The organism is Microbacterium luteolum (genome assembly GCF_039533965.1).
GTDB classification, from domain to species: domain Bacteria; phylum Actinomycetota; class Actinomycetes; order Actinomycetales; family Microbacteriaceae; genus Microbacterium; species Microbacterium luteolum.
This window is the reverse complement of record NZ_BAAAUN010000001.1, coordinates 3102393-3157254: the sequence shown is the minus strand read 5'-3', so window position 1 is coordinate 3157254 and position 54862 is coordinate 3102393. Positions and strand designations below refer to the sequence as shown.

The 54862-nt window shown below is 69.6% G+C and carries 57 protein-coding genes and 1 riboswitch (2 of these 58 only partly in view); of the genes, 29 read left to right on the top strand and 28 right to left on the bottom strand.

The window, feature by feature from the left end:
* The 6 genes from prpB to ABD648_RS15275 all read right to left on the bottom strand — a co-directional run.
* A protein-coding gene (gene prpB, locus ABD648_RS15300) for a methylisocitrate lyase (RefSeq protein ID WP_282215816.1) crosses the window boundary here: on the bottom strand, nucleotides 1–633 show its 5' portion. The gene continues 270 nt to the left of window position 1, outside the view; only the first 633 of its 903 coding nucleotides appear in the window; its start codon is at nucleotides 631–633; its stop codon lies off the left edge, out of view.
* Nucleotides 633–2159: an MmgE/PrpD family protein gene (locus tag ABD648_RS15295; protein ID WP_282215815.1), complete on the bottom strand. Its 1527-nt coding sequence runs from the start codon at nucleotides 2157–2159 to the stop codon at nucleotides 633–635. The genes prpB and ABD648_RS15295 overlap by 1 nt, the downstream gene beginning before the upstream one ends.
* Entirely contained in the window at nucleotides 2156–2884 is a 729-nt protein-coding gene (locus tag ABD648_RS15290) for a GntR family transcriptional regulator (RefSeq protein WP_282215814.1), read from the bottom strand. Before ABD648_RS15290 ends, ABD648_RS15295 begins: the two co-directional genes overlap by 4 nt.
* Nucleotides 2885–2986: 102 nt before the next feature.
* Nucleotides 2987–4216 carry an MFS transporter gene (locus tag ABD648_RS15285; protein WP_282215813.1) on the bottom strand — a complete coding sequence of 410 codons (1230 nt, stop codon included), beginning with the start codon at nucleotides 4214–4216 and terminating at the stop codon, nucleotides 2987–2989.
* Nucleotides 4209–5165, bottom strand: coding sequence for a Dyp-type peroxidase (locus ABD648_RS15280; protein ID WP_282215812.1), 957 nt, complete (start codon nucleotides 5163–5165; stop codon nucleotides 4209–4211). The genes ABD648_RS15285 and ABD648_RS15280 overlap by 8 nt, the downstream gene beginning before the upstream one ends.
* Before the next feature lie 73 nt (nucleotides 5166–5238).
* Nucleotides 5239–6240 carry an EamA family transporter gene (locus ABD648_RS15275; protein WP_344709435.1) on the bottom strand — a complete coding sequence of 334 codons (1002 nt, stop codon included), beginning with the start codon at nucleotides 6238–6240 and terminating at the stop codon, nucleotides 5239–5241.
* 48 nt (nucleotides 6241–6288) lie between these two features.
* Between ABD648_RS15275 and ABD648_RS15270 the strand changes: the two genes are divergently transcribed.
* From ABD648_RS15270 to ABD648_RS15245, 6 genes are all read left to right on the top strand, one after another.
* Entirely contained in the window at nucleotides 6289–6825 is a 537-nt protein-coding gene (locus ABD648_RS15270) for a CGNR zinc finger domain-containing protein (protein WP_282215810.1), read from the top strand.
* Between the two features lie 233 nt (nucleotides 6826–7058).
* The gene (locus tag ABD648_RS15265; RefSeq protein WP_282215809.1) at nucleotides 7059–7643 is read left to right on the top strand and encodes a glucose-6-phosphate isomerase family protein; all 585 of its coding nucleotides are present in this window, start codon (nucleotides 7059–7061) and stop codon (nucleotides 7641–7643) included.
* A gap of 8 nt (nucleotides 7644–7651) precedes the next feature.
* Nucleotides 7652–9142 (top strand): xylulokinase, encoded by a 1491-nt coding sequence (gene xylB / locus ABD648_RS15260; RefSeq protein WP_282215808.1) that lies wholly within the window; start codon nucleotides 7652–7654, stop codon nucleotides 9140–9142.
* Complete coding sequence (locus ABD648_RS15255; protein ID WP_282215807.1) at nucleotides 9142–10095, top strand: NAD(P)-dependent oxidoreductase; 954 nt, start codon at nucleotides 9142–9144, stop codon at nucleotides 10093–10095. The genes xylB and ABD648_RS15255 overlap by 1 nt, the downstream gene beginning before the upstream one ends.
* Before the next feature lie 10 nt (nucleotides 10096–10105).
* Nucleotides 10106–11065: a shikimate dehydrogenase family protein gene (locus tag ABD648_RS15250; RefSeq protein ID WP_282215806.1), complete on the top strand. Its 960-nt coding sequence runs from the start codon at nucleotides 10106–10108 to the stop codon at nucleotides 11063–11065.
* Complete coding sequence (locus tag ABD648_RS15245) at nucleotides 11065–12033, top strand: phosphotriesterase family protein (protein ID WP_282215805.1); 969 nt, start codon at nucleotides 11065–11067, stop codon at nucleotides 12031–12033. Before ABD648_RS15250 ends, ABD648_RS15245 begins: the two co-directional genes overlap by 1 nt.
* 110 nt (nucleotides 12034–12143) lie before the next feature.
* On the opposite strand, the gene ABD648_RS15240 is transcribed toward ABD648_RS15245, so the two are convergent.
* The 5 genes from ABD648_RS15240 to ABD648_RS15220 all read right to left on the bottom strand — a co-directional run bounded on the left by ABD648_RS15240 (nucleotide 12144) and on the right by ABD648_RS15220 (nucleotide 17496).
* Entirely contained in the window at nucleotides 12144–12692 is a 549-nt protein-coding gene (locus ABD648_RS15240) for a VOC family protein (RefSeq protein ID WP_282215804.1), read from the bottom strand.
* A 122-nt stretch (nucleotides 12693–12814) separates the two neighbouring features.
* Nucleotides 12815–13816, bottom strand: coding sequence for an ABC transporter substrate-binding protein (locus tag ABD648_RS15235; RefSeq protein ID WP_282215803.1), 1002 nt, complete (start codon nucleotides 13814–13816; stop codon nucleotides 12815–12817).
* Nucleotides 13817–13901: 85 nt separating this feature from the next.
* Nucleotides 13902–14936, bottom strand: coding sequence for an ABC transporter permease (locus ABD648_RS15230; protein WP_282215802.1), 1035 nt, complete (start codon nucleotides 14934–14936; stop codon nucleotides 13902–13904).
* Nucleotides 14936–16438: a sugar ABC transporter ATP-binding protein gene (locus ABD648_RS15225; protein WP_282215801.1), complete on the bottom strand. Its 1503-nt coding sequence runs from the start codon at nucleotides 16436–16438 to the stop codon at nucleotides 14936–14938. The genes ABD648_RS15230 and ABD648_RS15225 overlap by 1 nt, the downstream gene beginning before the upstream one ends.
* 188 nt (nucleotides 16439–16626) lie before the next feature.
* Nucleotides 16627–17496: a sugar phosphate isomerase/epimerase family protein gene (locus tag ABD648_RS15220; protein WP_282215800.1), complete on the bottom strand. Its 870-nt coding sequence runs from the start codon at nucleotides 17494–17496 to the stop codon at nucleotides 16627–16629.
* Nucleotides 17497–17694: 198 nt separating this feature from the next.
* Between ABD648_RS15220 and ABD648_RS15215 the strand changes: the two genes are divergently transcribed.
* The gene (locus ABD648_RS15215; RefSeq protein WP_282215799.1) at nucleotides 17695–18696 is read left to right on the top strand and encodes a LacI family DNA-binding transcriptional regulator; all 1002 of its coding nucleotides are present in this window, start codon (nucleotides 17695–17697) and stop codon (nucleotides 18694–18696) included.
* A gap of 135 nt (nucleotides 18697–18831) precedes the next feature.
* Here ABD648_RS15215 and ABD648_RS15210 read toward each other — a convergent pair whose 3' ends face one another.
* The gene (locus ABD648_RS15210) at nucleotides 18832–19806 is read right to left on the bottom strand and encodes an aldo/keto reductase (RefSeq protein ID WP_282215798.1); all 975 of its coding nucleotides are present in this window, start codon (nucleotides 19804–19806) and stop codon (nucleotides 18832–18834) included.
* Nucleotides 19793–21088, bottom strand: coding sequence for an L-fuconate dehydratase (locus ABD648_RS15205; protein WP_282215797.1), 1296 nt, complete (start codon nucleotides 21086–21088; stop codon nucleotides 19793–19795). Before ABD648_RS15205 ends, ABD648_RS15210 begins: the two co-directional genes overlap by 14 nt.
* Nucleotides 21089–21213: 125 nt before the next feature.
* Here ABD648_RS15205 and ABD648_RS15200 point away from each other — a divergent pair, with 125 nt between their 5' ends.
* Nucleotides 21214–22074 carry a fumarylacetoacetate hydrolase family protein gene (locus ABD648_RS15200; RefSeq protein ID WP_282215796.1) on the top strand — a complete coding sequence of 287 codons (861 nt, stop codon included), beginning with the start codon at nucleotides 21214–21216 and terminating at the stop codon, nucleotides 22072–22074.
* The gene (locus ABD648_RS15195; protein WP_282215795.1) at nucleotides 22056–22823 is read left to right on the top strand and encodes an SDR family NAD(P)-dependent oxidoreductase; all 768 of its coding nucleotides are present in this window, start codon (nucleotides 22056–22058) and stop codon (nucleotides 22821–22823) included. The genes ABD648_RS15200 and ABD648_RS15195 overlap by 19 nt, the downstream gene beginning before the upstream one ends.
* Nucleotides 22824–23094: 271 nt before the next feature.
* Here ABD648_RS15195 and ABD648_RS15190 read toward each other — a convergent pair whose 3' ends face one another.
* Complete coding sequence (locus ABD648_RS15190; protein WP_282215794.1) at nucleotides 23095–24063, bottom strand: amidohydrolase family protein; 969 nt, start codon at nucleotides 24061–24063, stop codon at nucleotides 23095–23097.
* Nucleotides 24064–24109: 46 nt separating this feature from the next.
* On the opposite strand from ABD648_RS15190, the gene ABD648_RS15185 reads away from it, so the two are divergent.
* Nucleotides 24110–24787, top strand: coding sequence for a FadR/GntR family transcriptional regulator (locus ABD648_RS15185; RefSeq protein WP_282215793.1), 678 nt, complete (start codon nucleotides 24110–24112; stop codon nucleotides 24785–24787).
* 128 nt (nucleotides 24788–24915) lie between these two features.
* Here ABD648_RS15185 and ABD648_RS15180 read toward each other — a convergent pair whose 3' ends face one another.
* Complete coding sequence (locus ABD648_RS15180) at nucleotides 24916–25599, bottom strand: transaldolase family protein (protein ID WP_282215792.1); 684 nt, start codon at nucleotides 25597–25599, stop codon at nucleotides 24916–24918.
* A 94-nt stretch (nucleotides 25600–25693) separates the two neighbouring features.
* Between ABD648_RS15180 and ABD648_RS15175 the strand changes: the two genes are divergently transcribed.
* The 7 genes from ABD648_RS15175 (at nucleotide 25694) to ABD648_RS15145 (ending at nucleotide 30951) form a co-directional block, all read left to right on the top strand.
* Nucleotides 25694–26656, top strand: a complete 963-nt coding sequence (locus tag ABD648_RS15175) for a ribokinase (RefSeq protein WP_282215791.1) — start codon at nucleotides 25694–25696, stop codon at nucleotides 26654–26656.
* Nucleotides 26657–26665: 9 nt separating this feature from the next.
* Nucleotides 26666–27070 (top strand): D-ribose pyranase, encoded by a 405-nt coding sequence (rbsD, locus tag ABD648_RS15170; protein WP_282215790.1) that lies wholly within the window; start codon nucleotides 26666–26668, stop codon nucleotides 27068–27070.
* A gap of 1 nt (nucleotide 27071) precedes the next feature.
* Nucleotides 27072–27902, top strand: a complete 831-nt coding sequence (locus ABD648_RS15165; RefSeq protein ID WP_282215789.1) for a GntR family transcriptional regulator — start codon at nucleotides 27072–27074, stop codon at nucleotides 27900–27902.
* Nucleotides 27903–27945: 43 nt separating this feature from the next.
* The gene (locus ABD648_RS15160; protein ID WP_282215788.1) at nucleotides 27946–28302 is read left to right on the top strand and encodes a cupin domain-containing protein; all 357 of its coding nucleotides are present in this window, start codon (nucleotides 27946–27948) and stop codon (nucleotides 28300–28302) included.
* Between the two features lie 147 nt (nucleotides 28303–28449).
* Nucleotides 28450–29205 (top strand): hypothetical protein, encoded by a 756-nt coding sequence (locus ABD648_RS15155; protein ID WP_282215787.1) that lies wholly within the window; start codon nucleotides 28450–28452, stop codon nucleotides 29203–29205.
* Nucleotides 29206–29227: 22 nt separating this feature from the next.
* The gene (locus tag ABD648_RS15150; protein ID WP_282215786.1) at nucleotides 29228–30286 is read left to right on the top strand and encodes a PLP-dependent cysteine synthase family protein; all 1059 of its coding nucleotides are present in this window, start codon (nucleotides 29228–29230) and stop codon (nucleotides 30284–30286) included.
* Between the two features lie 149 nt (nucleotides 30287–30435).
* Nucleotides 30436–30951: a glycine cleavage system transcriptional repressor gene (locus tag ABD648_RS15145; protein WP_282215785.1), complete on the top strand. Its 516-nt coding sequence runs from the start codon at nucleotides 30436–30438 to the stop codon at nucleotides 30949–30951.
* Nucleotides 30952–31050: 99 nt separating this feature from the next.
* Here ABD648_RS15145 and ABD648_RS15140 read toward each other — a convergent pair whose 3' ends face one another.
* A complete protein-coding gene (locus ABD648_RS15140; RefSeq protein WP_282215784.1) occupies nucleotides 31051–31734 on the bottom strand; it encodes a FadR/GntR family transcriptional regulator in 684 nt (227 codons plus the stop codon).
* A gap of 163 nt (nucleotides 31735–31897) precedes the next feature.
* Here ABD648_RS15140 and ABD648_RS15135 point away from each other — a divergent pair, with 163 nt between their 5' ends.
* From ABD648_RS15135 to ABD648_RS15120, 4 genes are read left to right on the top strand one after another with little or no spacing between them, the layout of a single operon-like run.
* Nucleotides 31898–33133 carry an aminotransferase class V-fold PLP-dependent enzyme gene (locus ABD648_RS15135; RefSeq protein ID WP_282215783.1) on the top strand — a complete coding sequence of 412 codons (1236 nt, stop codon included), beginning with the start codon at nucleotides 31898–31900 and terminating at the stop codon, nucleotides 33131–33133.
* Nucleotides 33134–33190: 57 nt separating this feature from the next.
* The gene (locus tag ABD648_RS15130; protein ID WP_282215782.1) at nucleotides 33191–34501 is read left to right on the top strand and encodes an ABC transporter substrate-binding protein; all 1311 of its coding nucleotides are present in this window, start codon (nucleotides 33191–33193) and stop codon (nucleotides 34499–34501) included.
* A 3-nt stretch (nucleotides 34502–34504) separates the two neighbouring features.
* Nucleotides 34505–35467, top strand: coding sequence for a carbohydrate ABC transporter permease (locus ABD648_RS15125; protein ID WP_282215781.1), 963 nt, complete (start codon nucleotides 34505–34507; stop codon nucleotides 35465–35467).
* A complete protein-coding gene (locus tag ABD648_RS15120) occupies nucleotides 35464–36384 on the top strand; it encodes a carbohydrate ABC transporter permease (protein WP_282215780.1) in 921 nt (306 codons plus the stop codon). The genes ABD648_RS15125 and ABD648_RS15120 overlap by 4 nt, the downstream gene beginning before the upstream one ends.
* A 112-nt stretch (nucleotides 36385–36496) precedes the next feature.
* Here ABD648_RS15120 and ABD648_RS15115 read toward each other — a convergent pair whose 3' ends face one another.
* Genes ABD648_RS15115 through ABD648_RS15105 form a run of 3 tightly spaced genes read right to left on the bottom strand, consistent with a single transcriptional unit; the run spans nucleotide 36497 to nucleotide 39568 of the window.
* Nucleotides 36497–37510, bottom strand: a complete 1014-nt coding sequence (locus ABD648_RS15115; RefSeq protein ID WP_282215779.1) for an aldo/keto reductase family protein — start codon at nucleotides 37508–37510, stop codon at nucleotides 36497–36499.
* A 54-nt stretch (nucleotides 37511–37564) separates the two neighbouring features.
* Nucleotides 37565–38059, bottom strand: coding sequence for a hypothetical protein (locus tag ABD648_RS15110; RefSeq protein ID WP_282215778.1), 495 nt, complete (start codon nucleotides 38057–38059; stop codon nucleotides 37565–37567).
* Between the two features lie 9 nt (nucleotides 38060–38068).
* Entirely contained in the window at nucleotides 38069–39568 is a 1500-nt protein-coding gene (locus ABD648_RS15105) for an aminotransferase-like domain-containing protein (RefSeq protein ID WP_282215777.1), read from the bottom strand.
* Between the two features lie 19 nt (nucleotides 39569–39587).
* On the opposite strand from ABD648_RS15105, the gene ABD648_RS15100 reads away from it, so the two are divergent.
* Nucleotides 39588–39908, top strand: a complete 321-nt coding sequence (locus tag ABD648_RS15100) for a hypothetical protein (RefSeq protein WP_282215776.1) — start codon at nucleotides 39588–39590, stop codon at nucleotides 39906–39908.
* A 29-nt stretch (nucleotides 39909–39937) separates the two neighbouring features.
* On the opposite strand, the gene ABD648_RS15095 is transcribed toward ABD648_RS15100, so the two are convergent.
* Both ABD648_RS15095 and ABD648_RS15090 read right to left on the bottom strand, forming a co-directional pair.
* Nucleotides 39938–41548 carry a DUF4407 domain-containing protein gene (locus ABD648_RS15095; protein WP_282215775.1) on the bottom strand — a complete coding sequence of 537 codons (1611 nt, stop codon included), beginning with the start codon at nucleotides 41546–41548 and terminating at the stop codon, nucleotides 39938–39940.
* A gap of 56 nt (nucleotides 41549–41604) precedes the next feature.
* On the bottom strand, nucleotides 41605–42183 hold the full coding sequence (locus ABD648_RS15090) for a TetR/AcrR family transcriptional regulator (RefSeq protein ID WP_282215774.1): 579 nt from the start codon (nucleotides 42181–42183) through the stop codon (nucleotides 41605–41607).
* Between the two features lie 66 nt (nucleotides 42184–42249).
* Here ABD648_RS15090 and ABD648_RS15085 point away from each other — a divergent pair, with 66 nt between their 5' ends.
* Nucleotides 42250–42822, top strand: a complete 573-nt coding sequence (locus tag ABD648_RS15085) for an NAD(P)H-dependent oxidoreductase (protein ID WP_282215773.1) — start codon at nucleotides 42250–42252, stop codon at nucleotides 42820–42822.
* A gap of 5 nt (nucleotides 42823–42827) precedes the next feature.
* Here the strand turns inward: ABD648_RS15085 and rlmN are convergent, their stop codons facing one another.
* A complete protein-coding gene (gene rlmN, locus ABD648_RS15080) occupies nucleotides 42828–44129 on the bottom strand; it encodes a dual-specificity RNA methyltransferase RlmN (protein WP_282215772.1) in 1302 nt (433 codons plus the stop codon).
* A 71-nt stretch (nucleotides 44130–44200) separates the two neighbouring features.
* Here rlmN and ABD648_RS15075 point away from each other — a divergent pair, with 71 nt between their 5' ends.
* The 4 genes from ABD648_RS15075 to ABD648_RS15060 all read left to right on the top strand — a co-directional run bounded on the left by ABD648_RS15075 (nucleotide 44201) and on the right by ABD648_RS15060 (nucleotide 46962).
* On the top strand, nucleotides 44201–44761 hold the full coding sequence (locus tag ABD648_RS15075; protein ID WP_282215771.1) for a ribosomal protein L7/L12: 561 nt from the start codon (nucleotides 44201–44203) through the stop codon (nucleotides 44759–44761).
* Nucleotides 44762–44825: 64 nt separating this feature from the next.
* Complete coding sequence (locus tag ABD648_RS15070) at nucleotides 44826–45521, top strand: bifunctional 4-hydroxy-2-oxoglutarate aldolase/2-dehydro-3-deoxy-phosphogluconate aldolase (RefSeq protein ID WP_282215770.1); 696 nt, start codon at nucleotides 44826–44828, stop codon at nucleotides 45519–45521.
* Nucleotides 45521–46216 (top strand): ankyrin repeat domain-containing protein, encoded by a 696-nt coding sequence (locus ABD648_RS15065; RefSeq protein WP_344709415.1) that lies wholly within the window; start codon nucleotides 45521–45523, stop codon nucleotides 46214–46216. Before ABD648_RS15070 ends, ABD648_RS15065 begins: the two co-directional genes overlap by 1 nt.
* Entirely contained in the window at nucleotides 46213–46962 is a 750-nt protein-coding gene (locus ABD648_RS15060; protein ID WP_282215768.1) for a sulfite exporter TauE/SafE family protein, read from the top strand. Before ABD648_RS15065 ends, ABD648_RS15060 begins: the two co-directional genes overlap by 4 nt.
* A gap of 125 nt (nucleotides 46963–47087) precedes the next feature.
* Here the strand turns inward: ABD648_RS15060 and ABD648_RS15055 are convergent, their stop codons facing one another.
* Nucleotides 47088–47921, bottom strand: coding sequence for an SDR family oxidoreductase (locus ABD648_RS15055; protein WP_282215767.1), 834 nt, complete (start codon nucleotides 47919–47921; stop codon nucleotides 47088–47090).
* Between the two features lie 101 nt (nucleotides 47922–48022).
* On the bottom strand, nucleotides 48023–48784 hold the full coding sequence (locus tag ABD648_RS15050) for an SDR family NAD(P)-dependent oxidoreductase (RefSeq protein WP_282215766.1): 762 nt from the start codon (nucleotides 48782–48784) through the stop codon (nucleotides 48023–48025).
* 117 nt (nucleotides 48785–48901) lie between these two features.
* Between ABD648_RS15050 and ABD648_RS15045 the strand changes: the two genes are divergently transcribed.
* On the top strand, nucleotides 48902–49636 hold the full coding sequence (locus tag ABD648_RS15045) for an aminoglycoside 3'-phosphotransferase (RefSeq protein WP_282215765.1): 735 nt from the start codon (nucleotides 48902–48904) through the stop codon (nucleotides 49634–49636).
* A gap of 12 nt (nucleotides 49637–49648) precedes the next feature.
* Here the strand turns inward: ABD648_RS15045 and ABD648_RS15040 are convergent, their stop codons facing one another.
* The 3 genes from ABD648_RS15040 to ABD648_RS15030 all read right to left on the bottom strand — a co-directional run bounded on the left by ABD648_RS15040 (nucleotide 49649) and on the right by ABD648_RS15030 (nucleotide 52529).
* Complete coding sequence (locus ABD648_RS15040; protein WP_282215764.1) at nucleotides 49649–50428, bottom strand: energy-coupling factor transporter transmembrane component T family protein; 780 nt, start codon at nucleotides 50426–50428, stop codon at nucleotides 49649–49651.
* On the bottom strand, nucleotides 50425–51876 hold the full coding sequence (locus tag ABD648_RS15035) for an ABC transporter ATP-binding protein (protein WP_282215763.1): 1452 nt from the start codon (nucleotides 51874–51876) through the stop codon (nucleotides 50425–50427). Before ABD648_RS15035 ends, ABD648_RS15040 begins: the two co-directional genes overlap by 4 nt.
* A 2-nt stretch (nucleotides 51877–51878) precedes the next feature.
* Nucleotides 51879–52529, bottom strand: a complete 651-nt coding sequence (locus ABD648_RS15030; protein WP_282215762.1) for an ECF transporter S component — start codon at nucleotides 52527–52529, stop codon at nucleotides 51879–51881.
* Nucleotides 52520–52631, bottom strand: a riboswitch (TPP riboswitch). (Overlaps the previous gene by 10 nt.)
* An 81-nt stretch (nucleotides 52632–52712) precedes the next feature.
* On the opposite strand from ABD648_RS15030, the gene ABD648_RS15025 reads away from it, so the two are divergent.
* Nucleotides 52713–54581: a D-alanyl-D-alanine carboxypeptidase gene (locus ABD648_RS15025; protein WP_282215761.1), complete on the top strand. Its 1869-nt coding sequence runs from the start codon at nucleotides 52713–52715 to the stop codon at nucleotides 54579–54581.
* An 84-nt stretch (nucleotides 54582–54665) separates the two neighbouring features.
* Here the strand turns inward: ABD648_RS15025 and ABD648_RS15020 are convergent, their stop codons facing one another.
* On the bottom strand, nucleotides 54666–54862 hold the 3' end of the coding sequence (locus ABD648_RS15020; RefSeq protein ID WP_282215760.1) for an ABC transporter ATP-binding protein. 2074 nt of this gene lie beyond the right edge of the window; the window shows 197 of its 2271 coding nt (coding positions 2075–2271); its start codon lies off the right edge, out of view; its stop codon occupies nucleotides 54666–54668.

Here is a 54862-nt window from a genome sequence, read left to right as displayed (position 1 = left end):
GAGGATCGGCACGTCCAACGCGTCCGCCATCGCCTCGAACTCGGCGAGGGTCCGCATCGCCTCGGGGAAGACGGCATCCGCTCCGGCATCCACCAGCGCCTTGGCGCGGTCGATCGCGGCATCCAGGCCCTCGACCGCGCGGATGTCGGTGCGGGCCATGATGAGGAAGTTCGGATCGCGACGGGCGTCGGCGGCCGCACGGATGCGCTTGATCGCGGTGTTCTCGTCGACCACGCTCTTGCCGTCGAGGTGACCGCAGCGCTTCGGATTGATCTGGTCCTCGATGTGCGTGCCGGCGAGCCCGGCATCCTCGAGCTCCTGGATCGTGCGGGCCACGTTCATCGGCTCGCCGAAACCGGTGTCGGCGTCGACGATCGCCGGCAGGTCGGTCATCCGGGCGATCTGCTTCGCACGGCCGGCGACCTCGGTGAGGGTGGTGAGGCCGATGTCGGGGAGCCCGAGGTCCGCGGCGAGGACCGCGCCGGAGATGTAGACCCCGTCGAAGCCCTTCTGCTCGATCAGGCGAGCGCTGAGCGGATTGAACGCCCCGGGGAAGCGCAGCAGCTCACCGCTCGCGAGCCGCTCCCGGAACAGACGCCGCTTCTCGGCGGGCGTCGTCGTGGAGTACAGCATCAGAACAGCCCCTTCGGCGCGTCGGCACCCTCGAGCAGGCCGGGCTTCGCGACGATCGACAGCTCGCCGACCTCGGCGGCCGTCAGCTCGGGCAGGCGCTGCACCAGCTCGAGGAAGCGCTCGATCTCGGCCGGCTCGAGCACGGGCTCCGCGAGCAGGCGGAACTTCGCGATGTAGTTCTCGCGGGCGAACGGCCGAGCACCGAGCGGATGCGCGTCGGCGACGGCGATCTCGTCGACCACGGTCGTGCCGTCGGTGAGCAGGAACTCGACGCGGCCACCGAACGCCTTCACGTCGGGGTCCTCGGAGTGGTAGCGGCGCGTCCACTCGGCATCCTCGGCCGTGGTGATCTTGTGCCACAGCTCGACGGTATCGGGGCGCGCCGCGCGCGACGGGGCGTAGGAGTCGACGTGGTGCCAGCCGCCGTCCTGCAGTGCCACCGCGAAGATGTACGGGATCGAGTGGTCGAGCGTCTCGCGCGATGCCGTCGGGTCGTACTTCTGCGGGTCGTTCGCCCCGGAGCCGATCACGTAGTGCGTGTGGTGGCTCGTGTGCAGCACGACCTGTGCGATGTTCGCGGGGTCGCGGAGCGCCGGGTTCTCGGTGCCGAGCTTGCGGGCCAGGTCGATCCAGGCCTGCGCCTGGTACTCGGCCGAGTGCTCCTTCGTGTACGAGTCGAGGATCGCGCGCTTCGGCTCGCCCGCGGCGGGCAGCGGCACCTCGTAGGCGGCATCCTTGCCGTCGAGCATCCAGGCGATCACGCCGTCTTCGCCTTCGTAGATCGGCGCGGGGCTGGTCTGTCCGCGCATCGCCCGGTCGACCGCCTCGACGGCCATCTTGCCCGCGAAGGCCGGGGCGTGCGCCTTCCAGGTCGAGATCTCGCCCTTGCGGCTCTGGCGCGTGGCGGTCGTGGTGTGCAACCCCTGGCCGACGGCCTGGTAGATCGTCTCGACGTCGAGCCCGAGGAGGGTGCCGATGCCGGCCGCGGCCGAGGGGCCGAGGTGTGCGACGTGGTCGATCTTGTGCTTGTGCAGGCAGATCGCGCGCACGAGGTCCATCTGGATCTCGTAGCCGGTCGCGATCCCGCGCACGAGAGCACGGCCGTCCTTGCCGGTGTGCTGCGCGACCGCGAGGATCGGCGGGATGTTGTCGCCCGGGTGCGAGTACTCCGCCGCGAGGAACGTGTCGTGGTAGTCGAGCTCGCGCACGGCGACGCCGTTCGCCCAGGCCGCCCACTCGGGGCTCGTGCGGTGGTCGAGCGCGGCGCCGAAGAGGTTCGCCCCGACGCCGCCGGTCGAGACCGGGTGGCTGAACGCCTGCGCGCGGGCCGCGTTGATCGGACCGCGCGTGAGGGATGCCGCGGCGACCGAGGCGTTGTCGATGATGCGGTTGATGATCATGTCGACGACGTCCTGCTCGACCTCGACCTGGTCGGCGGCGACCTCCGCGATCTTCCAGGCGAGCTGGTCGGAACGTTCGAGGTTCTCGTCGCTGCGGTGCACGCGGACGTGGTGGGTGACGGTCATGAGACTCTTTCGGTCGTTGAGCGAGCGGAGCGAGCGTTGTACTGAGCGAGCGGAGCGAGTCGAAGTGACGAAACGTGTTCGTTCAGGGATTCGAGGATGCCGGTGAGAGCGTTATGCAGGTGCACGTGCGTGGCGTGCGCGGCGAGGTCGCCATCGCGCGCGGCGAGCGCCTGCGCGATCGTGCGATGCTCGGCGGCGGACGCCGCGAGCCGGGCAGGCTTGTCCCGCGCCATCCGCCGCACGCGCACGAGATGGGTGCGCACGGTGCGGAGGGCGGAGGCGATGTAGTCGTTGGCGACGGCCGCATCGAGTGCGGCGTCGAAGCGGCCGATCAGGGCGTAGTAGGCGTCCCGCCCTTCGGCGGCGTCGAGATCGACGTGGGCGAACTCGTCGGCGAGGGCGGCGAAGAGGCGCGCGTCTCCTCTGGCGGCGGCGAGGCGGGCGGACGTCTCTTCCAGCGCACGGCGGATCTCGAAGAGCGAGCGGATGTCGTCGGCATCCAGATCCGCCACGACGGTGACCCGGGGCGACTGCTGCACGACGAGGCCGTCGGCGATCAGGCGGCGCAGTGCCTCGCGCATCGGGGTGCGGCTCACCCCGAGGCGATCCGCCTGCTCGACCTCGCCCAGGACGACGCCGGCCGCGAGGTCTCCGGACTGGATGCCGTCGAGCAGCGCCGCGTACGCGCGATCACTCGCGGAGGTGCGCTCGACGGAGAGGGTCATGGCCTCAGTGTATACACAAAGTCGCCTTCCAGGGCGCGGAAGCGACCTGAAGACGCCTCACGTATACATTGATCACCTGCCGGGCATCACGCTCGGCAGGCGTCACGCATCGGAGCGCGCCTTCCGGGTCATGGCGATTCCGGCGGCGACGGTGGCGACGAGCACGAGGGTGACGAACACCACCACGACGATGCTCTCCGGAACGAAGACCAGGGCGACCCCGGCGGCGAGCACGGGAAGAGCGAGCCCGCAGTACGCGATGAGGAAGATGAACGCGAGCGTCTCCCCGCGGCGTGTGGGCGATGCGAGCGACGCGGCGGTCGCGATCGACGACTTGAAGAGAACGCCCACGCCCAGCCCGGCGACGATGCCGCCCAGGAGGAACACGGCGAACTGCGGCGCCAGCGCTCCGATCGCGACCGCCGCCAGTCCCACCCCGCAGCTGATCGTCGCGATCAGGAGCTGGATGCGCAGCGCGATCCTCGCGAGCAGAAGCTGGCCGACCGCCGCCGCTCCGAAGACCGCGAAGGTCGTGGCACCAGCCACCAGGTGGTCGTGCTGCGCGAACGTGCCGACGAGGATCGACGGGGCGAGCGACGTGAACAGGCCGAGCAGTGCGAACGACGCGAAGGCACCGAACCCGGCGGCGACGAACGTCGAACGGGACCCGGACGGCGCGGAGAGCCGCTGCGGCCGATAGTGCACGGGGGTCTCCGGCGCGTCGACGGTCTCGGGTACCGAGGCGACGGCGATACCCGCCAGCACGAGCGCGATGAGGAACACCGCGTGGGGCACGATCAGCGGGGCGGGCACGAACTCCGCGAAGAGCCCCCCGATCAGCGGGCCGAGGGCGAGGCCGCCGAGATTCGCCGCACCCGCGACGGATGCCGCGACGATGGCGCTCTCGCCGGGACGCGATCGTGCGCGCAGCTCGCTCAGGTGTGCGGTCGCCGTCGCGGTCAGCACACCGATGCTGATCCCGTTCACGAGCCGGGCGACGATGAGTCCGGCGGGCGACGACCAGGACAGGAAGAGCACCGCTGAGACCACGGACACGAGGATCGCGATCAGCAGCATCCGCCGCCTGCCCGCCCAGTCGCTGATGTGCCCGAGGAAGAAGAGGCTGACGACGACACCGACCGCGTAGGCGGCGAAGATGACCGTGATCATCCAGACCGGGAACCCGTCGCGCTCCTCATAAAGCGGATAGAGGGGAGTGGGGACCGTGGAGTAGGCCATGACGACCAGGAAGCCGGCGGCGACGATCCAGAAACCCGTGCCGTGCGAGACCCGCCGGGGGCGGGCAGCAGACGAGCGCGCGGCGTCACCCATCGCCGAGCGCCTCGAGGGCGGTGGCCGACGGCGCGAAGAACGTCGAGCCCGTCTGCGGCACGGAGAAGTCGAGCAGGCGATCGTGCAGGCCGGGTGGATCTCCGATGAACATGCGCTCGAGCATCTTCTCGATCACCCACAGCCGGCGTGAGTAGCCGATGAAGTAGGTCCCGAACTCTCCCGAACCGGGGCTGCCGAACGGCATGTTGTCGCGGAGGATGTCGTGCTCGACGCCGTCGACGACGATCGTCGACAGAGTCTTGTGCGACTTCTGGCCGTCGGCCGCGTCGTCGAGCTCGATGTTGTCGGCCTTGGTGCGGCCGATGATGGCCTCCTGCTGTTCGGCCGTCACCGTTCTCCAGGACTGCAGCGGATGCGTGTACTTCTGCACGACCACGTAGCTCCCGCCCGCATGCGCCGGGTCCTCATCACCGACGAGGGTCGCCTCGGGCAGTGCCGCACCCACGGGATTGGCCGTCCCGTCGACGAACCCGAGCAGGTCGCGCGCGTCGAAGTAGCGGAAGCCGACCGTCTCGTCGACGACGTCGACCGCGCCTGCGAGCAGGTCGAGGAGCTGGCGCTCCAGTTCGAAGACCAGATCCCGGCGTGACGCGCGGATGTGCAGCAGGAGGTCGCCTGGCGTGGACACCGCCGTGTGTTGGGCGCCGACGACCGGGCGGAACGGGTGCAGCTCCTTCGGGAGGGGCTGCCCGGTGAGAGGAGTCCACACGCGTGCGCCGACCCCGGCGATGCAGGACAGCGAGGCATCCAGGTCGCGGAAGCCCACGTTCGCGACGAGTCCGCCGAGGTCGCCGAGCACGCTCCGCACCGTGTCCAGCGACGCTTCTCCGTCGCGGATCGTGAGCACGAGGAACACCGCGCAGTCGCTGAGCGGCGCATCGACCGTCTGCGGTTCGATCGGCACTCGGCGCGACGAGGCGGGCGTCATGCCGTGCCTCCGGCAGGGAACTCCATCTGCTGCGGTGCGCGCACGTCTGCCTCCCGAGGATGAGGCTTCAAATCTAGAGGGAGCGCTGCGGCTTCACCACAGGTGGCGCCTCCGGCAGGGGCTCGACGAACTCCGCCGCTGTCGCCGGCACCGGCTCCCCGAGCTTCACGACCACGACGCCCGCCAGCACGAGCACACCGCCGAGGGCCTGGAGCAGGTCCGGCAGCTGACCGAGGAGCAGCCACCCGAAGAGCAGCGCGGCCACGACCTCGGCGAGCGCGACGAACGAGGCGAGTCTCGACCCCAGCATCCGCGTCGAGGCGATGCCGAGAAGATAGGCCAGCGCCGTCGCGAGCACACCCATCGCCAGGACCGGCACGAACCACGGCACGGTGCCGAAGCGGTAGGCGATGCCGTCGGTGCTCCACGCGATGGGCAGGACGCCGACGGCGCCGGCAACGATCAGACCGAACGCTCCGAGCAGCAGGCCGCTCCCGGCGAGCGCGACCGGCGGCAGCCCCGTGTCGGCCTTGGCCGAGAGCAGGAAGTACGTCGCGGCGCCGACCATGGCGCCGAGGGCCCACAGGATGCCGGCGGCGTTCACCTCGGCACCGGTCACGATGTCGAGCATGAGCACGAGGCCGACGAACGCGATCACCGCGCCGAGGATGCTGCGTCGACTCGGCCGCTCGCCACGGCGGAGCCAGAGCCAGAGGATCACGGCGATCGGCGCCGTGTACTCGATGAGCAGCGCGATGCCGACATCCATCACGGCCACGGCCTGGAAGTAGAAGAACTGCGTGGCCGCCACCGCGAGCAGGCCGTAGGCCGCGATCAGGCCGATATTGCGTCGGAGCAGCCCCCACCGTCCCCGCAGGGACAGGATCGTCGGGATGAGCAGCACCAGCGCGGCGACGGAGATGCGCGCCGTCACCGCAGCACCGGGCGTCCACCCGGCATCCATGAGACCCCGCGCCCAGCCGCCGGACATGCCGAAGGCGAACGCGGCCCCGATCGCCAGCGGCAGCCCGAGACGCACGCCGGACGCGGCCGTGGCGACGGTGTCATTTGCCATAGTGCTCATGGGATGTGACGTTACGCGTCTCGGATGTAAGATGTCAACATGATCTTCACCGATGACACGGCCGAGGCGCTCCGCTCGGCGGTCTGGCTCGTGAACTCCGCGGAGGACCCGGAGACACTCGCCGACCTCCACGACTACGCGGCATTCCTGGTGGAGTTCCCCTACACGGGTCGACTCGACCGCGACGAGGCCGAGCTCACAGCACTCCAGGAACTGCGCCCCCGCTTGCGGGCGATGCTGCTGGCCCCGCGCGACGAGATGGTCGATCGGGTGAACCGCGCCCTCGACGAGAGCACGCTCACACCGCACCTCGTGCGCCACGACGGCACCGACTGGCACCTGCATGCCGTCGCCGACGAGCGTCCGCTCGCCGAGCGCGTGCTCATCGAGACGGCGATGGCTCTGATCGACGTCATCCGCGCCGACGAGGGCTCGCGCATCACGATCTGCGATGACGACACGTGCGAGGCCCTCGCGCTCGACCTCTCCCGCAACCGCTCGAAGCGCTACTGCTCGGCCACGTGCGCCAACCGCAACGCGGTCGCCGCGTACCGCGCCCGCCGCGCCGACGCCTGACGCGGCCGCCGCTCCACCTCACCGAGCTCCTCGCTGCGTTTCGTCACTTCGACTCGCTCCGCTCGCTCAGTACAACGCTCGCTGCGCTCGCTCAACGACCGAGGCCGCACTCGCGAGCACCGCTCGCCGCGCGGATGCGCAGCATGCCCTGGACGCGAACCTGTCATCACAGGTACACTCAACTTGTCATTACAGGTTGCGCAGCGCCGCAGCATCCGTTACGAGGAGCACCGATGCCCGAGTTCCACACCCCGCCGCTCTCTCCGATGGCGATCGCCTTCGATGCCGAGAAGCTGACCCTCTCCCCCGAAGGGCCGACCCTCACCCGGCGGATGTCGGACCTCGAAGGGCTCTTCCTCGACGCCGACGCCTGGGCCGCAGCATCCGCGGGAGACAACCCCGTCGTCTACACCGTCGTGAGCTCCCCCGTCCCCGAGGTCGACCGCGAGCTCCCCCAGTCGATCACCACGATCATGCCGGGCGACACGTCGGGCGAGCTGTGGATGACCAAGGGGCACCAGCATCCGAACCACCAGGGCGAGATCTACCTCGCGCTGAAGGGCCGCGGCGGACTGCTCATGTTCGACGGCGAGCGCACCGAATGGCTCGACATGCTCCCGGGCACGATCGGCTACATCCCACCGGGCTGGGCACACCGCTCGGTCAACACGGGCGACGAGCCCTACGCGTTCCTCGCGGTCTACCCGGGCGGCGCCGGCCACGACTACGGCTGGGTGCTCGAGCACGGTATGGGCTCGCGCGCCTACCGGGCGGCTGCCGGCACCGACGGCGTCGACCTGCGCCCGTACGCCGGATAGGGTCCGCCATGCTCATCGCGCACGATCTGGGGACCACCGGCGACAAGGCGTCGCTCCACCACGACGACGGACGATTGGTCGCGGCTGTCACCGTGCCGTACCCGGCGCACTTCGCCGCGGGCGGGATCGCCGAGCAGGATCCGGCCGACTGGTGGAACGCGGTCGTCGCCGCGACCCGCGACCTGCTCGCGCGCACCGAGACGGCCCCGGCCGACATCGCCGGCCTCGTCGTGAGCGGGCAGATGATGGGCGCCGTGCTGCTCGACGCCGATGGCGAACCCACGCGCCCGGCGATCATCTGGGCCGACACACGAGCGGGCGCCCAGCAGCGCGAACTCGAGGCGGCCCTCGGCGCGGAGCACGCCTACGAGATCCTCGGACACCGCCTCAACCCGACCTACTCCCTCGAGAAGGTCATGTGGGTGCGCGACAACGAGCCCGACACCTGGTCGCGCGTGCGCCGCGTCTGCGTGGCGAAGGACTTCATCGTGCTGCGGCTCACCGGACGCCTGGCGACCGATCGCTCCGACGCCTCCGGCACGAACGCCTACGACCAGCGCTCCGGCACCTGGTCGGACGAAGTGCTGCAGGCCGCGCGCCTCGACCCGGCCCTCTTCCCCGAGATCCTCGAGTCGACCGACATCGCGGGCGGATTGATGGATGCTGCCGCCGACGCGCTCGGCCTGCCCGCAGGCGTTCCCGTGGTGATGGGCGGCGGCGACGGCCCGCTCGCCGCCGTGGGCTCGGGCGTGGTCGCGCCCGAGGACGGCGCGTACGTCTGCCTCGGCACCTCGTCGTGGATCTCGTTCGCGGCCGATGCGCCACTGCACGACCCCGCGATGCGCACCTTCACGTTCGACAACGTCGTGCCGGGATCGTTCGTCCCGACCGCCACGATGCAGGCCGGCGGAGCATCCGTGCAGTGGATCGCCGAGGCCCTCTCCCCCGACCCCGCGCACCCCGAGACCGGACGGCTCATCGCCGAGGCGGCGGACGACATCGACACCGACGACCTCTACTTCCTGCCGTACCTGCTCGGCGAGCGCTCCCCGCTCTGGGACCCCGACGCCCGCGGCGCCTTCGTCGGCCTCGCACGCCACCACACCAGGGCGCACCTGATGCGCGCGGTGCTCGAGGGCACCGCGTTCAACCTGCTCACCTGCATCCAGGCGTTCCGGGAATCGGGCGCCGCGATCGACCGCATCGACGCGGTCGGCGGCGGCGCGCAGAGCGACGTCTACCTCTCGGTCCTCGCCGACGTGTGGGGTGTCCCGGTGCGGCGGCGCACGATCGTGGAAGAGGCCAACAGCCTCGGCGCCGCAGTCACGGGTGCGGTGGGCCTGGGCCTCGCCGACTTCTCGGCAGCCCGCGCCCTCAGCGAGGTGACGGCCGAATTCACCCCGGATGCCGGGCGCCACGCGGTGTACGCCGAGCGCCACGCCCGGTTCACCGACGCCTACACCGCACTCGCCCCCTGGTTCGCAGGACGGCCGAGCTGATGGGCGTGATCCTCGTCACCAGCCGCTCCTTCTCGGACGGCGACCTCGACCTCGTCGGCCGCGCGGCACAGGCCGGACACCGGATCCTGCGCGGTCCCGCTCACCACGACTTCGCCGAGCTCCGACCGCTGCTGCATGGCGCCGACGCCTGGATCGCGGGCACCGGAGCGATCACCGACGAGCACCTCGAGGCGGCGCCGAAGCTCCGGATCGTCGCCCGCTACGGCGTCGGCACCGAGGCCGTCGATCTGGAGGCGGCCCGTCGCCGCGGCATCCCGGTCACCAACACCCCCGGCGCCAATGCGGATGCCGTCGCCGACCACGCGGTCGGCCTGATGCTGGCCGCGCTCCGTTTCGTGCCGGACGGCGACCGCCGGGTGCGCGTCGGTGACTGGAGCGTGCGGCGCGGACGCGAGCTGGGCGCCGCCGTCGTCGGGATCGTCGGCTTCGGCCGCATCGGTCAGGGCGTGGCGAAGCGCCTGAGCGGATTCGGTCCGCGCGTCGTCGCCGCCGACCCGTACCTCTCGGCCGACGTGATCCGATCGAACGGCGCCGAGCCGATCGACCTCGACGAGCTGTTCCGCGTCGCGGACGTGATCACGCTGCACGCTCCGGGCGGTCAGTTGCTCGTCGACGCCGGACGGCTCGCCCACATGCGTCGAGGCACCGTGCTGGTGAACACCGCCCGCGGCGACCTCGTCGACGAGGCCGCGATCGCGGAGGCCCTGCGTGACGGCATCCTCGCCGGCTACGCGGCCGACACCCTCGACGGCGACACCGCGGCGCAGGGCAGCCCACTGCTGGACCCGGCCCTCGCGGACCGCGTGATCGTGACACCGCATCTCGGCGCACAGACCACGCAGGCCGTCGACAACATGGGTTCGATCTCGCTCGCCGACGCGCTCGCCGTTCTCCGGGGCGAAGAGCCCGCCCATCCCGTGACCGCCCGCTAGGAGACTCCCGATGACCGCGTCCCTCACCACCGATCCGCTCGCCGACCCGACGACGCAGGCCGACTACATGGGCTTCGTCGGCGTGACGACGGCGTCGTCGTCGATCATGAAGGTGTTCCCGCTGTGGGCCGATATCCTCGGCCTGCCGACCCGCACGCTGATCGGCCATGACCTGCCGATGGATGCGACGCCGGCGCAGTACCGCGCGATGGTCGAGCAGATCCGCGACGACCCGCACCATCGCGGCGCCCTGGTGACCACGCACAAGATGAACGTGTACGCCGCGGCATCCGAGCTGTTCGACGAGCTCGATCCGTTCGCGGTGTCGTGCGCCGAGATCTCGAGCATCTCGAAGCGCGGGCCGCTGCTGTCGGGGCGCGCAAAGGATCCGATCACGGTCGATCTCGCGCTGAACGATTTCCTCCCGGGCGACCATTTCGCCCGCACGGGTGCCGAGATCGTCATCCTCGGCGCGGGCGGGTCGGGCACGGCGCTCAGCTGGGCCCTTGCGGAGCGCGTCGACGCTCCCGCCCGCATCACGGTGACCGCCCGGTCGCAGGAGAAGCTCGATCACCTGCGCGAGGTGCACCGCCAGCACGGCTCGCGCGAAGGATTGATCGACTACGTCGTCACGGCGACACCCTCGGAGGCAGACGCGGTCGTGGCCGCCGCTCCCCCGGGATCGGTCATCGCGAACGCCACGGGACTCGGCAAGGACCGGCCCGGCTCGCCCCTGACCGATGCCGTCGTGTTCCCCGAGGATGCCTACGCCTGGGAGTTCAACTACCGCGGGTCGCTCGAGTTCCTGCACCAGGCCCGGGCGCAGGAGGCCGCCCGGTCGCTGCACGTCGTCGACGGCTGGCGGTACTTCATCCACGGCTGGTCGCAGGTCGTGGCCGACGTGTTCGAGCTCGATCTCACCCCCGACACTGTCGAGCGGCTCGCCGAGGCGGCGGAGTCGGTGCGCTGATGCCGGTCGTGCGGACGGTGCTCGGCGACATCGAGCCGGCCGCGCTCGGGCGGGTGGACTACCACGAGCACCTGTTCCAGGTCTCGCCCCTGCTCCCCCGCGACGAGCTCGACGACGAGACCGCGTCCGGTGCGGAGGCGAGCCTGCTGAGGGCGAGCGGCTTCGAGTCGATGGTGGATGCCACGCCGTTCGGCCTCGCGCGCGACCCCGCGGCGGTCGCCCGGATCAGCGCGGCGTCCGGCCTGCACATCGTCGCGACCACCGGCCGGCATCGCGAGGCGCACTACGGCGCCGATCACCCGATGCAGGTCTGGGACGTCGACCGTCTGGGAGCCCTGTTCGTCGCCGACATCTCGCACGGGATGCCGGCTGCCGACGAGGACGTGCTCGAGACGGCGGACGCGCCTCGCGCGGCGGGGCCGGGCGGTGCCCCCGTCCGGGCGGGACTGCTGAAGGGCGGCGTCGACTACTGGCGCATCAGCCCCTTCGAGCAGGCCACCCTCCTGGCCGTGGCCGTCGCGCATCGCCGCACGGGCGCGCCGGTGATGGTGCACCTGGAGTTCTGCACCGCGGCCCACGAGGTCCTCGACCTGCTCGCGGCCGAAGGCGTGGCATCCGATCGTGTGGTTCTCGCGCACGCCGATCGCGATCCGGATCCGGGGCTGCACGTCTCCCTCGCCGAACGAGGCGCCTACCTCGGGTACGACGGCTTCGCGCGGCCGCGCACGCGGTCCGATGCCGAGCTGCTGGCGCTGACCGCATCCGTCGTCGAGCGCGGAGCGGGCGATCGCGTGGTGCTCGGCGGAGACGTCGCCCGGCGCACCCGCTACCTCGCCTACGGCGGCATGCCCGGCCTCGGCTACCTCGGCGAGCGCTACGTCCCGCGTCTCCGCGCGCTGATCGGCGACGATGCCGTCGACCGGATGCTGGTCGCCAACCCCGCGCGCCTGCTCACGCTCTCGGCGTGAGTCGCGGCGCCGCGTCATCTGACTGCTGTTCGGGCGGAGTTCCCGCGACGGGAGGAGTCTGAGGCTCAGATCCTCCTCCGGAACGCGAGATCTCCGCCCGACCAGGCGCTTTAGTTCGCGAGCCGCGGATCCTGCAACGATGTCATCGCGTCGACCAGGCTCTCGTGGATGTACTCGAGCTCCGGAGAGGTGAAGCTGGACCAGTCCTCGGCGTCGGCATCCGTCGTTTCGGCGTCCTCAGGGGTCGCAGCATCCCAGGCCGCTTCCTGCGGCACGTGCCGATACACCCACCACAGGTTGCCGGACGGGTCGGTGAAGCGCGAGAACGTGTCGCCGAAGAAGTCCGTCGGGCGGGTCACGATGCGCGCACCCAGCGCGACCGCGCGTTCCAGTGTCGCCTCGACGTCGTCGACGTAGACCTGGAGGAAGCCGGGCGTGAACGGCCAGTCCGGCTTGCGATCCGCCACGGTGATCACGGAGTCCCCGATACGCAGCTCCGAGTGCAGGATCAGTCCGTCGGTGTCGAGCGTCCGCGCCTCGGGCACGTCGATCGCCCCGAAGACGCGCGTGAGGAAGTCGATGATCCGTGCGGCGTCGTCGGTCATGAGGAAGGGGTTGACGGTGTTGGAGCCGTCAGGTCGTGCGGGGATGGGGGTCATGGTGCATCTTTTCGTCGACGACAGCGTGACATCCACCGCGGACAGATCCTGTCCTCATCCGTCCTCTGACACGGAAGAAGCCCCCCACCCGAAGGTGAGGGGCTCCCATCGATCACGTCAGGTCACTCGTAGAGGACTGCGGCGATCTTCGGGTCTTCGATGTTGGTCTTGTCGTACCAGTAGGAGCCGGTGTCGTAGAACTCGTCGACCTTCTTGCCGTTGGCCGCGTCGTATGCGGCCTGCACGACCTGCTCGCCGATGCCGATCGGGTCCTGCGTGATGGCGCCGGCCATGGTGCCGTCCTTGATGGCGTTGATCTGCGCTGCGCCGGAGTCGAAGCCGACGATCGTGATCTTGCCCTTCTCCAGGCCGAGCTCGTTCACGGCGTTCACGACGCCGATGGCCGAACCCTCGTTCGTGCCGTAGATGCCCTTGAGGTCGGGGTGCGCCGCGATCAGCGTCTTCGCGATGTCGGCCGACTTCAGGTGGTCGCCGTCGCCGTACTGGATGTCGACGATCTTGACGTCGGGGTAGTCGGCTTCCATCTTCTCGACGAAGCCGTCGCGACGCTCGACACCGGTCGAGTTGATCTGCGAGTGGCCGACGATCGCGACCTCGCCCTTGCCGCCGATCAGGTCGGCCATGTGCTCTGCGGCGAGCGCACCGGCGACCTTGCTGTCGGTCGCGGAGAGGCTGAGCCCGACGTCGCCGTTGCAGGGAGCGTCGAAGTAGACGACAGGGATGTCCTTCGACTTCGCCTGCTCGAGCGGGGCGACACAGGCCTCGGGGTCCAGCGCCGCGTAGGCGATGGCATCCGGGTTCTTGTCGATGGCGGCCGTCAGCATCTCGAGCTGGCCGGCGATCTCGGTCTCGGCCGCAGGGCCTTCGAACGTGATCTTGACGCCGAGCTCTTCCGCCTTCTGCTCCGCGCCCTTCTTCACGGCCTGCCAGAACTGGTGCTGGAAGCCCTTCGAGACGAGGGCGATGTACATCTCGCCGTCGCCGCTGCCGCTGCCTCCGCCGCTGCCTTCTTCGATCACGTCTCCGCCGCCGGCGCAGCCGGCGAACACCAGCGCGGATGCTGCCACGAGTGCCGCGAATGCGGTCTTCTTGCCGAATTTCATGGAAACTCCATTGTTCTCTGTGATTGCCGGCCAGGGCCGACGGTGGACTGCGTGGTGCTATTCAGTTGAGTCGGGTCGAACGGGCTCAGGTCCGCTGGCGGTTGCGCAGCGAGTCGAGGAACACGGCCAGCAGCACGACGACGCCGACGACGATGTTCTGCCATTCGGGCTGGATCGACAGGATGCGCAGGCCGTTGACGAGCACGCTCATGATCAGCGCGCCGATCACGGTGCCGAGGATGGATCCGCGTCCGCCGAGCAGCGAGGTGCCGCCGATGATGACCGCGGCGATCGCCTGCAGCTCGTACCCCATGCCGATCTGGGGCTGGGCCGAGTCGAGGCGGGCGGCGATCACGATGCCCGCGATGCCGGTGAAGGCTCCGGCGAACATGTAGATGAGGATCGTCCAGCGGCGGGTGTTGACGCCGGACAGGCGCGTGGCCTCTTCGTTGGAGCCGATCGCGAAGGTGTAGCGGCCGAGGAGCGTCTTCGACAGCACCAGCCACGCGATGATCGCGACCACCGCGGTGATCAGCACGGCGTTCGGGATGCCGGGGATGATCACGCCGAGCGCGATCTTCTTGAAGTCCGGTGCCGAGGTGGAGAAGTAGATCGGCGAGACGTTCGAGATGACGAGTGCGAGACCGCCGGCGATCATCATCATCGCGAGCGTGGCGATGAACGGAGGCAGGCGCAGGAACGTGATGTTCACGCCGTTCACCAGACCCATCAGCACACCGGTCAGCACGCCGCCGATCACGCCGACCCAGACCGGGAGGCCCATGTTGGTCACGAACACACCCGTCATCACGGCGCAGAGCGCCATGCCGGTGCCGATCGAGAGGTCGATGCCTCCGGTGATGATGACGAAGGTGGTGCCGAGGGCCAGGATGCCGATGACCGCGGTCGAGAGGAGGACCGTGGCGATGTTGCTGAAGGTGAAGAAGTTCGGGCTGGCGATCGTGAAGAAGATCACCAGGACGATGAGGGTGCCGAACGCCAGCGACTGCTGGAGCTGGCGCTTGAGGAACGCGCCGACGTCGCGCTTGTCGGTGTCCTCGTTCACCGCCGTCTGGATGATCGTCGTCGTCGACGATCCGGGCTGCTGTGGGGTGCTCATCAGTCTTCCTCCCCGTGGGCTGCGAGTTGCATGATCTTCTCCTGGCTGGCTTCCTCGTTGCGGAGCGTTCCGGTGATGCGGCCGTTCGCGAAGACCGCGATGCGGTTCGCGACGCGGAGGATCTCCGGGAGCTCCGATGAGATGACGATGATGGACTTGCCCTGGTCAGCGAGCTGCTGCATCAGGCGGTAGATCTCTTCCTTCGCGCCGACGTCGATGCCGCGGGTCGGCTCGTCGAAGATGAGGATGTCGCAGTCGCGCATCAGCCATCGCGCGATGACGATCTTCTGCTGGTTCCCTCCGGAGAGGAGCTTGACGACCTGGTTGACCGATGGCGTCTTCACCCGCAGCTGCTGCACGTACTCCTTGGTGCGGTTCTTCGCCTTGCTGTCGCCCATCCAGCCGATGCCGTTGGCATAGGAGCCGAGCGAGGCGAGGACCGTGTTGAACGTGACATCCTGCTCGAGCATGAGCCCGAGCAGCTTCCGGTCCTCCGAGAGATAGCCGAGGCCGTGCTTCACGGCATCCGCCGGCTGGCCGATGCGCACCGGGCGTCCGCTGATCGAGATCGTGCCGCCGTCGCGGTGATCGGCGCCGATGACGGCCCGCGCCGTCTCGGTGCGGCCGGCGCCCATGAGACCGGCGAAGCCGAGGATCTCGCCCTTGTGCAGCTGGAACGACACGTCCTTGAGCAGGTTCCTCGTGGAGAGACCCTGCACGTCGAGGACGATCGGATCGTTGATGTGCTCGCGGGCTTCGGGACGCGTGCCCTCGTCGATCACGCGGCCCACCATCATCTCGATGATGGTGGGGATCGTGACCTCTGCGCGGTCGAGTGATCCGATGTATGTGCCGTCGCGGAGAACGGTGACCCGGTCGGCGAGACGGCGGAGCTCGTCCATGCGGTGCGAGATGTACACGATGCCGGTGCCCGACGCCTTGAGCTGCTCGATCAGCACGAACAGCGTCTCGACCTCGGTGTCGGTGAGGGCCGACGTCGGCTCGTCCATGATGAGGACCTTGGCGTTGAACGACAGCGCCTTGGCGATCTCGACCATCTGCTGCTCGGCGACGGTCAGCTCGCCGACGAGCTGACGCGGGTCGAGGCGGATGCCGAGGCGCTTCAGCAGCTCCGCGGTCTGCGTGTTGAGCTTCCGCTCGGACAGGAACGGCCCGGAAGTCGGCTCACGGCCTACGAAGATGTTCTGCGCGACGGTCAGGTCGGGCATCAGGTTGAGCTCCTGATGGATGATCGTGATGCCGAGTTCCTGGGCCTGCAGCGGGCTGGTGAGCTCCACCTCCTGGCCCTCGAACGTGATGGTTCCCTCGTCCTTGGTGTAGATCCCGGACAGGATCTTCATCAGCGTCGACTTCCCGGCGCCGTTCTCTCCCACCAGCACCAGCACCTCGCCGGCACGCACCTCCAGGTGCACGTCTTTCAGCGCCTGCACACCGGGGAATCCCTTGCTGATCCCCTCCACTCGGAGAATGGGGTCACTCATGTGCTCACCTGCTTCCTTGAAGGTCATGTTGCGGTTCCGGCGATGCGGGCCGCAGTAAACATCGGATCAATTCTGCGGCCTGCGCCTCTTTCGCGCAAGTTGTATCTGAATGTATCTAACGGAGGTCGGATGGGGAAGGCCTGTAATAACATCTTGACCTTCCCGGCACCGGAACTTCGGCTCGCGCCTCAGTGCAACCGGATCGACTCGATCGCGACGAGCTTGTCGCGGATGTACGCGTTGGCGTGCGCGCCGAGTTCGTCGTTGTCGGTCCAGAGGTTCCGCCAGATGCCGAGCATCCGACTGAGGTCCGGGGCGACGACGGCGGACGAGAACGACTCGAAGACGATCGGCCCGTCGTAGCCGATACGGCCGAGCGCCTTGAAGAACGTGTCGAAGTCGACCGTCCCGGTGCCGAGGTAGCCCCGGTGGCTCTCGCCGATGTGCACGTAGCGCAGGGCGGGAGCGGCGTCGAGGACCGGCGCGAACATATCCGACTCCTCGATGTTCATGTGGTACGTGTCGAGGTGGATCCCGACGTTCGGCCGGTCGACCGCCGCCAGGTAGCCGAGCGCCTGCCTGGCCGTGTTCAGCACGTTGGTCTCGTAGCGGTTGACGACCTCGAGCGACACCGACACTCCCCGCTCGGCGGCGTGGTCGGCGACCCGCGCGATGGCGGCGCGACTGCTCGCGAGCCCTCCGGGCGTCACGGGCTCCATGTACTTCTTCATGGCGCTGTAGATCACTCCGCAGAAGTGCTCGCCGCCCAGCTCGGCGAGCACGTCCACCGCGCGGAGCAACAGCGCTTCGCCCGCCGCGACGATCGCAGGATCGGCACTCGTCACGTCGGTCGCCTCGGACAGCCCGAGCGATGCGCTCACCGCGAGGTCGTGCTCCTCGAGGGCGTCCTTCGCGGCCGCCACGTCGAACGAGAACGGATCCATGAGCGGGAACTCGATGAGATCGAAGCCCGCCGCCTTCGTCTTCTCCACAGCGAGGCGGATGCCGTCGGCATCGAAGTTCCCTGTCCAGACGAGCCCGTGGCAGCCGATGTTCATGGGGCCTCTCGCAGGCGGGTGTTCGGCACCGTCGCCTCGCCACTTGGCACGTTGCAAGTGGCGTGCCAGACACGCTACGTCCGCGGGAGGTGCGGAGTCAAGAACTTTCTTGGCACGTTGCAATTCTCCCGCTAGCCTGGTGTCGCCACGTCCGCCCGGCGCGTCCCGCCGGCGGCCCCATCCCGACGAGGAGCCTCCATGCCCGCGAGCGTCAAAGACGTCGCCGCTCTCGCCGGGGTCTCGTCCTCGACCGTGTCGAACTACCTCAACCACCCGCACGTGCTCGGCACGTCGAGCCGCGAACGCGTGCGGGCGGCCATCGAGCAGCTCGGCTTCGTGCCGAACGAGTCGGCGCGACAGCTGCGCGCAGGGTCGAGCAAGGCGCTCGCCCTGATCCTGCTCGACGCGTGGCTGCCCTACTTCAACGAGCTGTCCCGCGGTGTGGACGACGTGACGCGCGAGGGCGGCTGGTCGCTGTTCTTCAGCAACAGCAACCGCGACGACGCGCAGGAGCGACGCAACATCGACATGTTCGAGGCGCACCGCGTGCAGGGCATCGTGATCTACCCGCTCGGCGACGTGGTGCCGCGTCTCGAGCTCCTGGCCGAGCGCGGCATCCGCTCGGTGGTCGTCGGCCCCATCCGCGACTCGCCCACGGTCGCATCCGTGCTGTTCGACGACCGCGGCGGCGGGCGTCTCGCCGGCGAGCATCTGCTGTCGCTCGGACGCACGCGCATCCTGTTCCTCGGCAGTCCCGCCGTCAGCCAGTCGAACGACCGTCTGGCCGGGCTCCGCGACGCGGTCGCCGGGACCTCAGCCACGATCACGGTGCAGAACGTGCCGCATCTCGCGACCGAGGACGGGCTGCGCGCCGCCGAACAGCTCATCGTCCTGCCCGCCGGTGAGCGCCCCGATGCTGTCTTCGCCGCGAACGACATGGTGGCGCTCGGCGTGCTCACGCAGCTGCTGCGGCACGGCATCCGGGTTCCCGAGGAGATCGCACTCGTCGGATTCGACGACGTCGACCAGGCGCACCAGGGCGTGGTGCCGCTGACGAGCGTGCGTCAGCCGGGCTATGAGATCGGGCGCGCCGCCGGTGCCGCGCTGCTGCAGCAGCTGGCCGACCCGACGGCTCCACCGCCCGCCACGACCCCGTTCCCCGCAGAGCTGATCGTGCGCGAGTCGACGATCGGGCGCTGAGTACCTCTCGTCACGCGTCGACGGCGTGCACAGTTCAGGAAGATCGTCGGACCCTGGTCCGAATCCGCCCGGTTTCGGGCGGTCTGCGTGCGTTCTTGCTGAGTTGTGAACGTCGAGCCCGGCCCGACGACACCGTCACGCAGCGATGAGCCCCTCGGCGGCGAGGTTCTCCCACAGCTCCTCGGGAATCTCCTGCGCCGCGTAGGCGGCGTTCTGGCGCAGCTGCTCAGGACGACTCCCGCCCACCACGACCGAGCGCACTCCCGAAGCCTGCAGCGGAAACTGGATCGCGGCGGCCGGCAGCGGCACGCCGTGGTCAGCGCAGACGGCGGCGATCCGCAGCAGCCGCACCCACAGCTCGTCGGGCAGCTGTCCGTACTCGTAGCGTCCGTCACGGCGCGGCTCGTTCGAGGCGAGCAGTCCGGAGTTGAAGACGGATGCCGCGACGATCCCGGTCCCCCGCTCCCGGCACGCCGGCAGCACATCGACGGCGGCGGGCTGCTCGAGCAGCGTGTAGCGCCCGGCGACCATGATGAGGTCGAGGTCGGCGGAGCGGACGGCAGCGGCCAGGGCATCCGACACCATCGATCCGATGCCGATCGCCGTGACATCGCCCTCGGCGCGCAGCTGCTCCATGGCGGGAAAGGCCTCGGCGAGCGCGAGGTCCAGATCGTGGCGCTCCGGGTCGTGCAGGTAGAGCAGGTCGATGCGCTCGATGCCCAGGCGTTCGCGCGACTCGTCGAGGCTCCGACGGATGCCGTCGGCCGAGAAGTCCCACACGCGCTGGAGGTCGTCGGGCACGTGGAAGTCGTTCGCGGTGTCGAGTCCACCCGCGTGCTGCGGGTTCGGGCGCAGCAGCCGGCCCACCTTCGTGGACAGCACATACTCACCACGGGGCTTGGTCTGCAGGAACGCGCCGAGCCGGCGCTCCGACAGGCCGAGCCCGTAGTGCGGGGCGGTGTCGTAGTACCGGATACCGCTCTCCCACGCGGCATCCAGGACGGCCCAGGCCTCGTCGTCGGTCATCGCGCGGAACAGGTTGCCGACGTTCGCGGCCCCGTAGCCGAGGGCGGGCAGCTCGAGAGCAGCCGCGCGCTCAGACCCCGACATGCGCGCCCGTCCACGTGTAGGTGGCGATGCTGTCGGCCTTCATCTCCATGCCGGCGCCGGGCGCGGTCGGCGCCATGTACGAGCCGCCCTGGATGTCGGTCGGCACGACGAAGTGCTCGTGCAGGTGGTCGACGAATTCGATCATCCGGCCCTCGCGGGTACCCGTGACGGCCACGAAGTCGAACATCGACAGGTGCTGCACGGCCTCGCACAGGCCGACGCCACCGGCGTGCGGGCAGACCGGGATGCCGAACTTGGCCGCCAGCAGCAGGTTCGCGATGTTCTCGTTCACCCCCGCGACGCGCACGGCATCGATCTGCATCACGGAGATCGCCTCGGCCTGGAGCAGCTGCTTGAAGATCACGCGGTTCTGCGCGTGCTCACCTGTGGCGACGCGGATGGGCGCGACGCCGCGGGCGATCTCGGCGTGACCGAGCACGTCGTCGGGGCTGGTCGGCTCCTCGATCCAGGCGGGGTGGAACTCGGCGAGCGCATTCACCCACTCGATCGCCTCGGACACCTCCCAGCGCTGGTTGGCATCGATCGCGATCGGGAAGTCCGGCCCGCACACCTCGCGCGCCTTGCGGAAGCGGCGGATGTCGTCGTCGAGGTCGGCACCCACCTTGAGCTTGATCTGGGTGAAGCCGTCGGCCATGGCCTCGCGAGCGAGCCGCTCGAGCTTCTCGTCGGAGTAACCGAGCCAGCCGGGACTCGTGGTGTACCCCGGGTAGCCCGTGGCGAGCAGCTCCTGCTCGCGCTCGGCGCGACCCGGCTCGGCGGCGCGCAGGATCTCGAGCGCATCCTCGGGAGTGAGGGCGTTGGTGAGGTACCGGAAATCGACGAGGTCGACGAGCTCCTCGGGCGTCATCCGGGCGAGCAGCTGCCAGAGGGGGAGCCCGGCGCGCTTCGCCTTGATGTCCCACAGCGCGTTGATGACCGCGCCGATCGCCATGTGCATGACGCCCTTCTCGGGGCCGAGCCAGCGCAGCTGCGAGTCGCCGATGATCGCCCGGAAGGTGCCGCCCATGTCGTCGAGGAGCGGCTCGACCTCGCGCCCGACCAGGTGCCCGGCGAGCGCGTCGATCGCCGCGACCTGCACGTCGTTGCCTCGGCCGATCGTGAACACGAAGGCGTGGCCCTCGATGCCGTCGTCGGCATCCGTGCGCACGATCACGTACGCCGCGGAGTAGTCCGGGTCGGGGTTCATCGCGTCCGAACCGTCGAGGCTGAGCGACGTGGGGAAGCGGATGTCGGTGGTGTCGAGGGCGACGATGCGGCTCACGGGGGTTCCTCTCCATGCGCGAGCTGTTTTCTTCGCGCGGATCTCTTGGAGTGTAAACATCGGATGTCTATACTGTCAACGAGACCGGCCGCGCAGAAGCGGCCCCATGACCGATCAGGAGAATCATGAAGTTCGCGCGGCTTGGCAACCCAGGGAGCGAGATCCCCGTCCTGGTGGAGGGTGACCGCCACCTCGACCTCCGCTCCCTGACATCCGATGTGAACGGTGATTTCCTCGCCGGCGATTTCCGCTCTCGCGTCGCCGCCGCACGTGACGCCGGCGAGCTCCCCGAGCTGGCGGATGCCGCTGCCCGCCGCATCGGAGCCCCGATCGCCCGGCCCAGTGCTGTGATCTGCGTCGGCATGAACTACGCGGCCCACGCGGCCGAATCGGGATCGCAGCCGCCGACCATCCCGATCATCTTCCTGAAGACCCCCAACACCGTGGTCGGCCCGAATGACGCGGTCACGATCCCCCGCGGCAGCGAGAAGACCGACTGGGAGGTCGAGCTCGGCATCGTCATCGGCGCACGCACCTCCTACCTCGACTCGCCCGACGAGTCGATGGCGCACGTGGCCGGCTTCGTGGTGGCCAACGACGTCTCCGAGCGCGCCTTCCAGATCGAGGTGTCGGGCGGACAGTGGTCGAAGGGCAAGATCGCGCCGGGCTTCAACCCGACCGGCCCGTGGCTGGTCACCCCCGACGAGGTCGACCATCACGCCCTCGGGCTGCGCAGCTTCGTCAACGGCGAGCCGCGTCAGGACTCGAACACGAGCGACATGATCTTCTCGGTCGAGCACATCGTGCACCACCTGTCCCAGTACGTCACGCTCGAACCCGGTGACCTCATCCTCACCGGAACCCCGCAGGGCGTGGCGCTCTCGGGCAACTTCCCCTACCTCGCGGCCGGTGATGTCGTCGAGGTCGAGATCGACGGCCTGGGTCGTCAGCGACAGGAGTTCGTGGCATGGAAGGCACAGAAGTGACCGGCGCACTGGAAGGACTGGTGGCGATCGTCACTGGCGGAGCATCCGGCATCGGCGCGGCGATCGCGCACCGCCTGCACGCCGACGGGGCGCAGATCGCGGTGCTCGATCGCGACACCTCCGGAGCGGATGCCGCGTTCGCCGCGTTCACGGCCGACGTGTCCGACCGCGCGAGCGTCGACGCTGCTGTCGCCGCGGTCGCCGAGCGGTTCGGCCGCATCGACATCGTCGTGAACAACGCCGGCATCGGCGCGCAGGGCGACATCGCGGCGAACGACGACGACGAGTGGGCGCGCGTGCTCTCCATCAACGTCACCGGCATCGCGCGGGTGACCGCGGCGGCGCTGCCCTGGCTTCGGAAGTCGCCGTCGGCATCCGTCTGCAACACGGCATCCATCGCGTCCACGACCGGCTTGCCGCAGCGGGCGCTGTACAGCGCGTCCAAGGGCGCGGTCTCGGCGCTCACCCGGGCCATGGCCGCAGACCACTTGCGCGAGGGCATCCGCGTGAACGCCGTCAACCCGGGCACCGCCGACACCCCGTGGGTCGGGCGACTGCTGGACTCGGCATCCGACCCCGCTGCCGAGCGCGCGGCTCTCGAGGCACGCCAGCCGCACGGTCGACTGGTGAGCCCCGACGAGGTCGCCGCTGCCGTCGCCTACCTGGTCGGCCCGTCGGCCGGTTCCACGACGGGAACGTTCATCGAGGTCGACGGCGGGATGGCGCAGCTCCGCCTGCGCGCGGAGTAGCTCCGGCTCACGGCATCCGTTCCGACGCTCCGACGCGCCGGTCCGCCGGTCCGCGAGGGCGCGTGCCCGCGCGGAGATGACACCTCTCGACGCAAACGGCCGCGCATTCCGGCAATCGGTGTCAACAAGACCACGCATCCGCTCGCGGAGGTGACACCTGTCGACGGAAACGGGTCCGCATACCGACAACAGGTGTCAACAACACCACACACCCGCGACGCCCGAACGGATGCCGGCGGCAGAAACTGCGACCGGAACGAGAACCGCCGACCTACTCCCCGCGCAGCCAGCCCAGGATGCCGCGACGCCGCGACTCCGTCGCCTCCGGCCGCCCCCCGTCGCCCAGACCGTAGAAGCGCTCGGCGTTCGCCCACAGGATCGCGTCGACGTCGTGGCCGCGCGCATCCGCCCAGGCCACAACGACCTCGAGCCAGCGCGAGCGCGCGGTCGCCTGGTACGCGGCAGCGCCGTCGTCCGACGCATGCGGATCGCCGGACTCGGCCGGACCGATCGCCGACACGGGCCAGTCGCTGCCCCACATCAGCCGCTCCACGCCGAAGGTATCGGCGGCGACATCGAGGAACGGCTCGAGCTGCTCCCTGTTCCAGTTCCCCGCCGCCTCCGCGGGGAGCCCCGACAGCTTGCAGAAGACTTCCGGATGCCGCGACAGCTCGTCGAGATCTCGCACCCACTCCACCGAGGGCGTGCGCGGCGCATCAGCCGTGCCGACCTCGGGCTTGCCCAGGTGGTCGAGCACCATGCGAAGCTCCGGGATGGCACCGGCGAGACGGGCGACATCAGGCAGCTGGGCGGCACGGACGCACGCGTCGAAGGTCCACCCGCGCGCCGCGACCTCGCGCGCTCCGGTGACGAACGCGGTGGACACCGCGAGGCCGTCCGCCTCATCCTGCAGGTTGTGCCGCACTCCGACCACGAGCGACTGCGCGGCGAGCTCGTCGAGGTGCGTCGTCGTGTCGACTCCGCGGTCGAGGCGCACGCCGGCCACGATGCCGATCACGCCGACCCGCTCCGCCAGGCTCTCGACCCAGCGCACCTCGTCGAGGAAGCGGTCCTCAGCGGTCCCGGCCTGCACGAACACGGCCTTCTCCTCCGCTGCGGCGCCCAGCCGTGCACGCTCCAGCTCGGCCTCGGCGAACCGGGCGTCGTACGGCCCCTCGAGCCAGGAGTAGTCCAGGAGCTCCGGATCCCACAGGTGCAGGTGTGAATCGATGACGCGCATGCGTCCATCCTGCCTCAGACATCCGATCAATCGCTAGGATGACGCCATGGCCGTGACTGACGAGGCGATCGAGAAGATCAAAGCGATGATCGTGTCGGGTGAGCTCTCGCCCGGAGATCGACTCCCTCCCGAGAAGGAGCTGTCCGAGCGGCTCGGCCTCTCCCGCAACTCGATGCGCGAGGCGGTCAAGGCGCTCGAGGTGATCCGCGTGCTCGACGTGCGACGCGGCGACGGCACCTATGTGACCAGCCTGGAGCCGCACCTCCTTCTCGAGGCCATCTCGTTCGTCGTCGACATGCACGATGACGACTCGATGCTCGAGATCTTCGCCGTGCGACGGATGCTGGAGTCGCAGGCGACCGGTCTCGCCGCGAACCTCGGCAGCGATGAGGCGATCGCCGAGCTGGTGAGCGAGATCGACGGGATCGACGCCTCCGTCACGATCGAGGAGCTGGTGGAGCACGACATCCGCTTCCACCGGGAGATCGTCCGCATGGCGGGCAACGCCTACCTCGCGAGTCTGATCGAGCACCTCAGCAGCCAGACCGTGCGGGCCCGCGTCTGGCGTGGCCTCACCGAGGCCGGCGCGGTCGAGCGCACCCTGTCCGAGCATCGCGCGATCGCCGAGGCCATCGCGCAGCACGATTCCGCCCTCGCGACCTCCCTGACCACGGCGCACATCGCCGGCGTCGAACGGTGGCTGCGCCAGGCGGCATCCGCCTGACCCGAGCCTCGCGGCGCGCGGCGGCGCAACTTCTGCGGCCATCTCGAGCTTCTGCGGCCGCAATGCCCGGGATTGGCCGCAGAACTTCCGATCGGCCGCAGAACCTGCCCGCCGCCACAGGCGCAGCCTCAGGCCCCGAGACGCCCCATCGCGGCGTCGAACTCGACGGCCGAGCGGTCGCTGACGTCGTGCAGCAGCATCCGCTCGATCACGTCGGGGGCTGCGGTGAAGTACGGCACGCCGAGCATGCGCAGTCCGACGATGTCCTCCGGCGAGCGCAGCGATGCCGCGAGCACGTCGGTACCGCTGCCGACGCAGACCTCCTGCATGCGGGCGATGACGTCTTCCGCGCCGGGCCCCGAGAAGCCGGTCTCGGCGGCGGCATCCCGCATCCGTCCGAGGTAGGGCGCGATGTACCGCACGCCGATGCTCGCGCTCACGAGCGCCTGGGCCACCGAGTAGACGGCGGTGACGAGCACGGTGGCGCCGTCGCGCACGAGAGCGGATGCCGCTGCGAAGCCGTCGGCCGTCGCCGGCACCTTGACCACGACCCGATCTCCCAGGGCGCGGATGCCCTCGGCGTTGCGCAGGAAGGACGCGGTGTCGCCGCCCCAGGTCTGGAAGAAGATCTCCTGCGCACCTTCGGACTCCCAGCGCGCGTAGAGCTCGGGGATGTCGGCGGCTGTCCTGCCGCCGCGCTCGAGGATGGTCGGATTGGTCGTCACGCCATGCACGACGCCCGCGGCGAGGAGCCGAGAGACCCGGTCGGTGTCGGCGCTGTCGACGTAGAGGCGGGGGGCGATCGCGATCATCGGAGCTCCAGACACAGGAACCTGTCGTTACAGGTTCGGATTCGGCTAATGTAATGACAGCTGCAGACGCAAGTCAAAGAGGATCAGGAGCGAGATGTCCCCCGCACTTTCCGGTGATCGCTCCGGCGTCGTCATCGTCGGCAGCGTCACCGCTGATGTGACCACCTTCTCACAGCGACTCCCCGCCAGGGGCGAGACGATCCTCGGCGACGAGTTCACGCTCATGCTCGGCGGCAAGGGCGCGAATCAGGCGGTCGCCGCCGGTCGTTCCGGCGCCCGCACGAGCTTCGTGGGCTGCGTCGGCGACGACCTGTTCCACGACCTCGTGGTCGACGGCCTCGGCGAAGCGGGTGTCGACCTCACGCACCTGCGCACGGTTCCCGGCCCCACGGGCATCGCGCACATCCGGGTCGACGCCTCCGCGCAGAACGACATCGTGATGGTCCCGCTCGCCAATGCCTCGTTGAGCACCGAGCAGATCGACGCGGCGCTCGACGCGCTCGCATCGACGACCTCCGTCCTCCTCACGCAGCTCGAGACGCCGTCGGCCCTCACCGCCCACATCACGGCGCGAGGACGCGAGCACGGCATGACCGTGATCCTCGACCCGGCACCCGCTGCCGAGCTCCCGCCCGAGATCTGGCGAAGCGTCGACATCGTCACGCCGAACGAGACCGAGGCCTCGCTGATCAGCGGGATCGAGGTGACGGATGCCGCGACGGCGGAGCTCGCCGGACTCTGGTTCCTCCGGCAGGGCGTCGGCGCAGCGGTGATCACGCTCGCGGGACAGGGATCCTGCGTGGTGACCGGCGAGGGTGCGACCGTCATCCCGCCGTTCCCGGTCGAGGCGGTCGACACCACGGCCGCGGGCGACGCCTACGCCGGGTACCTCGGAGCCGCCCTCGCGAACGGCAGCACCTTGAACGAGGCCGTGCGCCTGGCGACGGCGGCCGGAGCACTGACCGTCACGAAGCAGGGCGCCTCGCCGAGCCTGCCGCACCGCGCCGAGGTCGACGCCTTCCTCGAGGCGCGGGAATCCGCGACCACCACGAACTGAGGAGAATCCATGCGCAAGTCAGCGACCACGATCAATCCCGCGCTCTCGCGGGTGATCAGCGAGACCGGGCACACCGACCTGCTCGTCGTCACCGACGCGGGGCTGCCGATCCCGACCGGCTCCGAGCGCATCGACCTGGCCTACCGCCCCGGAGCACCGGCCTTCCTCGACGTGCTCGACACCGTGCTGGCCGAGCTCGTCGTCGAAGGCGCCACGGTCTCCGCCGAGGTCGCCGAGAAGAGTCCCGAGGTGCTCGACGCCCTGCGTGAGCGCTTCGCCGGGATGGGCTTCGAGATCGAGCTCGTGCCGCACGTGGAGTTCAAGAAGCTGACGCACGGCGCGCGGGCCTTCGTCCGCTCGGGAGAGTTCACTCCCTATGCGAACGTCATCCTGCACGCGGGGGTCGCGTACTGACATGACCGGCACCAGCAGCGACACCGCGACCGACGACACGATCGACCGGCACTCCGCCGCCCCGATGTACGACCAGCTGCGCCAGTTGATCATCGACGGCATCGCGCGCGACGGTCTGCAGCCCGGCGACCCGCTCCCCGGGGAGCACCGCCTGTGCGAGCGCTACGGCATCTCCCGCACGGTCGTGCGTCAGGCGCTCGCCCAGCTCGAGCACGAGGGACTCGTCGAGCGGGTCAAGGGCAAGGGTACGTTCGTGTCGCGGCCCCGCACGAGCGAGAGTCTCGTGCACACGCTGGTCGGTCTGTACGACGACGTCGAGCGCCGCGGCGGGCACGTGCACAGCGATGTGCTGCGGCACGAGCGGACGACCGCCGACGACGAGATCGCCGCGGCGCTGGAGCTGCCTGTCGGGTCGCCGGTCGTCGTGCTGGAGCGTCTGCGTCATGTCGATGGCGAGCCGTGGTCGCTGTCGACGACGTGGATGCCGGATGCCGTCGGCGCCGTGACCCTCGACGCCGACCTGACCGAGGCGTCGCTGTACCGCCTCCTCGCCGACAACGGCATCGTCGCGACGCATGGCGTCCGCTCGGCGGAGGCCACGGTCGCGACCCACGAGCAGGCGCAGCTCCTCGGCGTCAGTGCGGGCTCGGCCCTGCTGCGACTGCGCAGCGTGAGCCGCAGCGCCGACGGGACGCCGATGGAGTACTTCATCGCCTACCACCGCGGGGATCGGTCGCGCTTCGAGTTCCAGCTGCAGCAGGAGCAGTCGCAGGCATCTCTCCTGCACGTCGACGGCGACGGCGGTGCTTCTCCCGCAGGAACGGTCGGCTGAAGAGGGTCTGCCGCCGTCATCCCGCGGGGTGTACCGTCGCCGCATGATCACCGACGATCCCACCCTGACCAACCCGAATCACTACCGCACGCTCTGGGAGAACGAGCACGTCCGCGTCCTCGAGTACACCGACGAGCCCGGCGACAAGACGACGCCGCACGACCACCCGAACAGCGTGATGGTCACCCTCAGCGACTTCTCCCGTCGCCTCAGCGCCGGCGAGCGCACGTTCGACACCTCGCTGCCCTCCGGACAGGCCGTGTGGATCCCCGCGCAGCGCCATTCCGGCGAGAACACCGGGACGACCCCGACCCACACGATCCTCGTCGAGCTCAAAGGCGATGCCGCCGGGGAGCAGTCATCCGGAACCCTGGGGCCCGCGCAGCCCGCGGGCGCCTGACGATCTCTCCTGCACGCCGGCGGTACTGGCGAGATTCTCCCCCAGGGCATGGCCACCTGAGCAGATCTGCCCGCACGGTCGACGACGGAAACGGCTACCTTTCGGAAAGAGGCATCCGGCAGGTGCCGTCGATCCAGGGGGAGAACGATGACAGACGAGCAGACGGGGGCAGAGCCGGACAACGTCATTCCGCCTCCACCGGCGGAGGCGGGCGGCCACGCTCCGAGCTTTCCGCCCGTCGTCCCGCTCGCTCCACCCGTGAGTGCGCCCGTTCCTCCCGCGCAGCCCGCTGCGCCCCTACCGCCCTACGCGACTGCGGGCGGCTACCCGGCACCCGGCCCCGCATACGCAGCTCCGCCTCCCGCCAAGAGCTCGAACGCCCTCGGCATCGTGCTGGCCGTGGTCGGCGGTCTCGTCATCTTCGCGGTCGTCGGCGTGGCGCTGCTCGTCGGGTTCCTCGTCCGCGGGACGGACGAGGCTTCACCGCCCGCCCCGGTGCCGAGTCCGAGCGCGTTCGCCGAAGACCCGGATAGGCCGTCGGACGACGGCGATGAGCCTGCCGATCCCGACGCGGACGCCTCCGGGATCGCGGATCGGCTCGAGGCGAAGATCGAGGAGTACAAGCGCCTGCGCGACTCCGGGGCGCTCTGGCAGACGATCCCGGACAACGAGTACAACCGCACCGCCGTCACGGCCTTCCTGTACCTGATGACCGACATGAAGGTCGCGACCATCTGGGGGATCGACGAGCAGCAGGCGCAAGAGTACGACGAACGGATGGCGATGCTCGAGGAGCGCCTGCTCGCGCAGCAGCCGCTCGGCGACGACATCAAGATCACCTTGGAAGACAAGGTCTTCACGTACGACGGCGAGACCGGCGAAGGCGGCTACACCGACAAGTGAGCGGGCGCGTTACGCTCGATCCGTGACCTCCTGGACCAGCACCGCGATCGCCCTGCTGGAAGCCGATGCCAATCGCAGCGCCGACACGCATCTGCATCTGTTCCCGCTGCCACCCGAGTGGGGCATCGATCTGTACCTGAAGGACGAGTCGGTGCATCCGACGGGTTCCCTCAAGCACCGCCTCGCGCGCTCGCTCCTGCTCTACGGGCTCGTCAACGGCCGCATCCACGAGAACACGACGCTCGTCGAGTCATCCAGCGGCTCGACCGCGGTGTCGGAGGCGTACTTCGCGCGGATGCTGGGACTCCCGTTCGTGACCGTCGTGCCGCGTTCCACCAGCCAGGAGAAGATCGACCTCATCGAGTTCTACGGCGGTCGGTGCCACTTCGTCGACCGTGCCGAGGACATGTCGCCGGAGGCGCTGCGCCTCGCCTCGGACTGCCACGGTCACTACCTCGACCAGTTCACGTTCGCCGAGCGCGCGACCGACTGGCGGGGCAACAACAACATCGCGGAGAGCGTCTTCAGCCAGCTCTCGCAGGAGCGGCATCCGATCCCCCGCTGGATCGTCGTGGGAGCCGGAACGGGCGGCACGAGCGCGACCTTCGGCCGGTATGTGAAGTACCGCCGCCACGAGACGCAGATCGCCGTGGTCGACCCGGAGGGCTCGGCGTTCTACGACGGCTGGGCCGGCACGGTCGACGCCCCCGCCGGACGCCCGAGTCGCATCGAGGGCATCGGACGGCCCCGCGTCGAGCCGTCGTTCGTGCCGAGCGTGATCGACGAGATGATCCGCGTGCCGGATGCCGGTTCGGTCGCGGCGATCCGGATGCTGCGCGCACGCACCCTGCACTGGGCGGGCGGGTCGACGGGCACGAACCTCTACGGCGCGTTCCAGCTCATCGCCCGGATGCGTGCGGCCGGCGAGACCGGCAGCGTCGTGACGCTCATCTGCGACAGCGGCGTCCGCTACGCCGGCACCTACTACTCCGACGAGTGGGTCACAGCCCAGGGCTGGGACCTCGCCCCGCATCGCGCCCGGCTGGAGTCTTTCCTCGAGACGGGCGTCTGGGCCGACTGACGTCCGCGCCCTTGGCCCCCTGACCCGCACCCTGGGCCCCCCGACCCGCAACCCTGGGTCCCTGAGCTTGTCGAAGGGCCCCACACGAGGCTTCGACAGGCTCAGCGACCCAGCCGGTCCGTGCCAGTCGACCGCGTTACGCTGGCCGCATGACAACTCTGATCCTCACCGTCGCGGGTGCAGACCGTCCCGGCCTTGTCGCCGCCGTCGCCGATGTCGTCGATGCGCATGGCGGCAACTGGGAGAACAGCTCGCTGGCCGAGCTCGCCGGCACCTTCGCCGGCGTCATCGAGGTTTCCGTCGCCGAAGACCGCGCGCCCGAGCTGCAGACCGCGCTGCGAAGCCTGCAGGGTCAAGGCTTGCTGACCCTCGCCGTGCTCACCGGCACCCCTGCCGCAGACATCGAAGACGACCAGCTCCTCACGATCCGGGTGCTCGGCAACGACCGCCACGGCATCGTCCGCGAGATCTCGACGGTGCTGAGCTCACACGCCCTGAGCATCGAAGAGCTGGCCACCGAGACCCGGGATGCCGCGATGGCCGGCGGGCGCCTGTTCGAGGCATCCGTCACGGCGCGAGTTCCGGCATCCGTCGATCTCGACACGCTGCGCGCCGACCTCGAGCGCATCGCGGCGGAGATCCAGGTCGACATCACCCTCGCCTGATTGCCGAGCCGCCCCCTTCGGTGCGAACCGGCCCTCTGCGAACGCACAGAAGAGGCCGGGTCGTCCATAGAGGGGCGGGTCGACGCAGAGCTACTCCGCCTACTCCTCCACCTCGGTGTACTTGCGCACCCAGTACTCCGTGTACGCGACGTGGGATGACGCCGCCGCAGAGGCAGCGACCGGATCGGCCGCGGCGAGACCGCGCAGGATCGCCCGGTGTCCGGCATCCGAGTGCAGCTTGAGCTCCGCGGCGTCGTGCGCATCGTGGATCCGGTAGGCGCGCGAGCGCGACCGGAGCACATCGATGAGGCTGGTGAGGGCGTCGTTGCCTGCGACCTTCGAGATCGTCATGTGGAACTCATGGTCGAGCCGCGAGTGATCATCGAAGTCGTCGCTCTCCTCGATCTCGCCCAGGAGCTCATCGAGCTTCTCCACCGTCTCGGCATCGATGCGTGCTGCGGCGAGCGCCGCGGCGTGCGGTTCGAGCACCCGGCGCAGCTCGGTGAGCTCGAGCACCCCCGCCATCGGCAACAGCCCGACGGTGAGCGACAGGCTCCCGATCAGGTCGGCGGCCCGCAGCTCGCTCACATAACTGCCCGACCCGTGCCGGGTCTCGAGCACGCCGAGGGCGCCGAGCGTGCGGATCGCTTCACGGAGTGATCCGCGGGAGACGCCGAGCGTCTCGCACAGCTCGCCTTCACTGGGCAGCCGGTCTCCCGGCCGCAGCGCACCGTCGGCGATGAGCGCCCGCAGTCCGTGCAGCGCTTTGTCCAACGCGCTCATCGTGTTCCTCTCTGGCACTCGGATCTCCTGTGAGTCTGTCGGACGCGAACGACGCGACCAAGTCGTATGACGACTTTATTAAATTATCCGTGATATCTGGTGATCTAGACAGCGCTATGGCAAAGTTGTGCAACAACTCCCCCCGACGTGTTGAAGAGGACCCATGCAGGCCACCGGTTTCCCCGCCCCGATCCGACTGAGGTCGTTCGACCGCGCGCGGGATGCCTGGCCCCTGGATCCGGCGATCATCCATCTGAACCACGGCTCGTTCGGCGCCGTCCCCACAGCCGTCGTCGAACAGCAGGACGCACTCCGCCGCAAGGCGGATCTCAGCCCGGTCGAGTGGTTCCCCCGCATCGCCGAACGCGTCCGCGCCGCCCGTGAGCGCACAGCTCCCTTCGTGGGCGCACGCCCTGAGGACAGCGCCTTCGTGCCGAACGCTTCCGCCGCCGCGACCGTGGTCTACAACGCGCTCCGCCTCGAGAGCGGGGACGAGATCCTCGTCACCGATCAGGGGTACGGCGCGATCACGATGGGGGCGCAGCGCCTCGCCCGTCGCTTCGGCGCAACCGTGCGGGTCGTCGAGCTTCCGCTGCTGGGTTCCGACGACGAGATCGTCGAGCGCTTCGCCGACGCGCTCACCGCACGAACGAAACTCATCGTCGTCGACCAGATCACCTCCCCCACCGCCCGTCTCCTCCCGACGCGGCGCATCGCCGCACTCGCGGCCGAGCGGGGCGTGCGCACCCTCGTCGACGGCGCGCATGCGCCCGGTCTCGTCCCGGATGCCGCAGCCGTCGCCGGCGGCGACTGGTGGTTCGGCAACCTGCACAAGTGGCCCTGCGCTCCGCGGGGCTCGGCCCTGCTCGTCACCGAGACCCACGACCGCGAGGAGCTCTGGCCCCTCATCGACTCGTGGGCCGCGCAGGAGTCCTTCCCGACGCGCTTCGACACGCAGGGCACGATCGACGCGACGACCTACCTCGCCACCCCGGCCGCCATCGACTTCATCGAGAACGAGTACGGCTGGCAGCGGGCGCGCGAGACGATGGCGGCCCTGGCGGATGCCGGTGCCGAGATCATCGCCGAGGGCTTCCGCCCGTACGCCGACGAAGAACCCCTCACCCCGCTCCCCTCGCCCGTGCCGTCGATGCGGCTCGTCCGCCTTCCCCTCGGCCTCGGTGCCACGCGGGAGGAGGCCGACGCCCTGCGCATGGACCTGCTCGACGAGACCGGCGTCGAGACCGCTTTCACGAGCTTCCGCGGCATCGGCTACTTCCGCCTCTCGGCGCACCTCTACTCCGAGGCCTCCGACTTCGAGGCTTTCGTCGAGCGCTGCATCCCGAAGATCCTCCAGCGCGCCGGCATCCGGCCCGCGGCATCCGTCATCATCCCCTGACCCGCACCCCCACCCGAAACCCGCACCCCACCCGAAACACCAACTGAGAGGCACATCGTGAAGAACAAGATCTTGACGACAGCAGCAGGCATCGGCACCGTCGCCGTCCTCGCGCTCACCGGCTGCTCCGCCGGCGGCGGCCCGTCCGCCGACGGGACCGTCACCCTGCAGATGGTCGAGAGTCTGACCAACCCGGCACGCACCGACCTCATCCGCGGGCTCCTCGACGAGTTCGAGAAGGAGAACCCGAAGATCAAGGTCAACCTGGTCTCGCCTCCCACCGAGCAGGCGGATGCGAAGATCCAGCAGATGCTGCAGTCCGGCAAGGGCGTCGACCTCCTCGAGGTGCGCGACATCACGGTCGGACCGTTCGCCAACAACGGCTGGCTGTACGACCTGGGCGACGACCTGAAGGACTGGGACGGCTGGGACGCCCTGACCGACAACGCCAAGTCCGCATCGGTCGCCGAGGACGGCAAGAGCTACTTCGTCCCCTACGGCTTCTACGGCCTGTCGCTGTTCTACCGCACCGACCTCGTCGAGAAGGCCGGGTTCGACGGCCCGCCGAAGAGCTGGGAAGACCTGCTCGAGCAGGCATCCGCGATCCAGGACCCGTCGAACAACGTCTACGGCTACGCCTTCCGCGGCGGCCCCAACGCGAACAGCAACGTGGTCGCCGCGATCGAGGCGTACACGATCGACGGCCTGAACGTCGACGACGCGTTCCTCATGAAGGACGGCACGACCATCTTCGCCGCCCCCGAGGCGCAGGATGCCGTGGACGACTACTTCGACCTCTTCAAGGAGGCATCCCCACCCTCGGCCGTGTCGTGGGGCTACCCCGAGATGGTGGCCGGCTTCACCAACGGAACCACGGCGTTCCTGCTGCAGGACCCCGAGGTCATCGCGACCGTGCAGGACTCGAACCTCACCGAGGACCAGTGGGACACCGCTCCCCTGCTCACCGGGCCCTCGGGCAAGGCCGCGCAGCCGCTGGCCGTCGCCGGATGGGGCGTCGCCGAGGCGAGCGAGAACAAGGAGGCGGCGGTGAAGCTCGTCGAGTTCCTCTCGTCGGCCGAGCCCGCCACCGAATTCGCGCAGGCGAACAGCCTCGTGCCGATCATCACCGACGCTGCCGACGACGAGTTCTACTCCACGGGCCCGTGGACGAGCTACGTCACCATGACGGAGAACCCCGACACCTACGTCAACGTGCGCCAGCCGCGCGGTGTCAGCTGGTGGACCGAGTGGATCCAGAAGTCCGACCAGGATGTGCAGAACGTGCTCCTCGGCAACATGTCGACCAGCGACCTGCTGGCCTCCTGGGATCAGTTCTGGACCGAGAAGTACGCCGCGGAGAAGGGCTGACCCGTGGCCCTGACCGCTCGTGAGGGAGGCTCCGCCGCCACTGCATCCGTGCAGTCGCGCGGCGGGGCCTCCCCCGGCCCTCGCCGCCGGCAGTTCCGCGGCCGGCATGCGCTGACTCTCCTGGCCTTCATGGCCCCGGCGATCGTCTTCGTGTGCTGGTTCACGTACTGGCCGATGCTGCAGGGCGCCCGCATGGCCTTCCACGACTGGAACCTCTGGGACCTCACCTCGACCCCGTTCGTCGGCTTCGACAACTTCGTCGCGGTGTTCCAGGACCCGGCGTTCCCCGTCGTCGCCTGGAACTCGATCCTCTGGGTGGTCGGCTCGCTCGTCCCGCAGCTCGTGATCGGCTTCCTCATCGCGCTCGCCTTGCGCAAGCGGTTCCGCTTCCGCGGGCTCTACCAGGCCCTCGTGTTCTTCCCGTGGGCCGTGTCGGGCTTCCTCATCGGGATGCTGTTCCGCTGGATGTTCAACGCCGAGTTCGGCGTGGTGAACGACCTGCTGATGAAGGCCGGACTCATCGACGCGCCGCTCCCCTGGCTCGCCGACCCGAAGCTCGCGATGATCGCCGTGATCGTCGCCAACATCTGGTACGGCGTGACGTTCTTCGCGATCATGATCCTGGCCGCGCTCCAGTCCGTCCCGGACGAGATGCTGGAGGCCGCGAGCCTCGACGGCGCCGGCAAGGTGCGGCAGCTGTTCTCGATCATCATCCCGTACATCGCCGTGACGCTGCTGCTCACGATCCTGCTGCGCGTGATCTGGATCTTCAACTTCCCGGACATCATCTACGCGATGACCAACGGCGGACCCGCGAACCAGACCCACATCATCACGACCTGGATGATCAACTACACCCAGCAGGGCAACTACGGCCTCGCGAGCGCGATCGGCCTCATCGTCGTGGCGTTCCTGTTCGTGTTCTGCGCGTTCTACCTGATGGCGATGCGGAAGGCCCAGCGATGACCGTCACCGGCACGACAGGCACGGGGAGTTCGATGACGGAGACCCGGCGTCTCACCGTCCCCGACCTGGCAAAGGCTCCGCGACAGAAGCGCAAGGTGACGCCCGGTGGCGTCGTCCGTGTCGTCGGCCTCGGGCTGTGGCTCGTGATCACCCTCTTCCCGCTGTACTGGATCGCACTGACATCGATCAAGTCGCCGGGCACGATCAACCGGTTCCCGATCGAGTACTGGCCCAGCGAGCCCTCGTTCGAGAACTACGTGAGCCTGTTCCAGCAGAGCTCGTTCGCGGTGTTCCTCGGCAACTCGGCCCTGGTGGCGATCGTCGCGGGAGCGGTGGCGACGCTGATCGCCCTGCTCTCCGCCTACGTGATCGCCCGCTTCGAGTTCCGCGGCAAGGGCGCGGTGCTGATCGCGTTCCTGCTCACGCAGATGATCCCGGCGTTCATCGCCCTGGGGCCGCTGTACTCGATGATGACCGACCTGGGCCTGGTCGACACGAAGCCCGGCCTGATCCTCGTCTACATCGCGATCTGCATCCCGTTCTCGACGGTCATGCTGCGCGGCTTCTTCGAGAACGTGCCCGACGCGCTGGAGGAGGCGGCGATGATCGACGGATGCTCCCGCCTCGGGGCCCTGTTCCGCGTGCTGGTCCCGGTCATGACGCCCGGCATCATCGCGGCGTTCATCTTCAACTTCGTGAACTGCTGGAACGAGCTGTTCCTGTCGGTCGTCCTGATGAACACCGACGCGAACCGCACTGTCCCCTCGGCGCTGAACGGCTTCATCTCGACGTTCAACATCGACTGGGGCTCCATGAGCGCCGCCGCGGTCCTCACGATCCTGCCGACCATGGCGATGTTCGCGCTCGCGAGCCGCTGGATCGTGCAGGGCCTGACCGCGGGTGCGGTGAAGGAGTAGCCCCACCTCTCTGCCGAGCCGCCCCTTGCTGTACGAACCGGCCCCTTGTGCACGTGCACAAGGGGCCGGTTCGGTCGTAAGGGGGCGGCTCGACAGAGGAGCAGAGCGGGCGTCAGGTCAGACGAGCCTTCGGCGACACCGAGTACGTGTGCTCGGCGTCGCGGTTGACCGCGTCGCCCAGCGCCGTGTCGATCGCGGCGAGGGTGTCGGCGTCGAGCTTGACACCCGAGGCCTTGACCGTCTCGGCGAGCTGCTCCGGGCGAGAGGCTCCGACCAGCGCCGCGGCGATGTTCGGGTTCTGCAGCACCCAGGCGATCGCGAGCTGCGGCATCGACAGACCCGCCTCGTCGGCGATCGGCTTGAGCCGCTGCACGGCGGTGAGGATGTCGTCCTGCAGGAAGCTCTTGATGAAGTCGGCGCCGCTGTGCGGGTCGGTCGCGCGCGACCCCTCGGGGACCGGCTGACCGGGAAGGTACTTGCCGCTGAGCACGCCCTGCGCCATCGGCGACCAGACGATCTGCGAGATACCGAGCTCTTCGGATGCCGGGACGACCTTGCCCTCGATGACCCGCCACAGCATCGAGTACTGCGGCTGGTTCGAGATGAGCTGCACGCCCAGCTGCTTCGCGAGCGCGTGGCCCTCGCGCAGCTGCTCGGCCGTCCACTCCGAGACGCCGATGTACAGCGCCTTGCCCTGGCGCACGACGTCGGCGAAGGCCTGGAAGGTCTCCTCGAGCGGCGTCTCGTAGTCGAAGCGGTGCGCCTGGTAGAGGTCGACGTAGTCCGTGCCGAGACGCTTCAGCGAGCCGTTGATCGACTCGAGGATGTGCTTGCGGCTCAGGCCGGTGTCGTTCGGGCCCTTCGGGCCGGTCGGGAAGTAGACCTTGGTGAAGATCTCGAGACCCTCGCGACGCTGACCCTCGAGAGCCTTGCCGAGCACGACCTCTGCGGCCGTGTTGGCATAGGTGTCCGCCGTGTCGAACGTGGTGATGCCGGCGTCGAGCGCTGCGTGGACCGTCTTGACGGCGGCGTCGTCGCCGACCTGGGAGGCGTGGGTGACCCAGTTGCCGTAGGTGATCTCCGAGACCTTGAGACCGCTGTTTCCGAGATAGCGATAGTTGACCATGCTCCCACGCTAGTCGCTGCCGGACGGCCCGAGGGCGGGATTCCGTGACCGGTCTCAGGCCGGGGCGGTCGAGGTGCGATTCCGCGTTGCCATGGCGATCCCGCCGACGATCACGACGATCGCCGCGCCGGCGCTCACGCCGTACAGCGGCAGCGCCCAGGGCGAGTAGTCGGCACCGCTGATCCCGAACGTGTCGGCGAGGCCCATGCCGGCGGTGAACGAAGCGGCGAAGTACCCGACGACCCCGCACATGAGGAGGGCGAGGAAACTCATCCCCGGAACGATCGGCGGCGCCTTGGCGATCATCGAGACGACGGCCACCCCGACGGCCAGCGCCACGCCGATCCCGAGGACGAAGAACACCGTCTGGTGCCCCAGACTCTCGTTCGCCGCGGCCATCTCCGCGCGGATCTCCTCGAGCGTCATCCCCGGCGCCGCCGCCAACGGGTTCAGCACGAGGATCTGCACAGCGGCGAGCGCGGCATAGGCGCTGACGGCGAGCACGCCCGCGATCGAGATCCAGAGCGTGTGGCGCGGCATCCGTTTCATGCGGTCATCCTAGGAAGCACGCCCGAGAGTCTCCCGATATTCGCGCCATGCCTCCCCGAGCCGGCGGATGCCCTCGGTGAGCACGTCGTCCGGCGCGGTGAACGGGATCCTGATGTGGTCGTCGGAGGAGACGGATGCCGCGAACGCGGCGCTTCCGGCGATCGAGACGCCGTGCGTGGCCGCGATCCTCGCGAGGGCGTCGGCGGAGCCGGCGGGCAGCGCCACCCAGAGCGAGAGGCCGCCACGGGGCGGATCGACGTACCAGTCGGACAGATGCTCGGCCATCAGGCGCTGGAGGAGACCGAGGCGCTCCTGGTGGATGCGGCTGTTCGCACGCCGCAGCTCCTCGGCGTGCGCGATCAGGTCGAGCGCGATGAGCTGCCCCGGCACGCTGGTCGACTGGTCGGCGAGCTGCCGTGCGCCGCGCAGCCGCCGCACGAGCACGGGGTCGGCGCGCAGCCAGCCGATCCGCAGGCCCGCCCAGGCCCACTTCGACACGGACTCGACGACGATGATCGGCGCGTCAGGGCGCTCGGCCGCGAGGGTGGGCGGCACGACGCCGTCGAAGGAGATGCCGGCGACGACGCGGTCCTCGATCACGGGCACGCCGTACAGCGCCGCGAGCTCGGCGATGCGATGACGCGCGGCCGCGGGCAGACGGGTCCCGGTGGGGTTCTGGTGGTGCGGGTTGAGCGCGACGAGTGCGGGCCGCAGCCGGGCAAGCGCCTGTTCGAGCGCGTCGACGTCGAGTCCGTCCGGCCCCATCGGGATGCCGTGCACCGTGCCGCCGCGCAGACCCACCGAATCGGTGACCCCCGGCCAGGTGATCTCCTCGGCGAGCACGACGTCGCCCGGTCCGACGAGCGCGTTCACGACGAGGCTGATCGCCTGCTGCGCGCCGTGCGTCACGAGGATCTGCTCGGGCGTGGTCGGTGTGCCCTCCGCCCGGTACATCTCCGCGATGAGCTGGCGCAGGATGGGGAGTCCGGCCGGGTCCGTCTCAGGCAGCAGCGCGAGGTCGAGCCGCGGCTGGTGATCGCGGATCAGCTGCACCGCGAGCTCGGGGATCTGCGGGACGGTCCGCAGCAGGTCGATCGCGTTCGGCAGGGCGGAGAACAGCGCCTCGCCGCGACCCGGACGGTGCACGGGGGCGACGGATGCCGCGGCCCCGGCGATGCGCGTGCCACTGCCCTGTCGCCGCTCGACGAGTCCGCTCTCGGCGAGGTCGGCGTAGGCCGCGACGACGGTGCCCCGGGACACCGAGCTGGAGGCAGCGAGCGCGCGTTCCGCAGGGAGGCGGTCGCCGGGCCGCAGCTCCCCGGTCTCGATCAGGCCGGCGATCCCCCGCGCGAGTCGGCCGGCGAGAGTGCCGTCGCCGTGCGTCCAGCGCCCCAGGCGCCCGGAGAGCCCCTCGGACGACACCTCGCCGGCCCGGACGAGCACGGTGAACGCACCCGTGTCCGATCCGTGGTCCACTGGCGCCGGATTGGCCCTGTGATCGATGCTCATGAGACCCGATTCTGGACCAATGGACACGTTCTTCGCCACCAGGTCACCGGATATCGGTCCAATCGACCCCGATTGGACCATCGACGCGCTCGTCGAATGGCTCAGCGATGACGCCCGTCAGCACGATCCGGCGCTGCGGCTCCCGCTCGCCCGGATCGAAGCAGAGCTCACCGGCGCACGCTGGACGGGGAGCCCCTCGACCGTCGCGCTGATCCGATCCATCGCCGACGCGGTGATCGGCGATCCGACGATCCGCGACATCCGCATCCGTGAACTCGCATGCGCCGCCCCGGAGCCCACGGACTCGTCCTCGCCGGAGCATCTTCTCCAGCTCGCCTGAGCGCCCGCCGGCCTGCCGGAGCTCCCGAATCAGCCGACGGTCGGTCGGACGAGCTGCTCCTGCTCCTCGAGGGTCTGCGCCTGCGCGCGCTTCTCGGCCAGTTCGCGCTCCTGCGCCTCGGCCGCCTCCGCTGCCTCGCGGCGCTCCGCGCGCGTCTGCGGTTCGCCGGAGCCGGCGGCATCCGCCTGCATCCCCTGCGACTGCGTCGTCACGATCTCCGCGCGGTCGCGGAAGCCCTCGGCCGTCACCTTGTCGAGCGCGACCTGCTTGCGGATGGCCGCGGCCTTCTCGTAGAGGTTCGGGTCGCCGTAGCTCGTCAGGACCTTCACCAGCACGGGCAGCAGCTCGATCATGAAGAACAGGGCCGCGATCAGGATGTGCGCCCACAGGATCGTCGGCTCCTTCTCGCTCAGCCGGTTGAGTCCGCTGATCTGGCTCAGCAGGCCGACCGCTCCCGCGTTGCCCTGCGCCACGGCATCCGCTCGCGCGTTGTAGGCGGCGAGAGCCTGGTCATAGGTGTCGCGCGCACCGGGCAGCTGCGACTGCGCCTGCTCGCGGTTCTGCGACTCCGACGCCGACGTGTTCTCCTTGGCGGAGGTGCCCGCGGCGGCGAGCTCGTCGTTCGCGGTGCGCAGCTGCGCAGCCAGGGCGTCGTAGGTCTGCTGCGCCTCGGCGAGCTGCGCCTCGGCGGCATCCGAGCTCGCGCCCTCGCCGTTGACCCCGGTGCAGCCGGGGACCGTGCCCGCGCCCTCGCCGGTGAGCTCGCACTGGTACAGGATGCGGGCCTGGTCGATGACCGCCTGCTGCGCGGTCATCTTGGCGGTGAGGTCGTCGACCGTCGCCTGCGCGGCGGATTCGGTCGCCGACGACGCGTCCGTGCCGGCGACGATGCCCGTCGCCGCCTGGTTCTCCAGCTCGGCGACCCGGTCGGATGCAGCATCCAGAGCGATCTTCTCCGGACCCGACTCGAGGGCCTCCTGGTCGGACTGCGACTGCGTGATGTTGGTCGAGGCGACCTCGCGCGCGATGTCGTTGTGGAAGATCTGCAGCACCAGCGGCTCGGCGACCACGAAGCCGATGATCGCGGCCATGATCACTCGCGGGATCGCGAGGCCGATGAGCTTCCAGACGTTCCGGGTCGACGCCATGGTCGAGGTCAGGAACCGGTCGAGGTTGAAGATGATGAGCGCCCACACGAGCGCGAGCGGGACGGCCAGCCACATCGCCGCCTGCACCCCGGTGGTCAGCGCGAACAGCATGGAGATCGCCGAGACCAGCGCGGTCCCGGCGAGGACGAAGAACATCTGCACGAAGCGCGGGGTCTCGCCGGGGACGCGATCGAGGATCTCGCCCTCCGCACCACCGAGGATCGCGAGTGTCCTGGCACGGGAACCGGGCGTGCGCACGCGGCGCGGCTTGCGGACCCGGGGCTTGCGCGCCAGCTTCGGAGCGGGCTCCGACTGCTCGGGCGTCTCCTCCGAGGGCGCGGTGACGGGCACCTCGCGGGTGACGTCGTCGGTGCCGGTGGGCTCGAACTCGCGCAGGAAGTCGAAGTCGTCCGTCTCAGCGTTCGGGTCGCTGTCGAGGATGATCCGACCCTGCGAGTCGTAGCGACCCGGTCGATGGGCGGAATAGGGCATCCCGACAATCTACGAAAGGTCGCCTGTGCATCCCGTGGAAGAAGGCTTTGAACGACTCACAGGTTCGGCTCTCCGAGGAGCCGGTCGACGGTCGCGGCATGCGCGGCGACGGCGTCGTCGAGGGTGAAGTGCCCGGCGGCGGCGAGGGTGCCCAGTCCGTGGATCAGCCCCCACAGCGCCAGCCCGTCGGCGGGGGTGTCGAGTCCGGCCGCGGAAGCCGCTTCGGCGAGCGCGTCTTCGAGACCCTGGATGAGCGGCGCCATGGTGGCGGTCGGCGATCCGGGGACGCACACCGTCGGATCGTAGACGGCGTCGAAGGCGTGCGGATGCTCCACCGCGAAGCGGATGTACGCCGAACCGCCCTCGATGAGCCGGCCGCGGGGAGTGTCTGCCGCGACAGAGGCGGCCCGCACCTGCTCGAGCAGGTCGGCCATGCTGCGCTCGGCGATGGCCTTCAGCAGCCCGAGCCGATCGGCGAAGTGGTGATATGGCGCGTTGTGGCTGACGTTCGCGGCGCGCGCGACCTCGCGCAGGCTGATCTCGGCGGCAGGCATGCGCTCCAGCAGCTGCATCGCGGCATCCTCGAGCGCGCGGGCGAGATCGCCGTGGTGGTAGCCGTCCTTCGAACTTGACATGAGCAACATTCTCTCCTATCTTGACAGTGTCCACCAGCTTGACACTGTCCAGATAGGAACCCAGCCATGCCTGCTCTCGTGATCGACGGCCACCCTGACGCCCGCTCCCTGACCGCCGCGCTCGCGCAGCGCTACGCCGAAGGACACGGCGATGCCCGCGTGCTCGCTCTTCGCGACCTCGACTTCGATCCGCATCTGCGCTTCGGGTACCGCGAGCGGATGACGCTCGAGCCCGACCTCGCCGACGCCAAGCGGGCGCTGAGCGAGGCGCACACCGTCGTTGTGACCACGCCCCTGTGGTGGGGTTCGGTGCCCGCCGTTCTGAAGGGATTCTTCGATCGGGCCCTGCTCCCGCAGCAGGAGTACCGCTACACGAAGCTCGGACTCCCGCAAGGGCTGCTTCCCGCACGTCGCGGCCGCCTGCTCCTGCTCGCGGACACCCCGTGGTACGCCGCGCCTGTGACGGGCATCCCCGCGCAGACGCATGTCGCACGCAACACGATGCGCCTGTGCGGCATCCGCTCTGTACGCACGCACCGGATGCTGGGCGTCAAGGATGCGAACGAGGCCAAGGTCACCCGCTGGCTCGAACGCGCCGAGCTCCTGGGCGCGCGCGACGCCCGCCGCTCAGCGCACTGAGGCCCTCAGGCCATCGCGGCCGAGGCCGCTTCGTCCTCGGTCGTCGCGACCAGCTGGCCGCAGGCGCCGTCGATCTCCTTGCCGCGGGTGTCGCGGAGGGTCGTCGGGATGCCGGCGTCGTTGAGGCGGCGCACGAACTCGTTCGTGACGTCTCTCTCGGATGCGGTCCAGATCGAGCCGGGAGTCGGGTTCAGCGGGATCGGGTTCACGTGCACCCACCCGCGTCCGCGCTGGTTGAGCTTCTCGGCGAGGAGATCGGCGCGCCACGCGTGATCGTTCATGTCCTTGATGAGCGCGTACTCGATCGAGACGCGGCGTCCGGTCTTCTCGTAGTACTCGTAGGCCGCGTCGAGCGCCTCGTCGACCTTCCACTTCGAGTTCACCGGGATGAGCTCGTCGCGCAGGTGGTCGTCGGGGGCGTGCAGCGAGAGCGCGAAGGTCACCGGGATGCCTTCGTCTGAGAGCTTCTTGATCGCCGGGACGAGTCCGACCGTCGACACGGTGATGCCGCGGGCGCTCATGCCGAGGCCGTCGGGCTGCGGGGCGACCATCGACCGCACGGCATCCATGACGCGCTTGTAGTTGGCCAGCGGCTCGCCCATGCCCATGAAGACGATGTTCGAGACGCGCTCCATGCTGTGGTCGTCGGCCTTCTTGCCGCCGAGGCCGCCCTCGGCGATGAGGCGGTTCGCGCGCACGATCTGCTCGATGATCTCGGCGGTCGACATGTTGCGGGTCAGGCCTGCCTGCCCGGTCGCGCAGAACGGGCAGTTCATGCCGCAGCCGGCCTGGCTCGACACGCAGAGCGTGATCCGGCCGGGGTAGCGCATCAGCACGGACTCGACGAGCGCGCCGTCGTGCAGTCGCCAGAGGAACTTGATCGTGTCGCCGCGGTCGGTCTCGAGCCGGCGCACCTCGGTGAGCAGCGGCGGCAGCATCCCGGCGACGAGCTGCTCCCGGGTGTCAGCCGGAAGGTCGGTCATCTGCTCGGGATCCGACGTGTAGTGCCGGAAGTAGTGGGTGGAGAGCTGCTTCGCCCGGAAGCCGGGGAGTCCGAGCTCCTTGACCTTCTCGACGCGCTCAGCGGGCGTGAGGTCGGCGAGGTGCACAGGCGGCTTGCCCCGCTTCGGGCTCGCGAACTGCAGGAGCGGACGCCCCTCGGCATCCTTCTGCTGCGTCCAGCCCTCGGTCGCCGGACGCACCTGGGCAGGCTTCGTCGAGCGGACCTTGCCCTGAGCGGGTCGACCCTCGGGGGCGGACGCGGATGCTGCGGGGCGCGTCTCGCGCGTGCGGGGGTTCTCGGTCATACCTTCCAGGGTACGCGGTGGTGGGTGGGAAGGCCCTGGGGCGCGGGCCGGGGCCTCCATAGACTGACCCCATGGACATCATCATCTGGATCATCGGGCTCGTCGCCGCCCTCGTCGTGATCGTGGTGATCGTCTCCGCCGCGCTCCGGGGCATGCGCCCGAAGCTCCCCGAGCCGCAGGTGTTCACGCCCTCGCCGACGACCGCCCGCTCGCTGCCGGCCTCGTCCGCGGCCACGACCGCCTCGGGCCTCACGCCGCAGGTGGTCGCCGAGATCGACCGGCTCATCGCGGCCGGTCAGAAGATCCACGCCATCAAGATGTTCCGCGACGCCACCGGCGTCGGCCTGAAAGAGGCGAAGGACCGTGTCGAGCACTGGTCCATCAGCACGACGGCCCCGCACCTCGCCGCCCGTTCGAATGCGGCGGCGGCGTACACCTCGATCACCCCGACCTCGCACACACCCTCCTCGGTCCGCGCGTCGCTGCCGGCATCCGCCGTCTCCGAGATCGACCGGCTGGTCGCCGGCGATCAGCGGATCAACGCGATCAAGGTGCTCCGCGAGCACACCGGCCTGGGCCTCAAGGAGTCCAAGCTCCTGATCGACGCCTGGATCCCCGGCCGCACCCACTGACCCGGCTTGTCATTACAGGTCCGCGTCCGCGAGAATGGGCACAACCCACCCCCGAGGAGAACCGATGCCCGACCGTCTCGACCGCGCCCGCACCACCGGCATCCTCGCCGTGCTCCGCGCTCCCTCCCCCGAGCTCGCACTGGAGGCGTCCGAGGCGATCATCCGCGGCGGCGTCACCGGCATCGAGGTGACGTTCTCGACGCCCGAAGCGCCGGCCGTGATCCGCGAGCTCATCGCCCGCCATGGCGATGCCGCCTACATCGGCGCCGGCACCGTGACCACGCCGAAACAGGCGACCCTCGCCGCCGACGCCGGAGCCGAGTTCCTCGTCAGCCCCGGCACGCTCCCCGACCTGACGCGCGCGATGCTCGACACCGGCCGCGTCGTGATGACCGGCGCGATGACGCCGACCGAGGTGATGGGCGCACTCGCGCTGGGTGTCGATGTCGTCAAGATCTTCCCCGCCTCTCTCGGCGGCCCCTCCTACCTCGGCGCCCTGCGCGGACCGTTCCCCGACGCCCCACTCATGCCCACCGGCGGCGTGAGCCCTGACAACCTCGCGGCCTGGTTCGGCGCCGGTGCGGTGGCGGTCGGAGCCGGTGGCGACCTGGCGAACGGCGCGTCGATCGCGGCATCCGACTGGGCGGACATCGAGCAGCGCGCGGCACGGTTCGCGGCAGCACTCGCCGCCGTGCGCGGCAGACGAGCTCGCCGAATACACATTCGGGCGCATCCAGCTTCATTTGGTATACCAGAATGATGAAGAGACGGATGCTGCTCGCGGTGACCATGGCGGTCGGCATGGCACTGACCACCACGGCATGCACCGTCTCTGCTGATCCGCCGCCGTCTTCCGAGGAGTCCTCCGTGCCCGATGCCACCCGTGACCTGCTCGATGCCGCCGGCACCGCCGACGCCGACGCCGTCGCGAAGGCGCTCGATGCCGGCGCCGACATCGAGGCGCGGGACGAGAGCGGGATGACGGCGCTCGTGATCGCCACGAAGGCGAACAACGTCGACGCCGCGCGGGTTCTCATCGAGGCCGGCGCCGACGTGAACGCGAAGGACGACATCCAGGACTCCGCCTATCTCTACGCGGGAGCTCGCGGTCACGACGAGATCCTCCGCCTCACCCTCGACAACGGCGCCGACCTCACGAGCACGAACCGCTTCGGCGGCACGGCACTGATTCCGGCATCCGAGCGCGGTCTGCTCGCCACCGTCCGGACGCTGCTGCAGGCGGGCGTCGACCCGGACCACGTGAACGACCTGAACTGGACGGCCCTGCACGAGGCGATCGTGCTCGGCGACGGGTCGCGCGCGTACGTCGACGTGGTGCGTGCGCTGATCGACGGCGGCGCGGACGTGACGATCCCGGACGGCGACGGCATCCTCCCCCGCGAGCTCGCCGCGAGCCGGGGCTACGACGCGATCGTCGCCGAGCTCGACCGATGATCGACCTCGATCCGTGGGCATGGGCGGCGCTCGCCGTCGCCGCCATCACGATCGGCATCTCGAAGACCGCGATCCCGGGTGGCAACATCCTGGCGATCGCCCTGTTCGCCGCCGTGCTGCCCGCCCGCACCTCGACGGCGGCGATGCTGCTCCTGCTCATGGTCGGCGACGTGTTCGCGTTGATCGCGTACCGCCGTCATGCGCACTGGCCGACGCTGCTGCGCCTCGCACCCGCCGTCATCGCGGGGCTGCTGGTCGGCTTCGCGTTCCTGGCGCTCGCCGGCGACGGGATCGTCCGGCGCGCGATCGGCGTGATCCTGCTGCTCATGATCGCCGTGACGCTGTGGCGCCGGTGGCGGCAGGACAAGACGGATGCCACGGCACCCGCGCCCGGCGGCATCCTGCTCTCCGGCGTCTACGGCACGATGGGCGGCTTCACCACGATGGTCGCCAACGCGGGCGGGCCCGTGATGTCGATGTACTTCCTCGCCACGCGCACGCCCGTGCAGGTCTTCCTCGGCACCTCGGCCTGGTTCTTCGCCATCATCAACCTGGTGAAGGTGCCGTTCCTCGCCGGGCTCGGGCTGTTCCACGTCCCCGTGCTGCTGATGGACGCTGTGCTCGCGCCTCTGGTCGTGATCGGCGCCCTCGCCGGCATCCGTCTCGCGAAGCGCATGGACCAGCGCCTGTTCGACCGCATCGTGATCGTGCTCACCGTCGTGGGTGCGGTGTACCTGCTGTTCTGACGGGCGCGCGTCGGACGAGCCCCTTCGACAAGCTCAGGGACCCATCCGCCGGGGTCGCTGAGCCCGTCGAAGCGCGCGGCACCCATAGTTGGGTCGCTGAGCCTGTCGAAGCGTGCTGAGCTCCCTCAGTCGAGGAAGATGTCCGGGAACAGCGCCGAGTCGGGCGTCCCCGGGATCGCGGCGTAGCCCGAGAAGTCGGTCACGCCGTCCGCCTCGAGCACATCCTCGACGATGAGCGTCTGCCCGGTGTACGACGCGGCGGGCTTGAGCAGCACCGCGTAGGCGGCATCCGCGTAGACATCGGCTGTGCGGCTCGCCGCCATGACCTTGTCGCCCCCGAGGAGGTTCTGCACCGCGGCGGTCGCGATCGTCGTGCGCGGCCAGAGCGTGTTGGCGGCGATGCCGTCGCGCGCGAACTCCGCGGCGAGGCCGAGCGTCACCATCGTCATGCCGAACTTCGCGAGCGTGTACCCGGTGTGCGCGCCGAGCCACTTCGGCGTCGGGTTCAGGGGCGGCGAGAGCGACAGGATGTGCGGGTTCTCGGCATCCTTGAGGATCGGGACAGCGGCACGCGAGAGCATGAACGTTCCGCGCACGTTGACGTCCTGCATGAGGTCGTACTTCTTGGCGCCGAGCTCGAGCGAGCGCGACAGGTCGATCACGCTGGCGTTGTTGATCACGATGTCGATGCCGCCGAACTCGCCCTGCGTCTTCAGGACGGCCTCGGTGATGTCGTCGTCGTCGCGCACGTCGCCGACGATCGGCAACGCCTGACCGCCCGCGGCCCGGATCTGCTCTGCGGCCGAGTGGACGGTGCCCTCGAGCTTCGGATGCGGGGTGTCGGTCTTCGCCAGCATCGCGATGTTCGCGCCGTCTCGCGCCGCACGCAGCGCGATCGCGAGGCCGATGCCGCGGCTTCCGCCCGACATCAGGATGGTCTTGCCTGCCAGTGTGCTCATGTCGTTCCTTCTCTGAGGTCGTTCCGGTCGCAGTTCATGCCGCCCGCGCGCCGCGGAGGCGACGGAAAGTGCGACCGGAGCGGAATCGGGATGCCGGTCGTCTACTTCGGCGCCATGCGGATGGCGCCGTCGAGACGGATGGTCTCGCCGTTGAGGTAGCCGTTGTCGACGATGTGCTCCACCAGTGCGGCGTACTCGTCGGGACGTCCGAGGCGCGACGGGAACGGCACCTGCTGACCGAGCGAATCCTGCGCCGCCTGCGGCAGCCCCATCAGCATCGGCGTCTCCATGATGCCGGGGGCGATCGTGCACACGCGGATGCCGTAGCGGGCGAGCTCGCGGGCGACCGGCAGCGTCATGGCGTGTACGCCGCCCTTGGACGCGGAGTAGGCGGGCTGGCCGATCTGGCCGTCGAAGGCCGCGACGCTCGCGGTGTTCACGATGACGCCGCGATCACCGCTCTCGGTGGGCTCGTTCTTCGCGATGACGGCAGCGGCCTGCGAAGTGACGTTGAACGTGCCGACGAGGTTGATGCGGACCACGCGCTCGAAGTCGGCGAGGACGGCCGGGTTCACATCGCGGTCGAGCACCTTGGCAGGCGGGGCGATCCCCGCGCAGTTCACCACGACGCGCAACGGTGCGGCGGCCTGGGCTGCGGCGACGGCATCCCGGACCTCGTCGGCGCTGGTGACATCCGCCGGCACGAAGAGCCCGCCGAGTTCCTCGGCGATCTCCGCACCCTTCGACGAGGCGAGGTCGACGATGGTGACGTGCGCCCCCGCCGACGTGAGCCGTCGTGCTGTGGCGAGTCCGAGCCCGGACGCTCCTCCGGTGATGAGAGCACCCTGTCCGCTGACCTGCATCTGTTCTCCTTCGAACCTGTGCGACTGCTGCTTCTGAAACGCAGTCTCAGCCTACGTGGTTCTCCGTGCAGTCACGAAGCCGGGCCCGGCCATCGCATCCTGCGTCAGGATGGAGGTATGTCATTTCCCACCGAACAGGTCGCCGTTCCCGAGAAGGTCCGCCAGCTCGCGCATGGTGCCGACCTGGTCTGCGTCTGGGACAACGACTACGGCGGGCTCACCTTCCGAGCGACAGGTGCGGGCGAACCGTTCTACATCAAGTGGGGTCCGCGCAACCTCGAGTTCAGTCTGCAGGACGAGGCCGAGCGGATGGCCTGGGCCTCCCGCTGGATCGCCGTGCCGACCGTGCTCGAGCAGGGCCAGGACGACACGCACGAGTGGCTGGTGACCGCGGCGATCGACGGCCTCAGCGCCGTGGACCCGCGGTGGGTGGCCGAGCCCGCGATCGCCGTGCGCGCTGTCGGCGAGGCCCTGCGGGCGATGCACGACGCCCTCCCTGTCGACGAGTGCCCCTGGGAGTGGAGCATCGCCTCCCGCATCGCGAACGCCGAGCGCCGGGGCATCGAGGTGCCGGATGAGCTGCGTACCGCTCCGCCCGTCGATCGCCTCGTCGTCAGCCACGGCGACGCCTGCTGCCCGAACACTCTCGTCGGCGACGACGGGCGCTGGATCGCCCACGTCGATCTCGCGCTGCTCGGGACCGCCGACCGCTGGGCGGACATCGCGGTCGCATCGATGAGCACCGAATGGAACTACGGCACCGGCTTGGAGGACGCGCTCATCGAGGCCTACGGCATCGAACCCGACCGTGAGCGCCTCGCCTACTACCGGGATCTCTGGAACGCGACCTGACGTCGGCTCCGCTCAGCTCCAGACGAAGCGGAAGGTGCCGAGGATCACGGCGGCGGCGAGCGCGAGCGCCATGATCGCGAGGCCGCCGAGCACGGCGATCGCATCCCGCGGATGGAGGCGGGACGGCCGTGACCAGGTGCGGGGGATGCCGGAGCCGAAGCCCCGAGCCTCCATCGCCAGCGCGAGCTTCGAGCCGCGACGCACGGCGAACACGAGCAGCACGAAGGCCATCGAGAAGAACCGTCGCAGGGCGCCGCTGTCGCCGACGCCGCGCGCCCTGCGGGCGAGACCCATGGTCCGCCAGTCGTCGAGGAAGAGTCCGAGCATCCGCGTGCCGGCGAGGATGCCGAGCACGAAACGGCTCGGCAGCTTCGCGACCTGCGAGAGCGCATCAGCGAGCTCCGTCGGATCCGTCCCGCCGAACAGCAGGATCGTCGGGAGCCCGAGGGCGATCACGCGCAGACTGACCGCGATCGCGAGGACGATCGAGCCCTCGCTGATGGTCGCGAAGCCGAAGGTCCAGTAAACGCGACCGGCCGGCTCGGCGTAGAGCAGCATGCTGATGCCGGCGATCGGAGCGAAGATCATGATCGGCAGCAGCCGCTTCAGCACGGTCGCGAGACGCAGCCCGGTCAGCGGAAGGCACAGGAGCTGCAGGCCGATCGCGACCAGCGCGCTCGTCACGTCGATCGACGCGAACAGCGGCACGGAGAGCAGCACAGCGAGCAGCAGCTTGGTCACCGGGTTGACGCCGTCGAGCCACGCCGTCCTGGCAGTCTCGGTCGTGGTCACGACACGGCTCCCAGCTCGATCCGGTGTCCGCCGAGGTGCCGGATCACCGCATCGTCGTGGGTGACCGCGACGATCGAGCGGCCGCGCGCGATCTCCTCCTGCAGCAGGGCGACCAGGGAGATCCACCCGCGGCGGTCCTGCCCGAAGGTCGGCTCGTCGAGCACGATCACCTCGGGCGCCCCCGCGAGCACGGTCGCCACCGAGAGGCGCCTCTTCTGCCCGCCCGAGAGCGAGAACGGATTGGCCAGCGCGAGAGGCGCGAGGCCGAGCCGCTCCAGGAGTTCGTCGACGACGGCATCCGTCCGCGTCTGCGTCCACCCGAGCGCACGTGGTCCGACGGCGAGCTCGTCGCGCAGGGTCTGCGCGAGGAACTGATGCTCGGGCTCCTGGAACACCATGCCGATGCGGGTGAGCAGCTCGCGCGAGGTCCAGCGGATGGGACGGACCCCGCGTCGCCCGGCGAGTTCGGGAGCGGCGCGCACCTCGCCGTCGTGCTCGGGGATGAGACCGGCGAGGGTGAGCGCGAGCGTCGACTTGCCCGCGCCGTTCGGTCCGGTGATCACGGTCGCGTTCGCGCGCGGAACATGGAGCTCGAGCCCTGCCTGCACCACCACGCCGGGTTCCCTGGCGACCGCGAGCCCGGATGCCGAGAGCGCGTCGGATGTCGTCACGTGCTGCAGCACGGGAAGGTCGATGCCGCGGTCGGGCACCCACACTCCGGCGTCGGCGAGCGCGGCTCCGTGATCGGCGAACACCTGATGCGGCGGGCCGTCCGCGAGCAGGCCCCCGTCGGCTGCGAGCACGATCACCCGTGACATCAGGTCGACCCAGACAGGGGTGCGGTGCTCGACCACGATCAGCGTCGCGCCGGTCGTGGCGACAGCGCGCTCGACGCTCGCCCGCACCTCGTGCACCCCCTCGGGGTCGAGGTTCGCGGTGGGTTCATCGAGCAGGAGGAGTCCGGGGCGCATGGCCAGCACGCCGGCCAGCACGAGCCGCTGCTTCTGCCCGCCCGACAGCGCCTTCGTCGCGCGGTGGAGCGGAACATCGAGGCCCACGGCATCCATCGCCTCGGCGACCCGGCCGGGGATCTCGGATGCCGCGACACCGAGGTTCTCGCAGCCGAAGGCGATGTCGTCGCCCACTTTGGACAGCACGATTCCGGCGTCCGGATCCTGGAGCACCAGGCCGACCTGTCCGCGCCGCGATTCGGGAGCGGCCCCGTCGATGAGCAGGGAACCGTTGCGCTCGCCTTCGTCGGCATCTCCGAGCACGCCGGCGAGTCCGGCGAGCAGCGTGGACTTCCCGGCACCCGAGGCACCGAGGAGGAGCACGCGCTCGCCCGACTCGATCGTGAAGCTCACGTCGGTGACCGCCGGACGCTTACGACCGGCATAGCGCCACCCCCAGCCCGCGGCCTGCACGCGGGCCGGGGCGGCGACACTCACGCTCAGACCTCGCGCACGTGCTCTCGCCCGACGGCGAAGCGGCTCAAGGCACCGGTCACCGCCAGAGCGCGCACGAGGAGCCAGCCGAGCACACCCGCGAGGATCGCTCCCGATACGACGACGCTGACCAGGTAGATCGTGTTGAACTCGAACGACTTCAGGATGTTCGGCGAGCTGCCGTAGAAGAGCTCGAACACCCATGCGGCGGCGGCCGCACCCATGCCGGCGAGCGCGGCGACGACGATACCGAAGCGACGGTAGAAGAACAGGGCGAAGATGATCTCCGCGCCGAGCCCCTGGACGAGTCCGGAGAGGACGGTGGAGATGCCCCAGACATTGCCGATCAGCATCGAGACGATCGCGGCGACGAGCTCGACGACCAGGGCGGCACCGGGCTTGCGGATCACGAGTCCGCCGACGACTCCGCCGAGCAGCCAGATGCCGACGGCGATGCCGCCGAGGCCCGGTGTCAGGGCGTCAGCCGCACCGAACCAGGCGTAGCCGATCGTGTTCCAGCCCCAGAAGACCAGGCCGATCGCGACGCCGAGGACGGCGGCCACGACGATGTCGACGACGCGCCAGCGGTAGAGGCCTGCGGCGGGTGTCTGACCCTGCGTCTTCGTGGACGCGGATGTGGACGTGGACGTACTCATCTGAACTCCTCCCTGCGCTGGCATGACCCAGATCAGGTTCGACGGTCGAAGCGCGATTCGCTCCCTCTCAGCCCGGCTCGCCGGACTCCCGTGGTTGTGCTGACGATCCTACCGCGTCCCGACACTCTGTTTCCTCGGGGGCGCTCCGCCGCGATCGCCGCCGGGATTAGGTACCGTAAACGAGTGACCCCTTCTGATCCCGCCGACGAGGCGACGGGCGTCCTGGGCGATGGCGTCCCCACGGACGCATCCCCCGACGCCGATCGCGCCGCGTTCCCGTTCGGGACGGATGCCGCCACGCGCACGCCGGACCAGGCCTCGGCCTTCGCGACCGACGCCCTGTTCGCCGGGGACGCTCCGCCGCCGTCGTCGACGCACACCTCGCCCCTTGCGGCCTCTGCCGTCGCGGTCGATGCCCTGTTCACCGCGGATGCGTCGCGTCCGCGGACCAGCTCCACCGAGGCCGCCGCCGAGGTCGCACCCACCGAAACCGCACCCGCCGAGACCGTCGCGGCCGCCGAGGTCACGGCCGCCGAGACCGTCGCACTCACCGAAACCGCACCCGCCGAGACCGTCGCGGCCGACAGCGCTGTCGCTGTTGCGGAACCGCCCCTCTTCAAGCCGCGCGTCGATGCGCCGACGACGACGCTCCCTGCCGAGACCGCGACAGTGCCGGAGCCTCCCGCGCAGTGGGCCGATGAGGCTGCCACCGCCACGGCCCTGACCTGGGTCGACAGCTCCGCCGTCGCGCAGCACACGACCGTGGCGACGCTCGACGAGGACGCCGAGGACGAGCAGGCGGACGGGCTGCTGCGGGACGCCAACCTGCGGCCTGCCATCGCGCGTCCGGGACTGCTGGTGCCGCTGGGAGTCCTCGCCGGGCTGATTGCCGCATATGCGGGAACGACGCTGCTCTGGCCGCTGCACGAGGTTCCTCCCACGGTGCAGGCGATCGAGTTCGACACCATCCCGGCCCCGGCAGCGACTCTCACCTGGCCGGCGCAGGGCAGCGCGGCCGTCGGCGTCGCCGGTGTGAGCTCCGCCGCTTCCACTCCCGATGCTGCGAGCATCGCGAGCATCACGAAGGTCGTCACCAGTCTGATGGTGCTGGATCGGATGCCGCTCGCCGTGGGCGAGCAGGGTCCGGAGTTCTCCTTCGACAGCGACGACGAGGACGAGTACTGGGAGTACCGCAGCTCGGATCAGTCGGCCCTGGATGTGCCGGTCGACGGCGTGCTGACCGAGTATCAGATGCTGCAGGGCACGCTGATGGGCTCCGCGAACAACTACATCGACCGCCTCGCCTCCGAGATCTGGGGATCGGACGAGCAGTTCGCGAATGCCGCGGCCGTGTGGTTGCGTGAGCGCGGGCTCGGCGGCATCACCGTGGTCACGCCCTCGGGTTTCGACGAGGGCAATGTGGCGACCCCTGATGCCCTGCTCAAGCTCGGCGAGTGGGCGATGAAGAACCCCGTCTTCGCGGAGATCGTCGGCACGCCGTCGGTCGACCTGCCGGGTGCCGGCACGGTGATCAACACGAACGGGATGCTCGTCGACCCCGGTGTCGTGGGCATCAAGACCGGATCGCTGGTCGGTTGGAACCTGCTGACGGCGAAGGAGCTGGCGATCGGCGACACCACCGTGCATCTGTACGCCGCGGTGCTGAATCAAGCCGACGACGAGCAGCGCCTCGCCGCGACGCGCGCGCTCTTCGCCGAGACCGAGGCCGCGCTGCAGACTCAGGCACCGGCGGTCGAGAAGGGCACGGTCGTCGGAGAGGTGACCACGCTCTGGGGCGAGAAGGTCGAGGTCGTCACCGACGATGACGCCCACGTCGTGCTCTGGAACGGGGCGCTCTCGACAGCGACCGCGGAATTCGACCTGGGCGACGAGCGCGAGGACAACGGCACCGTGGGAACACTGACCACATCGGGCCCCGTCGACTCCGTCACGACGCCGCTCGTGCTCGCGGAGGACATCGAGGGACCGAGTCCCTGGTGGCGGCTGACGCACCCGCTCCAACTGCTCGGCATCCACTCGGACAAGCCCTGAGCGGCCCTCCCGTCCTGACCTGCTTGTCACAGCACGACGCCCCACCCCGGAAGATCGGGATGGGGCGTCGTGCTGTGCGGGTGGTCAGGCTCGGCGACCGGAGCCGTCGGCACCGTCCTCCATCAGACGCTGAGCGGCCGCGGCCTCCGCGGTCGGCGACTGCGCTCCGACCGACGCACCGGACTCGGCGTCATCCGCCTCAGCCTGAGCGCTGTCGTCGGCGTCGCCCGTGACGACGACCGGGGTCGTCCCGGTGAGGGCGTCTTCGGCGTCGATGTCGG

Bases quoted from the DNA above. Each gene is read 5' to 3' on its own strand.
- ABD648_RS15295 (WP_282215815.1), bottom strand. From the start codon at position 2,159: ATGACCGTCACCCACCACGTCCGCGTGCACCGCAGCGACGAGAACCTC.
- ABD648_RS15290 (WP_282215814.1), bottom strand. From the start codon at position 2,884: ATGACCCTCTCCGTCGAGCGCACCTCCGCGAGTGATCGCGCGTACGCG.
- ABD648_RS15285 (WP_282215813.1), bottom strand. From the start codon at position 4,216: ATGGGTGACGCCGCGCGCTCGTCTGCTGCCCGCCCCCGGCGGGTCTCG.
- ABD648_RS15280 (WP_282215812.1), bottom strand. From the start codon at position 5,165: ATGACGCCCGCCTCGTCGCGCCGAGTGCCGATCGAACCGCAGACGGTC.
- ABD648_RS15275 (WP_344709435.1), bottom strand. From the start codon at position 6,240: ATGGCAAATGACACCGTCGCCACGGCCGCGTCCGGCGTGCGTCTCGGG.
- ABD648_RS15270 (WP_282215810.1), top strand. From the start codon at position 6,289: ATGATCTTCACCGATGACACGGCCGAGGCGCTCCGCTCGGCGGTCTGG.
- ABD648_RS15265 (WP_282215809.1), top strand. From the start codon at position 7,059: ATGCCCGAGTTCCACACCCCGCCGCTCTCTCCGATGGCGATCGCCTTC.
- xylB (WP_282215808.1), top strand. From the start codon at position 7,652: ATGCTCATCGCGCACGATCTGGGGACCACCGGCGACAAGGCGTCGCTC.
- ABD648_RS15255 (WP_282215807.1), top strand. From the start codon at position 9,142: ATGGGCGTGATCCTCGTCACCAGCCGCTCCTTCTCGGACGGCGACCTC.
- ABD648_RS15250 (WP_282215806.1), top strand. From the start codon at position 10,106: ATGACCGCGTCCCTCACCACCGATCCGCTCGCCGACCCGACGACGCAG.
- ABD648_RS15245 (WP_282215805.1), top strand. From the start codon at position 11,065: ATGCCGGTCGTGCGGACGGTGCTCGGCGACATCGAGCCGGCCGCGCTC.
- ABD648_RS15240 (WP_282215804.1), bottom strand. From the start codon at position 12,692: ATGACCCCCATCCCCGCACGACCTGACGGCTCCAACACCGTCAACCCC.
- ABD648_RS15235 (WP_282215803.1), bottom strand. From the start codon at position 13,816: ATGAAATTCGGCAAGAAGACCGCATTCGCGGCACTCGTGGCAGCATCC.
- ABD648_RS15230 (WP_282215802.1), bottom strand. From the start codon at position 14,936: ATGAGCACCCCACAGCAGCCCGGATCGTCGACGACGACGATCATCCAG.
- ABD648_RS15225 (WP_282215801.1), bottom strand. From the start codon at position 16,438: ATGAGTGACCCCATTCTCCGAGTGGAGGGGATCAGCAAGGGATTCCCC.
- ABD648_RS15220 (WP_282215800.1), bottom strand. From the start codon at position 17,496: ATGAACATCGGCTGCCACGGGCTCGTCTGGACAGGGAACTTCGATGCC.
- ABD648_RS15215 (WP_282215799.1), top strand. From the start codon at position 17,695: ATGCCCGCGAGCGTCAAAGACGTCGCCGCTCTCGCCGGGGTCTCGTCC.
- ABD648_RS15210 (WP_282215798.1), bottom strand. From the start codon at position 19,806: ATGTCGGGGTCTGAGCGCGCGGCTGCTCTCGAGCTGCCCGCCCTCGGC.
- ABD648_RS15200 (WP_282215796.1), top strand. From the start codon at position 21,214: ATGAAGTTCGCGCGGCTTGGCAACCCAGGGAGCGAGATCCCCGTCCTG.
- ABD648_RS15195 (WP_282215795.1), top strand. From the start codon at position 22,056: ATGGAAGGCACAGAAGTGACCGGCGCACTGGAAGGACTGGTGGCGATC.
- ABD648_RS15190 (WP_282215794.1), bottom strand. From the start codon at position 24,063: ATGCGCGTCATCGATTCACACCTGCACCTGTGGGATCCGGAGCTCCTG.
- ABD648_RS15185 (WP_282215793.1), top strand. From the start codon at position 24,110: ATGGCCGTGACTGACGAGGCGATCGAGAAGATCAAAGCGATGATCGTG.
- ABD648_RS15180 (WP_282215792.1), bottom strand. From the start codon at position 25,599: ATGATCGCGATCGCCCCCCGCCTCTACGTCGACAGCGCCGACACCGAC.
- ABD648_RS15175 (WP_282215791.1), top strand. From the start codon at position 25,694: ATGTCCCCCGCACTTTCCGGTGATCGCTCCGGCGTCGTCATCGTCGGC.
- rbsD (WP_282215790.1), top strand. From the start codon at position 26,666: ATGCGCAAGTCAGCGACCACGATCAATCCCGCGCTCTCGCGGGTGATC.
- ABD648_RS15165 (WP_282215789.1), top strand. From the start codon at position 27,072: ATGACCGGCACCAGCAGCGACACCGCGACCGACGACACGATCGACCGG.
- ABD648_RS15160 (WP_282215788.1), top strand. From the start codon at position 27,946: ATGATCACCGACGATCCCACCCTGACCAACCCGAATCACTACCGCACG.
- ABD648_RS15155 (WP_282215787.1), top strand. From the start codon at position 28,450: ATGACAGACGAGCAGACGGGGGCAGAGCCGGACAACGTCATTCCGCCT.
- ABD648_RS15145 (WP_282215785.1), top strand. From the start codon at position 30,436: ATGACAACTCTGATCCTCACCGTCGCGGGTGCAGACCGTCCCGGCCTT.
- ABD648_RS15140 (WP_282215784.1), bottom strand. From the start codon at position 31,734: ATGAGCGCGTTGGACAAAGCGCTGCACGGACTGCGGGCGCTCATCGCC.
- ABD648_RS15135 (WP_282215783.1), top strand. From the start codon at position 31,898: ATGCAGGCCACCGGTTTCCCCGCCCCGATCCGACTGAGGTCGTTCGAC.
- ABD648_RS15120 (WP_282215780.1), top strand. From the start codon at position 35,464: ATGACCGTCACCGGCACGACAGGCACGGGGAGTTCGATGACGGAGACC.
- ABD648_RS15115 (WP_282215779.1), bottom strand. From the start codon at position 37,510: ATGGTCAACTATCGCTATCTCGGAAACAGCGGTCTCAAGGTCTCGGAG.
- ABD648_RS15110 (WP_282215778.1), bottom strand. From the start codon at position 38,059: ATGAAACGGATGCCGCGCCACACGCTCTGGATCTCGATCGCGGGCGTG.
- ABD648_RS15105 (WP_282215777.1), bottom strand. From the start codon at position 39,568: ATGAGCATCGATCACAGGGCCAATCCGGCGCCAGTGGACCACGGATCG.
- ABD648_RS15100 (WP_282215776.1), top strand. From the start codon at position 39,588: ATGGACACGTTCTTCGCCACCAGGTCACCGGATATCGGTCCAATCGAC.
- ABD648_RS15095 (WP_282215775.1), bottom strand. From the start codon at position 41,548: ATGCCCTATTCCGCCCATCGACCGGGTCGCTACGACTCGCAGGGTCGG.
- ABD648_RS15090 (WP_282215774.1), bottom strand. From the start codon at position 42,183: ATGTCAAGTTCGAAGGACGGCTACCACCACGGCGATCTCGCCCGCGCG.
- ABD648_RS15085 (WP_282215773.1), top strand. From the start codon at position 42,250: ATGCCTGCTCTCGTGATCGACGGCCACCCTGACGCCCGCTCCCTGACC.
- rlmN (WP_282215772.1), bottom strand. From the start codon at position 44,129: ATGACCGAGAACCCCCGCACGCGCGAGACGCGCCCCGCAGCATCCGCG.
- ABD648_RS15075 (WP_282215771.1), top strand. From the start codon at position 44,201: ATGGACATCATCATCTGGATCATCGGGCTCGTCGCCGCCCTCGTCGTG.
- ABD648_RS15070 (WP_282215770.1), top strand. From the start codon at position 44,826: ATGCCCGACCGTCTCGACCGCGCCCGCACCACCGGCATCCTCGCCGTG.
- ABD648_RS15065 (WP_344709415.1), top strand. From the start codon at position 45,521: ATGAAGAGACGGATGCTGCTCGCGGTGACCATGGCGGTCGGCATGGCA.
- ABD648_RS15060 (WP_282215768.1), top strand. From the start codon at position 46,213: ATGATCGACCTCGATCCGTGGGCATGGGCGGCGCTCGCCGTCGCCGCC.
- ABD648_RS15055 (WP_282215767.1), bottom strand. From the start codon at position 47,921: ATGAGCACACTGGCAGGCAAGACCATCCTGATGTCGGGCGGAAGCCGC.
- ABD648_RS15050 (WP_282215766.1), bottom strand. From the start codon at position 48,784: ATGCAGGTCAGCGGACAGGGTGCTCTCATCACCGGAGGAGCGTCCGGG.
- ABD648_RS15045 (WP_282215765.1), top strand. From the start codon at position 48,902: ATGTCATTTCCCACCGAACAGGTCGCCGTTCCCGAGAAGGTCCGCCAG.
- ABD648_RS15030 (WP_282215762.1), bottom strand. From the start codon at position 52,529: ATGAGTACGTCCACGTCCACATCCGCGTCCACGAAGACGCAGGGTCAG.